The 57,161-nt window shown below is 68.3% G+C and carries 53 protein-coding genes and 6 tRNA genes (1 of these 59 running past the window's edge); 34 read left to right on the plus strand and 25 right to left on the minus strand.

Translation table 11 applies throughout. From position 1 onward, the window contains the following. Positions 1-290: 290 nt before the first annotated feature. On the minus strand, positions 291-1,931 hold the full coding sequence (locus DEU38_RS10345) for a class I adenylate-forming enzyme family protein (protein ID WP_258557778.1): 1,641 nt from the start codon (positions 1,929-1,931) through the stop codon (positions 291-293). Between the two features lie 121 nt (positions 1,932-2,052). On the opposite strand from DEU38_RS10345, the gene DEU38_RS10350 reads away from it, so the two are divergent. Further along, on the plus strand, positions 2,053-2,916 hold the full coding sequence (locus DEU38_RS10350; protein WP_114720993.1) for a TetR family transcriptional regulator: 864 nt from the start codon (positions 2,053-2,055) through the stop codon (positions 2,914-2,916). Positions 2,917-2,922: 6 nt separating this feature from the next. Here DEU38_RS10350 and DEU38_RS10355 read toward each other — a convergent pair whose 3' ends face one another. Genes DEU38_RS10355 through DEU38_RS10365 form a run of 3 tightly spaced genes read right to left on the minus strand, consistent with a single transcriptional unit; the run spans position 2,923 to position 6,388 of the window. After that, entirely contained in the window at positions 2,923-3,750 is an 828-nt protein-coding gene (locus tag DEU38_RS10355) for an SDR family oxidoreductase (RefSeq protein WP_114720720.1), read from the minus strand. Continuing rightward, on the minus strand, positions 3,750-5,426 hold the full coding sequence (locus tag DEU38_RS10360) for a class I adenylate-forming enzyme family protein (protein ID WP_114720723.1): 1,677 nt from the start codon (positions 5,424-5,426) through the stop codon (positions 3,750-3,752). The genes DEU38_RS10355 and DEU38_RS10360 overlap by 1 nt, the downstream gene beginning before the upstream one ends. After that, positions 5,423-6,388, minus strand: coding sequence for a cyclase family protein (locus DEU38_RS10365; protein WP_114720726.1), 966 nt, complete (start codon positions 6,386-6,388; stop codon positions 5,423-5,425). The genes DEU38_RS10360 and DEU38_RS10365 overlap by 4 nt, the downstream gene beginning before the upstream one ends. Before the next feature lie 344 nt (positions 6,389-6,732). Here DEU38_RS10365 and purL point away from each other — a divergent pair, with 344 nt between their 5' ends. Genes purL through DEU38_RS10380 form a run of 3 tightly spaced genes read left to right on the plus strand, consistent with a single transcriptional unit; the run spans position 6,733 to position 11,462 of the window. After that, entirely contained in the window at positions 6,733-9,012 is a 2,280-nt protein-coding gene (purL, locus tag DEU38_RS10370) for a phosphoribosylformylglycinamidine synthase subunit PurL (protein WP_114720729.1), read from the plus strand. A gap of 3 nt (positions 9,013-9,015) precedes the next feature. Further along, positions 9,016-10,800, plus strand: a complete 1,785-nt coding sequence (locus tag DEU38_RS10375; protein WP_114720732.1) for an alpha/beta-hydrolase family protein — start codon at positions 9,016-9,018, stop codon at positions 10,798-10,800. Beyond that, entirely contained in the window at positions 10,797-11,462 is a 666-nt protein-coding gene (locus DEU38_RS10380; RefSeq protein ID WP_114720735.1) for a CPBP family intramembrane glutamic endopeptidase, read from the plus strand. Before DEU38_RS10375 ends, DEU38_RS10380 begins: the two co-directional genes overlap by 4 nt. A 7-nt stretch (positions 11,463-11,469) precedes the next feature. Here the strand turns inward: DEU38_RS10380 and DEU38_RS10385 are convergent, their stop codons facing one another. Beyond that, positions 11,470-11,916, minus strand: coding sequence for a PPOX class F420-dependent oxidoreductase (locus DEU38_RS10385; protein ID WP_114720738.1), 447 nt, complete (start codon positions 11,914-11,916; stop codon positions 11,470-11,472). Between the two features lie 69 nt (positions 11,917-11,985). Here DEU38_RS10385 and DEU38_RS10390 point away from each other — a divergent pair, with 69 nt between their 5' ends. The 3 genes from DEU38_RS10390 to purM all read left to right on the plus strand — a co-directional run bounded on the left by DEU38_RS10390 (position 11,986) and on the right by purM (position 15,298). Continuing rightward, positions 11,986-12,372 (plus strand): sterol carrier family protein, encoded by a 387-nt coding sequence (locus tag DEU38_RS10390; protein WP_114720741.1) that lies wholly within the window; start codon positions 11,986-11,988, stop codon positions 12,370-12,372. A gap of 118 nt (positions 12,373-12,490) precedes the next feature. Further along, on the plus strand, positions 12,491-14,071 hold the full coding sequence (purF, locus tag DEU38_RS10395) for an amidophosphoribosyltransferase (RefSeq protein WP_114720743.1): 1,581 nt from the start codon (positions 12,491-12,493) through the stop codon (positions 14,069-14,071). 147 nt (positions 14,072-14,218) lie between these two features. Beyond that, positions 14,219-15,298, plus strand: coding sequence for a phosphoribosylformylglycinamidine cyclo-ligase (purM, locus tag DEU38_RS10400; RefSeq protein WP_114720750.1), 1,080 nt, complete (start codon positions 14,219-14,221; stop codon positions 15,296-15,298). 252 nt (positions 15,299-15,550) lie between these two features. On the opposite strand, the gene DEU38_RS10405 is transcribed toward purM, so the two are convergent. From DEU38_RS10405 to DEU38_RS10420, 4 genes are all read right to left on the minus strand, one after another. Continuing rightward, entirely contained in the window at positions 15,551-15,766 is a 216-nt protein-coding gene (locus DEU38_RS10405; RefSeq protein WP_114720753.1) for a DUF3073 domain-containing protein, read from the minus strand. A gap of 184 nt (positions 15,767-15,950) precedes the next feature. Further along, a complete protein-coding gene (locus DEU38_RS10410; protein ID WP_114720755.1) occupies positions 15,951-16,904 on the minus strand; it encodes an asparaginase in 954 nt (317 codons plus the stop codon). Continuing rightward, a complete protein-coding gene (locus tag DEU38_RS10415) occupies positions 16,901-17,563 on the minus strand; it encodes an MOSC domain-containing protein (protein WP_114720757.1) in 663 nt (220 codons plus the stop codon). Before DEU38_RS10415 ends, DEU38_RS10410 begins: the two co-directional genes overlap by 4 nt. After that, the gene (locus tag DEU38_RS10420; protein ID WP_114720759.1) at positions 17,560-18,690 is read right to left on the minus strand and encodes a folate-binding protein YgfZ; all 1,131 of its coding nucleotides are present in this window, start codon (positions 18,688-18,690) and stop codon (positions 17,560-17,562) included. Before DEU38_RS10420 ends, DEU38_RS10415 begins: the two co-directional genes overlap by 4 nt. 85 nt (positions 18,691-18,775) lie before the next feature. On the opposite strand from DEU38_RS10420, the gene DEU38_RS10425 reads away from it, so the two are divergent. The 6 genes from DEU38_RS10425 (at position 18,776) to DEU38_RS10450 (ending at position 26,836) form a co-directional block, all read left to right on the plus strand. Further along, positions 18,776-19,645 carry an aminodeoxychorismate lyase gene (locus tag DEU38_RS10425; protein ID WP_114720761.1) on the plus strand — a complete coding sequence of 290 codons (870 nt, stop codon included), beginning with the start codon at positions 18,776-18,778 and terminating at the stop codon, positions 19,643-19,645. 156 nt (positions 19,646-19,801) lie between these two features. After that, positions 19,802-21,319 (plus strand): cytochrome ubiquinol oxidase subunit I, encoded by a 1,518-nt coding sequence (locus DEU38_RS10430; protein WP_114720764.1) that lies wholly within the window; start codon positions 19,802-19,804, stop codon positions 21,317-21,319. A gap of 9 nt (positions 21,320-21,328) precedes the next feature. Next, positions 21,329-22,366: a cytochrome d ubiquinol oxidase subunit II gene (cydB, locus tag DEU38_RS10435; protein WP_114720767.1), complete on the plus strand. Its 1,038-nt coding sequence runs from the start codon at positions 21,329-21,331 to the stop codon at positions 22,364-22,366. Then, positions 22,363-24,108 carry a thiol reductant ABC exporter subunit CydD gene (gene cydD / locus DEU38_RS10440; RefSeq protein ID WP_114720770.1) on the plus strand — a complete coding sequence of 582 codons (1,746 nt, stop codon included), beginning with the start codon at positions 22,363-22,365 and terminating at the stop codon, positions 24,106-24,108. The genes cydB and cydD overlap by 4 nt, the downstream gene beginning before the upstream one ends. Further along, a complete protein-coding gene (cydC, locus tag DEU38_RS10445; protein ID WP_114720773.1) occupies positions 24,098-25,825 on the plus strand; it encodes a thiol reductant ABC exporter subunit CydC in 1,728 nt (575 codons plus the stop codon). Before cydD ends, cydC begins: the two co-directional genes overlap by 11 nt. Before the next feature lie 321 nt (positions 25,826-26,146). After that, positions 26,147-26,836: a hypothetical protein gene (locus tag DEU38_RS10450; RefSeq protein WP_258557780.1), complete on the plus strand. Its 690-nt coding sequence runs from the start codon at positions 26,147-26,149 to the stop codon at positions 26,834-26,836. A gap of 514 nt (positions 26,837-27,350) precedes the next feature. Here DEU38_RS10450 and DEU38_RS10455 read toward each other — a convergent pair. Further along, positions 27,351-28,049: an FABP family protein gene (locus tag DEU38_RS10455; RefSeq protein WP_114720778.1), complete on the minus strand. Its 699-nt coding sequence runs from the start codon at positions 28,047-28,049 to the stop codon at positions 27,351-27,353. Between the two features lie 272 nt (positions 28,050-28,321). On the opposite strand from DEU38_RS10455, the gene DEU38_RS10465 reads away from it, so the two are divergent. Further along, on the plus strand, positions 28,322-29,620 hold the full coding sequence (locus DEU38_RS10465) for a cutinase family protein (RefSeq protein WP_114720996.1): 1,299 nt from the start codon (positions 28,322-28,324) through the stop codon (positions 29,618-29,620). 128 nt (positions 29,621-29,748) lie between these two features. Here the strand turns inward: DEU38_RS10465 and DEU38_RS10470 are convergent, their stop codons facing one another. The 6 genes from DEU38_RS10470 to DEU38_RS10490 form a co-directional block, all read right to left on the minus strand. After that, positions 29,749-30,054, minus strand: coding sequence for a DUF1416 domain-containing protein (locus tag DEU38_RS10470; RefSeq protein ID WP_114720781.1), 306 nt, complete (start codon positions 30,052-30,054; stop codon positions 29,749-29,751). Positions 30,055-30,059: 5 nt separating this feature from the next. Continuing rightward, positions 30,060-30,893: a sulfurtransferase gene (locus tag DEU38_RS10475; RefSeq protein ID WP_114720784.1), complete on the minus strand. Its 834-nt coding sequence runs from the start codon at positions 30,891-30,893 to the stop codon at positions 30,060-30,062. 91 nt (positions 30,894-30,984) lie between these two features. Beyond that, on the minus strand, positions 30,985-31,455 hold the full coding sequence (locus DEU38_RS10480) for a DUF4395 domain-containing protein (protein ID WP_114720787.1): 471 nt from the start codon (positions 31,453-31,455) through the stop codon (positions 30,985-30,987). A gap of 138 nt (positions 31,456-31,593) precedes the next feature. Further along, on the minus strand, positions 31,594-31,773 hold the full coding sequence (locus DEU38_RS29790) for a putative leader peptide (RefSeq protein ID WP_368077031.1): 180 nt from the start codon (positions 31,771-31,773) through the stop codon (positions 31,594-31,596). Further along, the gene (locus DEU38_RS10485) at positions 31,703-32,188 is read right to left on the minus strand and encodes a co-chaperone YbbN (RefSeq protein ID WP_114720789.1); all 486 of its coding nucleotides are present in this window, start codon (positions 32,186-32,188) and stop codon (positions 31,703-31,705) included. The genes DEU38_RS29790 and DEU38_RS10485 overlap by 71 nt, the downstream gene beginning before the upstream one ends. Continuing rightward, positions 32,185-32,967, minus strand: a complete 783-nt coding sequence (locus DEU38_RS10490; RefSeq protein ID WP_174908352.1) for an LmeA family phospholipid-binding protein — start codon at positions 32,965-32,967, stop codon at positions 32,185-32,187. Before DEU38_RS10490 ends, DEU38_RS10485 begins: the two co-directional genes overlap by 4 nt. A 142-nt stretch (positions 32,968-33,109) precedes the next feature. Between DEU38_RS10490 and DEU38_RS10495 the strand changes: the two genes are divergently transcribed. From DEU38_RS10495 to pstB, 6 genes are all read left to right on the plus strand, one after another. Next, the gene (locus tag DEU38_RS10495; RefSeq protein WP_114720795.1) at positions 33,110-33,877 is read left to right on the plus strand and encodes a response regulator transcription factor; all 768 of its coding nucleotides are present in this window, start codon (positions 33,110-33,112) and stop codon (positions 33,875-33,877) included. Continuing rightward, positions 33,878-34,798, plus strand: a complete 921-nt coding sequence (mshD, locus tag DEU38_RS10500; RefSeq protein WP_114720798.1) for a mycothiol synthase — start codon at positions 33,878-33,880, stop codon at positions 34,796-34,798. A 216-nt stretch (positions 34,799-35,014) separates the two neighbouring features. Continuing rightward, a complete protein-coding gene (pstS, locus tag DEU38_RS10505; RefSeq protein ID WP_114720801.1) occupies positions 35,015-36,142 on the plus strand; it encodes a phosphate ABC transporter substrate-binding protein PstS in 1,128 nt (375 codons plus the stop codon). Between the two features lie 58 nt (positions 36,143-36,200). Next, complete coding sequence (gene pstC, locus DEU38_RS10510) at positions 36,201-37,250, plus strand: phosphate ABC transporter permease subunit PstC (protein ID WP_114720803.1); 1,050 nt, start codon at positions 36,201-36,203, stop codon at positions 37,248-37,250. A gap of 3 nt (positions 37,251-37,253) precedes the next feature. After that, positions 37,254-38,159 (plus strand): phosphate ABC transporter permease PstA, encoded by a 906-nt coding sequence (gene pstA, locus DEU38_RS10515; protein WP_114720806.1) that lies wholly within the window; start codon positions 37,254-37,256, stop codon positions 38,157-38,159. Positions 38,160-38,253: 94 nt separating this feature from the next. Next, positions 38,254-39,030: a phosphate ABC transporter ATP-binding protein PstB gene (gene pstB / locus DEU38_RS10520; RefSeq protein ID WP_114720809.1), complete on the plus strand. Its 777-nt coding sequence runs from the start codon at positions 38,254-38,256 to the stop codon at positions 39,028-39,030. On the opposite strand, the gene DEU38_RS10525 is transcribed toward pstB, so the two are convergent. Continuing rightward, positions 39,027-40,049, minus strand: coding sequence for an endonuclease/exonuclease/phosphatase family protein (locus DEU38_RS10525; protein ID WP_114720812.1), 1,023 nt, complete (start codon positions 40,047-40,049; stop codon positions 39,027-39,029). The genes pstB and DEU38_RS10525 overlap by 4 nt on opposite strands. 285 nt (positions 40,050-40,334) lie before the next feature. On the opposite strand from DEU38_RS10525, the gene DEU38_RS10530 reads away from it, so the two are divergent. Next, on the plus strand, positions 40,335-41,555 hold the full coding sequence (locus tag DEU38_RS10530) for an ABC transporter substrate-binding protein (protein ID WP_181818733.1): 1,221 nt from the start codon (positions 40,335-40,337) through the stop codon (positions 41,553-41,555). A 57-nt stretch (positions 41,556-41,612) separates the two neighbouring features. Here the strand turns inward: DEU38_RS10530 and phoU are convergent, their stop codons facing one another. The 6 genes from phoU to DEU38_RS10560 all read right to left on the minus strand — a co-directional run bounded on the left by phoU (position 41,613) and on the right by DEU38_RS10560 (position 48,830). Then, complete coding sequence (gene phoU / locus DEU38_RS10535; RefSeq protein WP_114720818.1) at positions 41,613-42,302, minus strand: phosphate signaling complex protein PhoU; 690 nt, start codon at positions 42,300-42,302, stop codon at positions 41,613-41,615. A gap of 83 nt (positions 42,303-42,385) precedes the next feature. Further along, positions 42,386-44,374 (minus strand): LCP family protein, encoded by a 1,989-nt coding sequence (locus DEU38_RS10540; RefSeq protein WP_114720821.1) that lies wholly within the window; start codon positions 44,372-44,374, stop codon positions 42,386-42,388. A 137-nt stretch (positions 44,375-44,511) separates the two neighbouring features. Next, on the minus strand, positions 44,512-45,453 hold the full coding sequence (locus DEU38_RS10545) for a DUF5996 family protein (protein ID WP_114720824.1): 942 nt from the start codon (positions 45,451-45,453) through the stop codon (positions 44,512-44,514). Positions 45,454-45,529: 76 nt separating this feature from the next. Beyond that, positions 45,530-46,672, minus strand: a complete 1,143-nt coding sequence (gene dusB, locus DEU38_RS10550; protein WP_114720827.1) for a tRNA dihydrouridine synthase DusB — start codon at positions 46,670-46,672, stop codon at positions 45,530-45,532. A gap of 98 nt (positions 46,673-46,770) precedes the next feature. Next, the gene (locus tag DEU38_RS10555; RefSeq protein ID WP_114720830.1) at positions 46,771-47,724 is read right to left on the minus strand and encodes an acyl-ACP desaturase; all 954 of its coding nucleotides are present in this window, start codon (positions 47,722-47,724) and stop codon (positions 46,771-46,773) included. A gap of 188 nt (positions 47,725-47,912) precedes the next feature. Then, positions 47,913-48,830 carry a LysR family transcriptional regulator gene (locus DEU38_RS10560; RefSeq protein WP_114720833.1) on the minus strand — a complete coding sequence of 306 codons (918 nt, stop codon included), beginning with the start codon at positions 48,828-48,830 and terminating at the stop codon, positions 47,913-47,915. Between the two features lie 96 nt (positions 48,831-48,926). Between DEU38_RS10560 and DEU38_RS10565 the strand changes: the two genes are divergently transcribed. Then, positions 48,927-50,234 (plus strand): MFS transporter, encoded by a 1,308-nt coding sequence (locus DEU38_RS10565; protein WP_114720836.1) that lies wholly within the window; start codon positions 48,927-48,929, stop codon positions 50,232-50,234. Here DEU38_RS10565 and DEU38_RS10570 read toward each other — a convergent pair. Continuing rightward, positions 50,133-50,735 (minus strand): hypothetical protein, encoded by a 603-nt coding sequence (locus DEU38_RS10570; RefSeq protein ID WP_174908367.1) that lies wholly within the window; start codon positions 50,733-50,735, stop codon positions 50,133-50,135. The genes DEU38_RS10565 and DEU38_RS10570 overlap by 102 nt on opposite strands. Positions 50,736-50,816: 81 nt before the next feature. Here DEU38_RS10570 and DEU38_RS10575 point away from each other — a divergent pair, with 81 nt between their 5' ends. The 10 genes from DEU38_RS10575 to DEU38_RS10620 all read left to right on the plus strand — a co-directional run bounded on the left by DEU38_RS10575 (position 50,817) and on the right by DEU38_RS10620 (position 54,910). After that, positions 50,817-51,137 carry an MmcQ/YjbR family DNA-binding protein gene (locus DEU38_RS10575; protein WP_258557781.1) on the plus strand — a complete coding sequence of 107 codons (321 nt, stop codon included), beginning with the start codon at positions 50,817-50,819 and terminating at the stop codon, positions 51,135-51,137. Positions 51,138-51,243: 106 nt separating this feature from the next. Beyond that, positions 51,244-51,786, plus strand: a complete 543-nt coding sequence (locus DEU38_RS10580) for a hypothetical protein (protein WP_114720999.1) — start codon at positions 51,244-51,246, stop codon at positions 51,784-51,786. A gap of 96 nt (positions 51,787-51,882) precedes the next feature. Further along, positions 51,883-52,620, plus strand: a complete 738-nt coding sequence (locus DEU38_RS10585) for an MBL fold metallo-hydrolase (protein ID WP_114720840.1) — start codon at positions 51,883-51,885, stop codon at positions 52,618-52,620. Positions 52,621-53,012: 392 nt separating this feature from the next. After that, positions 53,013-53,085: transfer RNA gene (locus DEU38_RS10590), tRNA-Lys, on the plus strand. Between the two features lie 385 nt (positions 53,086-53,470). After that, complete coding sequence (locus DEU38_RS10595) at positions 53,471-54,127, plus strand: TetR/AcrR family transcriptional regulator (RefSeq protein ID WP_114720842.1); 657 nt, start codon at positions 53,471-53,473, stop codon at positions 54,125-54,127. Positions 54,128-54,241: 114 nt separating this feature from the next. Continuing rightward, positions 54,242-54,314, plus strand: a tRNA-Glu gene (locus DEU38_RS10600). A 49-nt stretch (positions 54,315-54,363) separates the two neighbouring features. Further along, positions 54,364-54,437 (plus strand) — tRNA-Asp (locus DEU38_RS10605). Between the two features lie 55 nt (positions 54,438-54,492). After that, a tRNA-Phe gene (locus DEU38_RS10610) sits at positions 54,493-54,569 on the plus strand. 136 nt (positions 54,570-54,705) lie between these two features. Continuing rightward, positions 54,706-54,779 (plus strand) — tRNA-Asp (locus tag DEU38_RS10615). A 54-nt stretch (positions 54,780-54,833) separates the two neighbouring features. Further along, positions 54,834-54,910 (plus strand) — tRNA-Phe (locus tag DEU38_RS10620). A 32-nt stretch (positions 54,911-54,942) separates the two neighbouring features. Here DEU38_RS10620 and DEU38_RS10625 read toward each other — a convergent pair. Continuing rightward, positions 54,943-55,701, minus strand: coding sequence for an IclR family transcriptional regulator (locus DEU38_RS10625; RefSeq protein ID WP_114720845.1), 759 nt, complete (start codon positions 55,699-55,701; stop codon positions 54,943-54,945). Between the two features lie 314 nt (positions 55,702-56,015). Here DEU38_RS10625 and DEU38_RS10630 point away from each other — a divergent pair, with 314 nt between their 5' ends. After that, positions 56,016-56,618: a TetR family transcriptional regulator gene (locus tag DEU38_RS10630; protein ID WP_114720848.1), complete on the plus strand. Its 603-nt coding sequence runs from the start codon at positions 56,016-56,018 to the stop codon at positions 56,616-56,618. Positions 56,619-56,927: 309 nt separating this feature from the next. Beyond that, positions 56,928-57,161: the 5' portion of a 3-hydroxy-9,10-secoandrosta-1,3,5(10)-triene-9,17-dione monooxygenase oxygenase subunit gene (gene hsaA / locus DEU38_RS10635; protein ID WP_114721002.1), read on the plus strand. 945 nt of this gene lie beyond the right edge of the window; 234 of the gene's 1,179 nt are visible here — the first part of the coding sequence; the start codon lies at positions 56,928-56,930; the stop codon falls past the right edge of the window.

Genomic DNA, 57,161 nt, shown 5'->3' on the forward strand with positions numbered 1-57,161 from the left:
CCGTCGAGGCCGGCTCGGGCAGCCTCGAGGATCTGGGCTTCGGTTCGGTGAACACCGGATCGGGCCAGGTCTTCGGATCCATCACCGATCCGCAGGGTTCGATCACCAACGTGGTCGGCGGAATCCTGGGCAATGTGCTCGGCAACCTGAGCTGACCCAACGCGCCCGTGACGGGCGCGCTCGGCGCCTGACGACAAGGACCTCCGGTTCGAGCGTGTCGTGTCCCGGACACGACGGTCGACCGGAGGTCCTCGCGTTCGTGTGCGCTGCCTCGGACGCGCCTCGACGGCTCACAGTCGACTGCGAATCAGCTTTCCTGTGACGGTTCTCGGCAGAGCGGCCACGAACTGGACTTCACGCGGATACTTGAATGCGGCCATCGAACGACGACCGTACTCGATGAGATCCAGCTCGCGGAGTTCCGAGCCGTCGCGGACGACGACGAAAGCCTTCACCGACTCGCCTCGGTAGTCGTCCGGAATGCCAACCACCGCAGCTTCTTTCACGTCGGGATGGTTCAGCAGAACCTCTTCGACCTCGCGCGGCCAGATCTTGTAGCCCGATGCGTTGATGACGTCGTTCTTGCGGTCCAGGACGTAGAACCATCCGTCCCGGTCCATGAACCCGACATCGCCGGTCGGAAACGTGGTTGTGCCGGCGACGGTTTCGCCGTCGTCGGGGTTCGGCCAGTATCCGTGGGCCACCTGTGGCCCCGTGGTCACCAGTTCACCCACGTCGCCTACCGGAACGTCCTGGCCGGAGTCGTCGACCACGCGTACATCCGTGTTGTACACCGGAATTCCGACCGAGAGCACCCCGGTTTCGGCGTCCACCGGTGCTCGCCGGCCGAACGGTACGGCGTGCGATGGGGAACTCGTCTCGGTCTGGCCGTACATGTTGTGGATGTACTTGCCGAATACGGTTTCGAGTCGGCTCAGAACGGTGGGGGAGACCGGTGCACCGCCCGAATAGAGCGCGGACAACGAGTCGAGGTCGGTGGCGCCCGCCCCGGCGTCGGCCAGCGCGATGTAGGCGGTGATCGCCGCCATCGCGAACGTCGGTCGATGCTCACGAACGGAGTCGAGCATCACCTCCGGGTGGAAGCGGTGAGTCAGCACGAGCGGTGATCCCAGGAGGAATCCCACCATCACGTGTCCGACCAAACCCGAGACGTGGAACAGCGGCGAGAGCCCGAGCACACGGTCGCCCGGACCCAGTTGCGCCCAGTCCCGGTACACCTGCGCGCTGAAGACGAGGTTGCGATGCGACAGCATGGCCCCCTTCGGAAAACCGGTGGTTCCGGAGGTGTACATGATCATCGCCAACTCTCCCGGCGCCGGGCTGTCGGTGATCGTCGGACGGTGCGCGCGGTCGTGGGCGGCAACCAGTTCGTACAGGTCCGTGGCGCCCGTCGCGATCCGGCGGCTCGCGGCGAACAGGCGGGCGTCGTTGCGACTCTGGCCGTCGAGTGCCGACACGGTGACGATGTTCCCGATGGGGCATTCACGAAGCGCTGCCTGAGCAACAGTCTCGAACACGTCCTCGAGGATCAGAATTGCCTTGGGACGGCAGTCGTTCACGAAATGGGCGAACTCCCGTTCCTTGCACATCGGGCTGAGCGACACGGATGTGCCGCCCGCTCGCCACGCCGCGACGACACCGATCAGGAACGCCGGGTTGTTCTGCGTGCACACCGCCAGGCGGTCTCCGCGGCCGAATCCCCGTTCTTGGAGGTGACAGGCCAGAGCATCCGCCGCCGCGGACAGTTCACCGTAGGTGAGCGTGCCGTCGAAGTAGTGGATGGCGACGTCCGCCGGCGCCCGTTGCACCGCGGCATCGAACATCGCCAACGCGTTGTCGAAGTCGGGAGTGATCGAATCGGGATGCTCGGCGGGGAAACTGGCGAGCCACGGCCTGTTCGGGGATGTCACCTTCTCACCTCTCTCGATCCCGCACTGCTTGCCGCCCCGGAGGACGCTCGGCGAGACGCACTAAACCCTACGACACGGAGACATCATCGGACGCGGTGATCCGATCGCTACGATGTTCAGCATGGCTGAACGAGCTGCTGTCGCTGTGGGCCCGAATGTGCGCCGCGAGCGAAACCTCGTGGGCGTGACCCTTCGCGAGTTGGCGGCACGGATCGGCGTCAGCGTCGGAACGATGAGCGCGATCGAGAACGACAAGGTCTCGCCCACGCTGATGCGCCTTCAGGAGATCGCCGACGAACTCCAGATTCCGATCAAACGGTTGCTCAGCGGGCCGGTCGCCGATCCGTCGCCGCCGGTCCCGGATCCGGCCGCAACCGACGCGAGCGCGTGGCGTGAGTTCGCGCCGTTGTCGGTTGATCCGGTGTTGCGTTCGGCAATAGATGTCTTCACGGAGACCGGCTACCACGCCGCGACCATGCGGATAATCGCCGACGGCGCCGGCATCAGTGTGGCCGGCGTCTATCACCACTACCGCAGTAAGCAGAGCCTGTTGGTCGCCATCTTCGAGCTGATCATCGAGGAGGTGCGGGTCCGCTTGATCCGAGCCAGGGACGAGGGCGGAGCGGATCCGGTCGAGCGCTACTCGAACATGGTGGAGGCACTCGCGCTCTATTACGTGGTGCGCAGCGACATTGCGGTGGTGGGCACCAACGAGACACGAAGCTTGGAAGAACCGGCAGCTGGCCGCATCGCTGCGGAGCGCCGCGGGATGCAGGACCTGATGGACGCCGAACTCGATCGGGCGGCCGCCGCGGGTGCGGTCGTACATCCCCGGCCGCACACGACCGCGCGGGCCGTCACGACGATGTGTGCTGCGCTGCCCCAGTGGTTCGACCCGACCGGGCCCCTCTCCCCGGAGCAGATCGCGCAGGAGTACGCCGGTCATGCCCGCGCGATGCTCGGCATGCGACCGGCGTACTCCTAGCGTCGATCAGTCGACTTCGGCGTCGGCGACGCGCCGATGTCGCTGCATGCCGGAGATCCAGCGCTCGATGTCGGCAGCTTTCCGGGCTCGGAAGTCGGCCACCTCGGCGTGGGGAAGAACGAGGAACTGGTTGTGAGCGACACCGTCGACCGCTTGGCGGGCAACCTCTTCCGGTGTCATCACTTCCCCCGCCCGGGTGATCGTGGCGGCGGCCGATCGCATCTGCCGGTCCGATGATTCGGAGGCGTCACCGATCATCGCGGTCGCGATGCCCATCGGGCACACGCAGGTCACCGATACGCCCAGGTCGCCGTACGTGACGGCGAGCCACTCGGCGAAACCCACGACGGCGTGCTTGGTCACCGAATACGTCGGCGAACCCAACTGCGTCAGCAACCCCGCCGCCGAGGCGATGGACACGAACCGACCGCCGCCTCGCTGCAGCCACGACGGGACGAGGAGGCGGGCGGCACGGACGTGCGCCTGGACGTTGACCTCCCACGAGGTACTCCACTCCTGCTCCGTGGCATCCAGGCTGAAGCCTTGGAAGACACCGGCATTCGCGACGTACAGGTCCACCGGGCCGAATGTCGAGTCGGCGAGCGCCAGGGTTCGTTCGATGTCGTGCGAGTCGGCAGCGTCGCCGGCGATCCACTCGACCCGATCGCCGTGCACCCGACGCAGCGTTTCGCCCGCCACCTGCAGGCCGTCTTCGTCCCTGTCGGCCAGGACCACGCGACATCCGCGACCCAGCAACTCGCGCCCCAATGCGAACCCGAGGCCGTGGGCAGCGCCGGTGACAACGGCGACCGACCCATTCAGTTCGGGCCCCATCACAGCGCTCCCGCCGCGGGAATTCCGTTGTCGCGGAAAGCTCGCCGCAGGATCTTCCCGGTAGCGGTCTTCGGTAGCTCGGAGACCACCACGATCGAGCGCGGATACTTGTATGCGGCCATGCGCTCGCGACAGAACTGGATCAACTCCTCCTCGGTCGCCGACGCGCCCGAGGCCAACGACACGAATGCCTTGACGGTCTCGCCGCGGTACTCGTCGGGAACGCCCACGACCGCTGCCTCCCGCACGGCGGGGTGCCCGTACAACACGTCCTCGACCTCGCGCGGCCACACCTTGTAGCCGGAGGCGTTGATCATGTCCTTCTTGCGGTCGACCAGATAGAACCATCCGTCCGCGTCCATGAATCCGACATCCCCGGTACGCAACTCGCCACCCGGCATGGATGCCGCGGTCGCCTCCGGATTGTTCCAGTAACCGGGGGCCACCTGGGGGCCGCTCGCGGCGAACTCCCCGATCTGTCCGGCGGGAACCTCGTTGCCGTTCTCGTCGAGAACCCGTACGACGGTGTTGAACACGGGCACGCCGACCGAGAGGGCGCCGGATTCGTGATCGACGGGTGCACGCATCCCCGCGGGCACCGCGTGCGTGGGCGAACTGGTCTCGGTCAGCCCGTAGATGTTGTGGATGTAGGTCCCGTACATCGATTCCAGGCGGTCTGCGACCGCCGGTGCCACAGGCGCACCGCCCGAGTAGATCGCCCGCAGCGACGAGAAGTCGTCGGGACACGCGCCGTCCGCGCCAGCGAGTGCGATCAGGGCGGTGATCGCTCCGATGGTGAACGCCGGACGGTGCTCTCGGATCGAATCGAGCATGACCTCCGGCTGGAAGCGGTGCGAGAGGACGAGCGGTGACGCGGTCAGGAACGCCACCATGATGTGCCCGACGAGTCCGGAGATGTGGAAGAGCGGGGCGATCCCGAGCACGGGATCACCGTCACGCAGATGCGCCCAGTCGCGGTATGTCTGGGCGTTGAACGCAAAGTTCGCGTGAGTGTTGACGGCGCCCTTCGGCTTGCCGGTCGTACCCGAGGTGTAGGTGAGGATCGCGAGTTCGTCGCCCTCGATGCTCACCGGGTCGGGCTTCCGTCCGTCGTGGTCGCCGATGATGGCGTACAGGTCATCGGTGGCGAGGCTTCTCCGGGTCGCTCCACCGAACAGGCGACCGTCGTTGCGGCGCTGTCCGTCGAGCGCCGACGTCGTCACGACCAGATCTACCGCCGTTTCCTCCTGCGCGAGTACGGGTTCCGCCACCGACTCGTACAGGTCGTCGAGGACGAGCAATGCACGCGCGCCCGAATCCTGCAGCAGGTACGTGACCTCGCGCTGCTTGTTCATCGGATTGACGGCGACGGCGGCACCGCCGCACTTCCACGCCGCAAGCAGTCCGATGACGAACGCGGGGTTGTTCTGAACGAAGAGCGCCAGGCGATCGCCACGGCCGAAGCCCCCGCGCTGCAGGTGGTTCGCGAGTGCATCGGAGGCGGCATCGAGTTCGCCGAAGGTCGCCGATCCGTCGAAGTACCTGACGGCGGGCATGGCCGAGGCGCGCCGCACCGCCGATCCGAACACCTCCAGACCGTTGTGGAACTCGGGGGTGATCTCGGGGCCGAGTCCCTCCGGGTAGAGGCGCAGCCAGGGGCGGTCCCGGTAGGTCACTTGATCACCACCGGGTTGACCGGGGCGCCGGTGGCCTGATGAATCTTGAGCGGGGCCGCGACATAGAAGAACTCGTAGGTTCCGTCCGCGGCGCAGTCGGCGGCGAGACTCTCGAGATCGCAGATCTCGGTGAAGGCCACGCCGAGGTTGCGCATCAGGGCGTTGTGCAGGACCAGCGCCATCCCGTTGTGGGGATCGGTGGTCACCTCGTTCGCGATGGTGTCGGTGACCAGGTTGGGAATCTCCTTGTCCCGGAACCATTCGACGAGTTCGGGGGAGTAGACCAGGCCCGGCTCGCAGAAGTCCGCGTAGAACGCCTCGCGGTCGCGGAAGAACATCTCGAGATGGTTGGTGCGGATGATGATGATGTCGCGGTTGCGGATCTCGATGCCCTGTCGTTCCGCGCAGGCCTCGAGGTCCTTGTGGTCGAACGTCTCGCGCTGCCCGAGGTACTCCTTGTCGAAGTGGCGCGCCATGTCGAGCAGGATCGCCCGGCCGACGATTCCGCGCTGGGCGATCGGTTCCACGCCGGCCTTGGACATGCCGCCGACCGTGCTGCGGGCGTCGTAGCCGTTCCAGATCTTGCCGTCGTACCAGACGTGGCCGAGGGCGTCGTACTGCGTCGAGCCCTGCAGGAAGGCCTCGATCTTGTCGTCGGCGTAGTGGAGTCCGCCCGGGAAGCATGGGCCCGAACCGCCTTCGTCCCAATCCGATTCGTCGTAGATCATCTCGCGCTCGGCCGGCTCGCGGCCGGGCCACACCGGATCGCCCTTGGGGTCGCCGATCAGTCGCTGGAGGGTGAAGACCGAGCCTCGTCGGATCAACGCCGCACCGGCGAGGACCTGCTCCGCGGTCAGGTAGTTGAGGCTTCCGACTTCGTCGTCGGCCCCCCACTTGCCCCAGTTGCTGGGCGATGCTGCCAGCAGATCCGTGAGATCTGACAGTTCGATGTCGGTCGACATGCGCTTCCCTTCCTCCCAATGAACTGAACCGAGCGAGCGTTCAGGCTGTTCAGTCAGAGGGTGGCAGGCATGAGGCGGCGTAGTCAACCCCCAAAATTCGTGTCGGGGCCGATGGGCTCCGGCGCGGTGTTCAGGCAGGGTGAACACGTCTCGCCGCACTTGCCGCATGGGCGGTACGGCGTCCCGGGGCGTCCGCGTGCTCGGCAGGGTTCACTCATGACGCGGGCGTGGGCGGTGTCGGACCGGTCGTGCGCAGCGCGTCGGTGCGCCCGGCTAGACTTTGCCCTGGCAGCGCGCCGCCCGGCCTGCCGATTCGATCCCAGAGGGAAGGGACCATAAGCCCCGTGTCTCCGCAGGTAGATACCGTCACGCACGCTTCCGCGACTCCCGACGTCGCCCAGCCGTTCAAGGAGCTGGGCCTCAAGGACGACGAGTACGCCCGCATCAAGGAGATTCTCGGCCGCCGTCCCACCGACGCCGAGCTCGCGATGTACTCGGTGATGTGGAGCGAGCACTGCTCCTACAAGTCCTCCAAGGTGCACCTCAAGTACTTCGGTGAGACCACCACCGACGAGATGCGCTCGTCCATGCTCGCCGGCATCGGCGAGAACGCCGGTGTCGTCGACATCGGTGACGGCTGGGCGGTCACCTTCAAGGTCGAGTCGCACAACCACCCGTCGTACATCGAGCCCTACCAGGGCGCGGCCACCGGCGTCGGCGGCATCGTCCGCGACATCATGGCGATGGGCGCGCGTCCGATCGCGGTCATGGACCAGCTGCGTTTCGGTGCGGCTGATGCCCCCGACACCCGTCGCGTCGTCGACGGTGTCGTGCGCGGCGTCGGCGGCTACGGCAACTCCCTCGGCCTGCCCAACGTCGGCGGCGAGACCGTCTTCGACGCCTCCTACCAGGGCAACCCGCTGGTCAACGCGCTGTGTGCCGGCGCGATGCGCGTCGAGGACCTGCACCTGGCGTTCGCGTCCGGCGCCGGAAACAAGATCATCCTGTTCGGTGCGCGCACCGGCCTCGACGGCATCGGCGGCGTGTCCGTCCTCGCCTCGGAGACCTTCGACGAGAGCTCGGGCGGACGCCCGAAGAAGCTCCCCGCCGTGCAGGTCGGCGACCCGTTCACCGAGAAGGTGCTCATCGAGTGCTGCCTCGACCTGTACAAGGCCAAGCTGGTCGTCGGCATCCAGGACCTCGGCGGCGCCGGGCTGTCCTGCGCCACATCGGAGCTGGCCGCGGCCGGTGACGGCGGCATGCACATCGACCTCGACCTGGTCCCGATGCGTGCCACCGGCATGACCGCCGCCGAGGTGCTCTCCAGCGAGTCGCAGGAGCGCATGTGTGCGGTCGTCACCCCCGAGAACGTCGACGCGTTCATGGAGGTCTGCAAGAAGTGGGACGTCCTGGCCACCGTCATCGGCGAGGTCACCGACGGTGAGCACCTCGTCATCGACTGGCACGGCGAGACCGTCGTCGACGCGCCGGCGCGCACCATCGCCCACGAGGGCCCGGTCTACGAGCGCCCCGTTGCCCGTCCCGACACGCAGGACGCGTTGATCGCGAACACCACCGCGGGCCTGAAGCGTCCCGAGACGGCGGACGAGCTCAAGGCCACGCTGCTGAAGATGATCGCCTCGCCTGCGCTGTGCAGCCGCAAGTGGATCACCGAGCAGTACGACCGCTACGTGCGCGGCAACACCGTGCTCGCCGAGAACGCCGACGGCGGCGTGGTCCGCATCGACGAGGAGACCGGACGCGGCATCGCGCTGGCCACCGACGCGTCGGGCCGCTACACCATGCTCGACCCGTACGCCGGTGCTCAGCTGGCGCTGGCCGAGGCGTTCCGCAACGTCGCCGTCACCGGTGCCACCCCGAAGGCCGTCTCCAACTGCCTCAACTTCGGTTCCCCCGAGGATCCGGGCGTCATGTGGCAGTTCCAGCAGGCCGTGCGTGGCCTCGCGGACGGCTGCGCCAAGCTCGGCATCCCGGTCACCGGCGGCAACGTCAGCTTCTACAACCAGACCGGATCCACCGCGATCCTGCCGACCCCGGTCGTCGCGGTCCTCGGTGTGATCGACGACGTGCACCGTCGCATCCCCACTGGCCTGGGCCTCGAGCCGGGCGAGACGCTGATCCTGTTGGGCGAGACCCGGGACGAGTTCGACGGGTCCATCTGGGCCCAGGTCGAGCACGATCACCTCGGTGGCGTGCCGCCGAAGGTCGACCTCGAGCGTGAGCAGCTGCTGGCCGACATCCTGCTGGCCGGCTCGCGTGACGGCCTCATCTCCGCCGCCCACGACCTGTCCGAGGGTGGCCTTGCGCAGGCCGTCGTCGAGGCAGCGCTGGCCGGCGAGACCGGCTGCCGGATCCTGCTCCCGGAGGACGCGGATCCGTTCGTGACGCTGTTCTCGGAGTCGGCCGGCCGCGTGCTGGTCGCGGTGCCCCGCACCGAGGAGACCCGCTTCACCGGAATGTGCTCCGCACGGGGTCTACCGTGGGTCCGTATCGGCGTCGTCGACGAGGGTTCCGACTCCGTCGAGGTCCAGGGTCAGTTCTCGGTCTCCATGGCCGAACTGCGTGAGACGTCCGAATCGACCCTCCCGGCACTGTTTGGGTGATGTGTGACGGACTCGGGGGTCGAGCGGGAGGCGGTCGCTGAGCTGCGGGAGGATCCGCGGCCGGTGACGCCTGTCCTCACCCCCGGGTTCGATCAGCGTCACCCGTTCGTCCTGTGGGCGTGGGGCCTGCTGAAGCTCGACTTCACGGGCATCGCGTTCGCGTCACTGTTCTTCTGCTGGTCCCTGACGCCGTCGCTGCTTCCGCGCGACTGGCTGTTCCAGGGGCTCATCGGCGGTATCAGCGCTGCAATCGGCTACGCCGTCGGCGCCGCCGTCGGGTGGGTGGTCTACGAGTTCGGCCTCGCACGCCGCCCCTGGTGGCCGCTGCCGGACCGGATCATGCTCGCCGTGAAGGTGTTCGTGCCGGTCGCGTCTGCGCTGGCCGCGGTGATCATGCTCATCTACGCGGCCGGATGGCAGCGTGAGCTGTCGGCGCTGATGAACGCCGAGGGCACCACCACCACGGGATACATCCGCACCGGCGGGCTCAGCCTGCTCGTGGCGGCCGCGCTCATCTCGCTGTGGCGCGTGCTGCGCGACCTGGTCCGCTGGGTCGCGCGCCAACTCAACAAGCGGCTCAAGATCCCGCCACCCGCCGCGTCTGCGGGCGGACTGGCCGTGGTGCTCGTGCTCGTCTTCATGCTTGTGGACGGAATCCTGCTCCGCGCCGGGTACGCCGCCGTGAACTCGATATTCAGTCTGCAGAACAACGAGACCCGGCACGGTGCCGTGCAACCCCTGCTGCCCGAGCGGTCCGGAAGCCCGGCATCGCTGGCACCGTGGGACACCCTCGGGTTCGAGGGCCGCAACTTCGTCTCCGGCGGCATCCACGCCGGCGAACTGACCGCCGCGAACGGCAAGCCCGCCAAGGAACCCATCCGGGTGTATGCGGGTCTCGAGACCGCCGACGACACGGCCGCGCGGATGAACGTCGTGCTCGACGAACTGGAGCGGACCGGCGCGTTCGAACGCAAGGCCCTCGTCATCATTCCCACCACGGGGACAGGATGGGTCAATCCCACCGCGGCACAGGCCATCGAACTCGTCGAGAACGGCGACAGCGCGCTGGTGGCGGCGCAGTACTCGTACCTGCCGAGTTGGATCTCGTTCATCGCCGACCGCGGGAAGGCGGCGGTGGCCGGGAACGCGTTGATCCACGCGGTGCACGACCGTTGGCTCACGAAACCGGAGGCCACCCGCCCCAAGCTGTACGTGTACGGCGAGAGCCTCGGCACCCAGGCCGGCGAGGGCGCCTTCGACGGTCTCGCCGACATCCGCGAGACCGTGGACGGTGTGCTGTGGGTGGGTCCGCCCAACGCCAATCCGCTGTGGAGTGCGCTCACCGACCGGCGTGACCCGGGCACCCCCGAAGTGCAACCGGTGTACGCGGACGGTCTGGTGGTCCGGTTCGCGGACGAAGCGTCGGCGATCCCCGGCGATCAGGGGCCGTGGCTCGAGCCGCGGGTGCTCTACATCCAGCACCCGTCGGATCCCGTGGTGTGGTGGTCCACCGATCTCGCGTTCACCCGCCCGGACTGGCTGTCCGAGCCGCCGGGATTCGACCGGTTGCCGTCGATGAAGTGGTTCCCGTTCGTGACGTTCTGGCAGGTGAGCGCCGATCTCGCGAATGCCGCGGGCGTCCCGGACGGGCACGGCCACAACTACGGCACCGTGATCCTCGACGGCTGGGTTGCCGTCACTGCGCCGGAGGGCTGGACGCCTGCCGACACCGAACGGGTGCGCGCCACCCTCGAGGACCTGCGCGGGCACGACGGGCCCGAGAAGTGAGCCGGGCGGCCGGGCCGGCCACCGCGGCCGCGCTCGTCGCCTGGAACAACGCGGTGCTGCCCGCGCTGCGGCTGTCGTCGCGGGGCCGGGCGACGGCCGGAACCCTGGTGGCGCTCGGCGCCACGGCGGCCGGGCTGGCGCGCGGGCTGCACTGCGACGAACTGGGGCTCGGCAACGTCCGCTCGGGGCTGGCGTGGGGGAGTGCCGCCGCCGCGGTCCCCGTCGTCGGTTATGTGGGCGCGCTCGCGATGCCGTCGCTGCACAGCCGTTTCACGGTGCCCGACGAGGTGCGGCACGACTTCGCCGAGTGGGTGTCGGCGCACATTCCGTTCGGCACCGTCGTCACGGAGGAGTTGCTGTTCCGGGGCGTGCTGACCGCGTTGACCGACCGCGCGTTCCCGCCGGCCGCCGCGACGGCGGTCCGGGCGACGGCCTTCGGGCTGTGGCACGTGCACCCGGCACACGTGGCGGGCGACTCGGTGGTCGGCACCGTCGCTTTCACGGCCGCCGCATCGATCCTCTTCGACCGGCTGCGCGCGGTCAGCGGCAGCGTCCTCGCGCCGGCACTGCTGCATCTGGCGGTCAACGTCGGTGGCGCGCTGCTGCTGCGGCGCATCCGGGTCGTCACCGGCCCGGTCGAGGTGCCGCTGCCGCCGGTGTGACCGGCGGTCAGGGCAGCTGCGCCATGCCGTAGACGTGGTCGGCGCGGACCCGCAGGACCCGACGCCGCTCGGCGACCATCGCCCGACGAAACTCGTCCCAGTCGTCGTGCTCGCCTCCGGTGGCGGCACGGTAGACCGCGATCAGTTCGTCGACGGTCGCGTCGCCCGGATCGGCGGCGACGGGCGTCAGCTCCGCGTCGCCCTCGATCACCGCGTAGCTCCAGAAGTCGGGGGCGCTCACGTGAAGCGACACCCGCGGATCGCGGGACGCGTTGCGGGTCTTCGCGCGATCCGCGGTGACCGAGATCCGCACGGTGCGCGACTCCGGGTCCCACGCGTAGATGATGTTGGACAGTTGTGGCCTGCCGTCGCGCTTGAGGGTCGCGAGGATCGCCCGGTTCTGGGACGCGACGAGATCGAGCAGCGGTCTCTGGGTGTCGGCTTCGATGCTCATGGACTGTGTAACTACGCTGCCCGGAGGCTTGTTCCGCCGCCGCGGGCGGGCTCAGTAGATTTGATGCTCATGCCAGCCCGCCGCGCCGTCGACCCCGCCGAACTCCGCAGTGCGCTGCTCGCCGTCGGGCCGTGGCTGCGCGGCGAGGACGAGACGAAGCCGGCCCGCGCGGACCTGGCCGCCGCGGTGCGGCTGAGTGCCCGCACCCTCGAACAGATCGCGCCCGGGTCGAGTGTCGAGGTCCGGGTGCCGCCGTTCGTCGCGGTGCAGTGCATCGAGGGCCCGCGACACACCCGGGGGACCCCGCCCAACGTCGTCGAGACCGACCCGCGGACGTGGCTGTTGTTGGCGACCGGACGACTCGGATTCGACGACGCGGCGGCCGGCGGGTCACTGAGCGCGTCGGGCAGTCGTGCCGGCGAGATCGCCCACTGGCTCCCGCTGATCCGCTTGTGAGTTCATGTGACGTGGGTCGCATCGACGTGATCCGACGCACCGACCGTCGAGTGTGCCTGGATCGGTAGTTAGAATGGGGCACGCCCCCCTCACCGAATCCCCTTAGGGAGCGCTTGCCGTGACTCGTGCCGAACTGTCGGTCAACAGTCGGAATCTTCTCGCTACGACCGCACCAGACGAGGACGAGAACGAACCTCGTGAAGAGTGTGGCGTCTTCGGTGTCTGGGCGCCGGGCGAGGACGTCGCCAAGCTGACGTACTACGGGCTGTACGCCCTCCAGCACCGTGGCCAGGAGGCTGCCGGCATCGCCGTCGCCGACGGCGCGCAGGTGCTGGTGTTCAAGGATCTGGGCCTGGTCAGCCAGGTGTTCGACGAGCAGACCCTCGGTGCCATGCCGGGGCATGTCGCCGTCGGCCACTGCCGCTACTCCACCACCGGGTCCACGACCTGGGAGAACGCGCAGCCGATCTTCCGCACCACCGCCGCCGGCACCGGCGTCGCGCTGGGCCACAACGGCAACCTCGTCAACACCGCCGAACTGGCGCAGCGCGCCCGCGAGGCCGGCCTGATCAACGACAAGCGTCCCGGCGCGGCCACGTCCGACTCGGACATCGTCGGTGCGCTGCTGGCGCACGCCGCCGCCGACAGCACGCTCGAGCAGGCCGCGATGAAGCTGCTGCCGACGCTGCGCGGTGCCTTCTGCCTGACGTTCATGGATGAGCACACGCTGTACGCGGCGCGCGACCCGCACGGCATCCGCCCGCTGTGCCTCGGTCGTCTCGACCGCGGCTGGGTGGTCGCCAGCGAGACCGCCGCCCTCGACATCGTCGGCGCGTCCTTCGTGCGCGAGATCGAGCCCGGCGAGCTGCTCGCGATCGACGCCGACGGTGTCCGGTCGTCCCGCTTCGCGAACCCGGAACCCAAGGGCTGCGTGTTCGAGTACGTGTACCTGGCCCGCCCGGACAGCGTCATCTCCGGTCGTTCGGTGCACTCGACCCGCGTCGAGATCGGTCGCCGTCTCGCCAAGGAGCACCCCGCCGAGGGCGATCTGGTGATCCCGGTGCCGGAGTCCGGCACCCCGGCCGCGGTCGGCTACGCACAGGGTTCGGGTATCCCGTACGGCCAGGGGCTGATGAAGAACGCCTACGTGGGCCGCACCTTCATCCAGCCGTCGCAGACCATCCGTCAGCTGGGTATCCGCCTCAAGCTCAACCCGCTCAAGGAAGTCATCCGCGGCAAGCGCCTCGTCGTGGTCGACGATTCGATCGTCCGCGGCAACACCCAGCGCGCACTGATCCGGATGCTCCGCGAGGCCGGCGCCCTCGAGATCCACGTGCGCATCGCCTCGCCGCCGGTCAAGTGGCCGTGCTTCTACGGCATCGACTTCGCCTCGCCCGCCGAGCTCATCGCGAACGGTGCCGAGGGTAGCGGCGTGAACGCCACGTTCGACGAGATGCTCGACGGCGTGCGCCGGTCGATCGGTGCCGACTCGCTCGGCTACATCTCGATCGACGGCATGGTCGCGGCCACCGAGCAGCCCCGCTCGCGTCTGTGCGCGGCGTGCTTCGACGGCAACTACCCGATCGCGCTGCCGGACGGGGGCATCGGCAAGAACGTCCTCGAGGGGATGTTGGAGTCGGCCGCGGGCGCCGCGGTCAGTCATGACAACGACAACGCGGACGCGCTGTCTCGTCCCTAGTTCGCAGGACCGTCCGGGGATGCCCGAGCAACTCCGGTAGCGTAAGGGCGCAATCGAGGTGATTGCGCATGCGCACATGCATTCGCGACCGCTGCGGATGCTGCAGTTGAGACGTTCACCGAGTATCAAGGCTGGAGCCAGAACCCAATGACCGAGGACAGTACCCGCACGCAGGGCGCTTCGTACGCCGCCGCCGGAGTGGACATCGAAGCGGGCGACCGGGCAGTCGAACTGTTCGCCCCGTTGGCGAAGAAGGCCAGCCGCCCCGAGGTCATGGGTGGTCTCGGTGGTTTCGCCGGCCTGTTCTCCCTCAAGGGTGGATACAAGGAGCCGCTGCTCGCCGCGTCCACCGACGGCGTCGGCACCAAGCTCGCCGTCGCGCAGGCCATGGACAAGCACGACACCGTCGGCCTCGACCTGGTCGCGATGGTCGTGGACGACCTCGTGGTGTGCGGCGCCGAGCCGCTGTTCCTGCAGGACTACATCGCGGTCGGCCGCGTCGTCCCCGAGCGGGTCGCCGAGATCGTCGGCGGCATCGCCGAGGGCTGCATCCAGGCCGGCTGCGCGCTGCTCGGCGGCGAGACGGCCGAGCACCCCGGGGTGATGGCCGACGGTGACTACGACCTGTCCGCCACCGGTATCGGCGTCGTCGAGGCCGACCAGGTGCTCGGACCGGACCGTGTCCGCCCGGGCGACGTCGTGATCGGCATGGGCGCGTCCGGTCTGCACTCCAACGGTTACTCGCTGGCCCGCAAGGTGCTGCTCGAGATCGACCGCATGTCGCTGACCGGGCACGTCGACGAGTTCGGCCGTACCCTCGGCGAGGAGCTGCTCGAGCCCACCAAGATCTACGCCAAGGACTGCCTGGCGCTGGCCGCCGAGACCGACGTGCGCACGTTCTGCCACGTCACCGGTGGCGGCCTCGCCAACAACCTCGCGCGCGTGATGCCCAAGGGCCTCGTCGCCGAGCTGGACCGTGGCACCTGGAGCCCCGCTCCCGTGTTCACCATGATCGCGCAGCGCGGTCGTGTCGAGCGCGCCGAGATGGAGCAGACGTTCAACATGGGCGTCGGCATGGTCGCGATCGTCGCGCCCGAGGACGTGGACCGCGCCCTGGCGGTGCTCACGGCCCGCCACATCGACTGCTGGACCCTCGGCAGCGTCAAGAAGGCATCGGACGCCGACGCCGCACGCGCCCTGCTGCTGGGCGATCACCCTCGCTTCTGAGCGGCCGTCCCGAGCCGGGACCGCACCTAGACGTCGTCCCCGGAACCTCCACGAGGTTCCGGGGACGACGTCGTTCTAGGCGGTGTCGGCCGGTTAGGGCCGGAGATGCCAGACGTGCACCCGGGATGCCGGAGATGCGACGGCATTGCACGCGCGGGCAGGCCGCGAAGTCCTCACGGAGATACCACGAATGAGGGGGAGCCGGTCGGGCTCCCCCTCATTCGCGTTTGTCCGACTGGGTCAGGACGACAGTCAACGACGCCAATCGTCGTAGTCGTCGTCCTCCCAGGGAGGGCGGTTGTCCTCGTCGGAGCGCTTGTCGGCGATGACTCCGCCGTTACGGGACGAGCCGGATCCACCGCCGCTCGAGAGCTCTCGTTGCAGGCTGTCGAAATCCGTGGACGGAGAGCTGTATTTGAGCTCCCGTGCAACCTTGGTCTGCTTTGCCTTAGCCCGGCCGCGGCCCATGGCTGACCCCCTCGCGCTTTCGCGGGGCGGCCTGGGGAATTTGGCGGCCCCGCGTGAGTGTTGATGTTTTCCTGACCCACACTCTAGCGTGCAAATGTCGCTTCCGCCTCCACGAATGGTTCCCGGTGGTGTCTGATTTGTCTCAGAGGGCCCGTGAGCTGGAGTGATGGCGAATTTCTGCAGGCTAGAACACACCTGGGACGGCGCGTATCGTCCCCACTCGGGCGCCGCCGCCGAGGACGGGCTGGGACGCCAGTGCGGCGTGGTCCTCCGACCACGTCACGCCGAGCCGGTGGAGCAGCGCTGCGGTCAACGGCAGCCGGGCCCGCTCGTGCCCATCGTCGATCTTGAACGCAAAGGCGGTGCCGTCGGGCAGCGCGCCCGCATGGACTCCGTCGGCGCCGGCCTTGCACAGCAGCCCCGGCACCGCCGGCATCAGGCGGGCGTCGTCGCGACCGGTGCCCGACACGAGGTGCGGGTGCGCGCGGATCGCGTCGGCGACGGATCGCTCGGCCGATCCGGGTTCGGCCGTAGCCAGGCGGGAGAACGCCCGCGCGAGGTTGGTCAGCGACACCGGAATGATCGGCAGCCCGCAGCCGTCGATGCCGAGTTCGGTCTCGGGTTCGCCGCTGAGTTCGGCGATGGTCCCGATCACGGTGCGCTGGAGCGGGTGGGCGGGGTCGAGGTACGTGTCCATCGGCCAGTCGTTGGCCGCGCATGCCGCGAGCATGGCCGCGTGCTTGCCCGAACAGTTCATGTAGACCGTTCGGGGCGGCCGGCCCGCCGCGAGCACCTCTGCGCGCGCCAGTTCGTTCGCCGGCAGGTCCGGAGGGCACTGCAGCTGCCGCTCCTCGAGGCCGTGGCGGTCGAGTAGCTGCTCGACGAGTTCGACGTGCGCGAGCTCGCCCTCGTGCGACGCCGACGCGATCGCCAGCTGCTCGCTGGACTCGGGCACGAACCCGCTGCGGAGCAGTGCGACTGCCTGCATCGGCTTGTTCGACGACCGCGGGTAGATCGGCGTGTGGACCTCGCCGAGGGTCAGCGTGCTGGTTCCGTCCGGCGCGAGCACCACCAGGGAACCGCGGTGCACGCACTCGCGGAATCCGGATCGGACGACCTCGACCAGTTCGACGCTCACGACGGCACCTGCTCTTCCAGACGGTTCAGGAACTTGCGGACCCGGGCTTCGACCGTGTCCGCGAGATCGGGTTGTTCGGCGAGCAGACGCGCCAGCCGGGCGGCGTCGTCGCCGACGAACACGTCGCGGACGGTCACCCCGTGTGCGGGCACCGACAGGATCTCGACGGCGTCGCCGGCATGTATGCGGCCGGGGGTCAGCACCCGCATGTACGCGCCGACGTCGGCGCGTTCGGTGAACCGCTTGACCCACCGTGGCTCGCCGGACCAGTGCGCGAACGTCCCGCACGGCACGCGCGGTTCGGTGATCTCGAGTTCGACGTCGCCGATGCGCCAGCGGGTGCCGATCACCGCGTCGGTCGTGGGCACGCCGACCACGCGCAGGTTCTCGCCGAACCAGCCCGGCGCGAGGGGCCGGCCCAGTTCCGACGCCCAACGCTCGGCCTCTTCCGTGGAGTAGGCGTAGACCGCCTTGTCGCGCCCTCCGTGGAACTTCGTGTCGCAGACGTGGTCTCCGGTCACCCCGCCGGTTTCGACGCGCACAGGGCCCGTCACGGGCCGTTTGTCGATGGCCGTGCGCGGCGCCCGCTTGCTGGGTGCGTCGCGGTCGGCGAACACGACGCACACCGCATCGAGGCGGCCGGTCGACGCGCCCGTCACCGGCCGCGCAACCGGTCGACGGCCGCCCGGCCCGCCTGCACCTCGTCGTGCCGCGGCACCGAGTCCGCGTCGATCGAGGCGGCGCACGGCCCGGCGACGAGCGCGGTCTCGACGGGCACGGTGCGCTTCACCAGCGCCAGCGCGATCGGTCCCCACTCGAAGTGGTCGACGACGGTGCCCACGCGGCCGACGGTGCGCCCGTCCGCGGTCACGGACTCGCCCGCCTCGGGGCGACCCTCGGCGGAGCCGTCGAGGTGCAGCAGCACGAGGTGGCGCGGCGGCTTGCCGAGGTTGTGGACCCGGGCCACCGTCTCCTGGCCGCGGTAGCAGCCCTTGTCGAGGTGGACGGCGCCGTGCTCGGCCGGCGCACCGATCCAGCCGGCCTCGTGGGGGATGGTGCGGTCGTCGGTGTCGACGCCGATCCGCGGGCGCAGCGCGGCGACCCGCAGGGCCTCGAACGCCCACGAGCCGGCCGGACGCGCGCCGGCCGCGGTGAGGACGGTCCACCAGCGGCTGAGTTCGCTGCGCGGGATCACCAGGTCGAACGAGTCCACGGTGGGCCACGGCATCCGGCGCACGAATCCGCCGCCGGTCAGCGGGACCGCGTCGTACACGCCGGGCAGTGCCGGCACGCCGAGCGCCTCCAGGAAGGCGGGGGAGGATGCGACGTCGGGGCCGAGCAGGCTCAGCACGGCCATGTCGTTGCCGTCGCGCGGATCGGCCTTGGACCAGAACACCATCTTCTGCAGGAAGGTCAGCAACTCCGGGCCGTGGTCGGCCTCGGTGTCGATCCACGTCACGCCGTCGATGTCGGTCTGCACGAAGTGGTGCTCGATGCGGCCGTTGATGTCCAGGCTCAGGTTCTCGGCGCTGGACCGGTCCGGGAGCGCGGCGACGTGCTGGCTGGAGATGGTGTGCAGCCACGTGAGCCGCTCGTCGCCGGAGATCGCGATGACGAACCGGTGGGAGCGGTCGACGACGGCTGCGGAGCGGACCGCGGCGCGTTGCTCGGCGAACGGATCGCCGTAGTGCCATGCGACGCCGGCATCCGGTGAGCCCTCGGGCGGGGGGACCGCGCCGGGCGTGGACAGAAGTGGACTGGGTGCAACGTGCGGAGTGTCGGCCACGGCCCCATTCTAGGAGCGGTGAGCGACGGTGCCGCGTGACGCAGGGAACTGCTGGTCGCGCCGAGTTCTGACTATGGTGGGCGGCATGGCTGAGCAGGGTGGACAGGTGCTGGTGACACTGGACGGGCAGGTGCGCGACGCCGACGCCCCGCTCCTGCACGTGGACGACCTCGCCGTGGTGCGCGGCGACGGCGTGTTCGAGACGCTGTTGGTCCGCGACGGGCGGGCGTGCAAGGTCGGGCTGCACCTGGATCGTCTGGAGGCGTCGGCGACCGCCCTCGAGTTGCCCCTGCCGGGCCGTGGGTTGTGGCGCCGCGCCGTCGAGGCGGCGGCCCGGGAGTGGGGACGCGACCGGGAAGGCTGGATGCGTCTTCTGCTCAGTCGTGGCCGGGAGACCGGGGGACCGGCGACCGCGTTCGTGTCGGTGGGTCCGGTCGCGGAGCGTGTTCTGCGTGCTCGCCGCGACGGGGTCTCCGTCATGACGCTGCCGCGCGGGTACTCGGTCGACCTGGCGGCGTCGGCGCCGTGGCAGCTGGCGGGGGCGAAGACTCTGTCGTACGCGACGAACATGGCAGCCCTGAGGCATGCCCAGGCGCAGGGTGTCGACGACGTCATCTTCACGAGCAGTGAAGGACGAATTCTGGAGGGTCCCCGGTCGACGGTCGTGATCGCCCGGGGTAAGACGTTGATCACTCCGCCGCCCGAGCACAGCATCCTGCCGGGCACCACGCAGCGGGCCCTGTTCGAGGTCGCCGGGGCCAAGGGATACACGTGCAAGTACGAACCTCTGAACCCTGTGGATCTTGTTGTCGCGGAGGGAATCTGGCTGGTCTCGAGTGTCACCCTGGCGGCGCGGGTGCACACCCTCGACGGGCTCTCGTTGCCGGTGTCGCCGGCGGCCGAGGACGTGGCCTCGATGGTCCAGTTGGCGGTCGAGACGGTGGGGTCGGACTAGATCGGGTTAGGCGCCGACCGAAAGGTCTACTACATTCCGTAGTAGCAATCCGCTGCGGGGAGCTTCTGCCCGCAGTAGCTTTGTGAACAGGGATCGAGCGGACGCCCACGTCTCGACCCCGAAGCCTGTCCTACGGGCCGACTTTTCGGAGTAGCCATGGATGTCTTGGATGTCTCGCGGTGGCAGTTCGGAATCACCACCGTCTACCACTTCATCTTCGTTCCCCTTACGATCGGACTGGCCCCGCTGGTCGCGATCATGCAGACGATGTGGGTGATCACGAAGAAGGATCACTGGTATCGCCTCACCAAGTTCTTCGGCAAGTTCTTCCTGATCAACTTCGCGATCGGTGTCGCGACAGGCATCGTGCAGGAGTTCCAGTTCGGTATGAACTGGAGTGAGTACTCCCGCTTCGTCGGCGACGTCTTCGGTGCCCCACTGGCGCTCGAGGGTCTCGTCGCGTTCTTCCTCGAGTCGACGTTCCTCGGCCTGTGGATCTTCGGCTGGACCCGACTGCCCAAGGGTGTCCATCTCGCGACGATCTGGTTGGCCGCGATCGGTGTGAACGCCTCGGCGTACTTCATCATCGTCGCCAACTCGTTCATGCAGCACCCCGTCGGCGCGCGTTTCAATCCGGAGACCGGACGCGCCGAGCTCGAGAGCATCTGGGCCCTGCTGACCAACAACACGGCCATCGCGGCGTACCTTCACGCGGTTGCAGGTGGCTTCCTCACAGCCGCAACGTTCGTGGTCGGGATCGCCGGTTGGTGGATGGTGCGCAACATGCGCAAGTCCAAGACCGCGGCGCCGGAGGACGCCGAGACGTTGGTCCAGGACGCGCGGAACATGTTCCGGCCCGCGGCCCGCATGGGCATGCTGGTGATGATCATCGCCGGCATCGGGATCGTCTACACCGGCGATGTCCAGGGCAAGCTGATGTTCCAGCAGCAGCCCATGAAGATGGCGTCCGCGGAGTCGTTGTGTCACACCGAGACCGATCCGGACTTCTCGATCCTCACCGTCGGTACCCACAACAACTGCGAGGGTGTCACGCACGTGCTCGAGGTGCCCTTCGTGTTGCCGTGGCTCGCCGAGGGCAAGTTCAGCGGCGTGACACTGCAGGGCGTCGAGGATCTGCAGGTGCAGTACGAGCAGCAGTTCGGTCCCGGCAACTACCGTCCCAACCTGTTCGTCACGTACTGGTCGTTCCGCGCGATGATCGGTCTGGCTGCCGGGTCGCTGGCGCTGGCGCTGGCCGGACTGTGGGTCACCCGTAAGGGTCGAGTCCCGGACCAGAACTGGTTCAAGTGGTTGTGCCTCATCGCAATTCCGATGCCGTTCCTCGCGAACAGTGCGGGCTGGATCTTCACCGAGATGGGACGTCAGCCCTGGGTGGTGCATCCCAACCCGACCGGCGTCGACCTGATCCGGCTCACCGTCGATCAGGGTGTCTCCGATCACCCGACCGGGCTGGTCGTCACCTCGCTCGTGGTGTTCACGCTGCTGTACGGCGCGCTGGGTGTCGTGTGGTTCTACCTGATCCGTCGGTACGCGATCGAGGGACCGTCGCCGCACGACCTGCATCCGCCGGGTCGAGGGCCCGCGCCGAAGGCCGGCGGCCCGGGAGAACCGGGCGAGCCGGAGGCCGAAGAGCAACTGTCGTTCGCGTACTAGGAGACCGTCATGGGACTGCAGGAATTCTGGTTCATTCTCATCGCGGTGCTCTTCGTCGGGTACTTCGTACTCGAGGGGTTCGACTTCGGTGTCGGAATGCTGATGCCCGTCCTGGGCAAGACGGAGAACCGTCGCCGCGTGCTGCTCAACACGATCGGGCCCGTCTGGGACGGCAACGAGGTGTGGTTGATCGTCGGTGGTGGTGCGCTGTTCGCGGCGTTCCCTGACTGGTACGCGACATTGTTCTCCGGGTTCTATCTACCGCTGCTGATCATCCTGGTGGCGCTGATCCTGCGAATCGTCGCGATCGAGTGGCGCGGCAAGATCGACGACGACAAATGGCGGCGTCGTGCCGACTGGGGCATCATGATCGGCTCCTGGGTGCCGGCGGTGCTGTGGGGTGTGGCATTCGCGAACATCGTCCGCGGTGTCGCGATCAACGCGGACAAGAAGGTGACGTCAACCTTCTTCGACCTGCTCAACCCGTACGCGCTGCTCGGTGGCATCACCACGGCGCTGGTGTTCGCACTGCACGGCGCGGTGTTCATCGCCCTCAAGACCGCCGACGACGTGCGGATCGATGCCGCGGACCTGGCGAAGAAGCTCGCCATTCCGACGGTCCCGATCGCCGGTGGGTTCGTGCTGTGGACCCAGCTGGCCCACGGCAAGGGCTGGACGTGGATCCTGGTGGCGCTCGCGGCAATTGCCGTGATCGCGGTGGTGTTCCTGACCAGGGCTGAGAGCGAGGGCTGGGCGTTCGCGTTCACGACGCTCGCGGTGATCGCCACCGTGGTGCTGCTGTTCGCGTCGCTGTATCCGAACGTGATGCCGTCGACGACGAGCGAGGCGTACAACCTCACGATCGAGAACGCGTCGTCGAGTCCATACACCCTGAAGGTGATGAGTTGGGCGGCAGTGATTCTCACGCCGATCGTGCTGTGCTACCAGGGCTGGACGTACTGGGTGTTCCGTAAGCGGATCTCCACCAAGCACATCCCGCCGTCGATCGGGCTGCCCCGCAAGGCTGGACCTACGAAGGTCGGATGAGTACTGGTATCGATCGCCCCGCCCGATCGAGTCGACGGGCGGGGCGGCGCGGGGGTCCGGTGGACCCCCGCCTGTGGAAGTACTCCGCGTCGGCGCGCGGCTACCTGATCCTCACGGTCGTCCTGTCCGCGATCAACGTCGCGATGGTGATCGTCTCGGCCGTGCTTATCGGCACGATCCTGGCCGGGGTGATCACCTCCGATCGGCGCAGCCTCGCGGACTGGCGTACCGACCTGATGTGGCTCGCCGCGGCGGTGGCCGTGCGGGTCCTGGCGGCCTGGCTGCACGCGCGGTACGCCCACCGCTCCGCCAACCGGGTGGTCGCCGAACTCGAGGTCGAGGTCCTGCAGGCGGCCGTGCGGATGCCGCCGCGCACCCTCGACCCGCGCCGCGACGAGATCGCGACCGTGCTCACCCGGGGGGTTCGCGCGTTGGCGCCGTATCTGACGGGCTATCTGCCCGCGCTCATCCTGGCGGCGACGCTCACCCCGGCGACGCTGGTGGTGATCGTCATGCAGGACCTGACGGCGGCGATGATCGTCGTGATCACGCTGCCGCTCATCCCCGTGTTCATGATCCTGATCGGCCTGCTCACGAAGGGGAAATCCGAGCAGACGCTCGCCGCGTTGACGCGCCTGTCGGGGCAGCTCCTGGACCTGTTGGCAGGCCTGCCGACGCTGCGGGCGCTCGGCCGCGAACACGGCCCCGCGACGCGGGTGCGCGAACTCGGGGACGCGCACCGCAAGACCACGATGTCGTCGCTGCGGGTCGCGTTCCTGTCGTCGATGGTGCTCGAACTGCTCGCGACGCTGTCGGTGGCGCTCATCGCCGTCAGCATCGGCCTGCGTCTGGTCTTCGGCAACATGGAACTCGAGCCGGGCATCGTCGCGCTGATCCTCGCGCCCGAGGTCTACCTGCCGCTGCGCATGGTCGGTGCCCAGTTCCACGCCGCCGAGGACGGTGTCGCTGCCGCAACCAAGGCGTTCGGAGTGCTGGACGAGGCCGCGGAACAGCGGCCGACCGGCACTCGCGCGGTGGTGGCCGAGGGTGCCGTCGTCGAACTGGCGGGCGTCAGCGTGCGGTCCCGGTCGGGGACGGCGCCGGACCGGTTGGATGCGAGGTGCCTGCCCGGCGCCGTGACCGTGCTGACCGGTGCCAACGGGTCCGGAAAATCCACTGCCCTGCAGGTGGTTCTGGGACTGACCGAGCCCGACGCCGGATCGGTGCGGATCGACGGGACCGACGTCCGTGACCTGGACCCGGCCGGATGGTGGGCACAGATCGCGTGGCTGCCCCAGCACCCCGTGATCGTCCCGGGCACCCTCGCCGAGAATCTCGCCCTCGTCGGCGACGTCGACACGGACGCCGAGCGATTGCAGCAGGCATGTCGGGCAACCGGATTCGACGATGTCCTCGCGGAACTGCCGCGCGGATGGGACACCGTCGTCGGTGCAGGGGGACTGGGGCTGTCGCTCGGTCAACGCCAGCGACTGGCCCTCACCCGGCTGTTGGTGTCGTCGCGGCCGGTGCTGTTGCTCGACGAGCCGACGGCGCACCTGGACGAAGAAACCGAACGGACAGTGTTGAACTCGCTACGTGAGCTTGCCCGCCACGGCCGCACCGTCGTGGTCGTGGGACATCGCCCGACCGTGCTGGCGGCGGGGGACCAGGTGACCGAGGTGGCGGCCCGACACGACGTCGTGGCCGACGAGGACGCGGGAGCGCAGCACCATGAATCGTGACCTGGTGCGGGCGATACGGCTGCTGGATCTGCAGCCACGGCGCGTGCTGGCCGCGATCGCCGCGGGTGTCGCGACGCTGGGCAGTGCGCTGGCGCTCGCGGCGCTGTCGGCGTGGCTGATCACGAAGGCGTGGCAGATGCCGCCCGTGCTCGATCTGACGGTCGCGGTGGTCGCGGTGCGTGCGCTCGGCATCTCTCGCGGCGTCTTCCGCTACCTCGAACGTCTCGCGACGCACGACGCCGCGCTGCGCGGCACCACGTCGGCCCGGACGAAGATCTACCGCCGCCTCGCGGACGGTGATCCGGCGGCCGCCGCAGGACTCCGGCGCGGTGACCTGCTGGCCCGGACCGGTGCCGACGTCGACGCACTCGGCGACGTCGTGGTGCGGGCGCTGATCCCGATCGCCGTCGCGGCGATCATGGCACTGTCCGCCGTCGTCGTGCTCGGGCTGATCTCGCCGGCCGCCGCGCTGGTTCTCGCCGTCGCTCTCGCCCTGTCGGGGGTGCTGGCGCCGTGGCTGTCGGCGCGCGCGGCTCGGATTGCGGAGTCCCGCAGCGCGGCCGCGACGGCACTGTTCAGCGAGACCGCGGTGACCGCACTCGACCATGCCGCCGAGTTGCGGGTGGCCGGACGCCTCGACGACGTCCTCGCGAGTGCGGAGGCCACCAACCACGACGCGGTTCGGGCCACCGACCGGGCCGCCCGGCCCTCGGCGTTCGCCGCCGCCGCGACACCGCTCGCGATCGGGGCCAGTGTGCTGGGGTCGCTGCTGATCGGAATCACGCTGTACGGGCCGGACGGTGGTACGCCGGGCGCGATGACGCCGATGTCGTTGGCGATCCTCGTGCTCGTGCCGCTCGCCGCATTCGAGGCGACCGGTGCCCTGCCGGCGGCCGCGCTCGCGCTGACCCGGGCTCGGATCGCGTCGGGTCGGATCCTGGCGTTGCTGGATCGGGCCGGTGAGCCGCTGCCCGAGGGCGCCGAGGTGCCGGCGGGTCCCGGACGGGTTCGTGCCGAGGGCTTGCGGTGCGGGTGGCCGGGAGGCGAGAGGGTGACCGCGCCCGTGGATCTGGATCTGTCCCCGGGGGCGCGTGTCGCCGTGGTCGGCGGGAGCGGTGCGGGCAAGACCACGCTGCTCATGACCCTGGCCGGGTTGCTGCCGCCGGTCGACGGCACCGTGTCGCTCGACGGCACACCGATCGCACGATTCCAGCCCGACGCGCTGCGCCACGAGATCGGGTTCTTCGCCGAGGACGCCCATCTGTTCGACACGTCGGTCCTCGAGAACCTGCGTGTCGCCCGTGGCGACCTCGACGAGGACACCGCGCTCGAGGCGCTGCGCACCGTGGGGCTGGGGGAGTGGGTGGCGCAGTTGCCGCGTGGCGTGCACACGTCGCTGGGCGGTGGGGCTCGGGCGGTCTCCGGTGGCCAGCGCCGACGCCTGCTGCTCGCCCGCGCGCTCGTCTCCCCTGCGCGGGTGCTGCTGCTCGACGAGCCCACCGAGCACCTCGACGCGGCGGACGGCGCGAGGATCCAGCGGGCCCTGCTCGACCGGGAATGTGGGCTGGTCGATCGGGAACGGACCGTGGTCCTCGTTACGCACCAGTTGCCGCCGGACGCCCGCGCCGATGGCATCGTGACCGTCGGTAACGGAATCGGCCGGGATGTGGATTGTGTCAGGGAGTCCGCGGGTCTGGACTCGGCTCGGCCCGCCTGACCACGGACGACGCGTCGGCAAGCGCGGCACCGAGATGTGGAACGCGTTCTAATTGTTCGGCCAATCGCGGCTACCGGCCGCGCCGTTACAGGCCGGTGAACCCAAAAGTTGTTGCGCCACCTCGTAACTGCCCTGCTGGACGAACGTCCGAAAAACCGGTTAGTATGTGATCGTCTTCACTGCTGTATGGGCGATTTGCCGTGACTTCACGGTCTAAATTGAAACGCGTTCTACATAGAACTGCCTCCCCTCAGGAACGATCGAAGGAGCATCTACATGTCACGCCGCTCACTACGCCACGCCGTAGCCACAACCGCCTCTGTGGCCCTTCTCGCCGCCGGCGTTACCGTCGGACTCGGAGCGTCGGCGGCCCAGGCCGCGCCCGCATGCGCGCTCAGCCAGTCGGTCACCGACAGTTGGGCCGGCTCGCTCGGGACTCCGTACACCGTGAGCAAGGAGGTTGTCGGCGACGGCACGGTCGCACCGGGGCGCACCGTCACCTACCTAACCAAGGTGTCCGGTTCGGGGGCGCTCGTCGACCAGATCCGTGACTTCCACCCGGCAGGTTTCCAGCTGGTGAAGGCTCGTCTGAACGTCAAATGGGCTATCGGGAATCAGCAGTGGACGGACGTCACCGGTACCGCCGTCGTGGGCAACAACGCCGTCATCGCCAAGGGTGGCGGGTGGACCACCGCGGGTGGCGGCGTGATCGCCTTGGAAACCACCTACAAGGTCCCGGACAACGCCACGGTCGGCTCCAAGCTCGACAGCGGCGCCGGCACCAACATCGTGCTCGCGAATGGCGACTGGAACATCAACCCGATGGGCGTGTGCGTCACCGTTCGTCCGCCGAACCCCATCGAGGCCGGCTCGGGCAGCCTCGAGGATCTGGGCTTCGGTTCGGTGAACACCGGATCGGGCCAGGTCTTCGGATCCATCACCGATCCGCAGGGTTCGATCAGCAACGTGGTCGGCGGAATCCTCGGCAATGTGCTCGGCAACCTGAGCTGACTCGGCTCCGGCAAGAATGCGGGCAGGGCTACCAGCGCATGCTGGTAGCCCTGCCCGCATCGGCATTGTCGAAGAGAGCTTTGATCGTCATCAGCTAGTCCATCCCGAACGGGAATCGTCGGCACGCTGCGCGCGTGAATCCGTGCCGTGAACTCCCATGAGCACTTCGAAAACGAGCCCCGCCCTGGACATCTCCGGGGCGGGGCTCGCTTCGTTGCGCTGAGGGCACCTTCGACCGAAAAACTGTTGCCGAGCGCCGTGACCGGGCGTAGCTTCGGGCGTACACGAGGAAGGAGGTGGTCTGGAGTTGAATGACAAACGGACACGTGAGGTGGCTGTCACCTAGCCACGATGCTCTCGGAATTCACTGACCGCCTCGCGGCTGGCGAATCCCAGGCAGCTACCCGACCCCCGAGCTCTCCGGTCACGTCCAGATCGGAAACCCACGACAAACGAAGCCCCCGGGCATCGTCAGTGGACGGGCCCGGGGGTCGTTGCTGTGTATGAGGCTGTCTCAGCCGATGTAGCGCGACAGACGCGCGGAGAACCGCGGCGCGAGGGGGCCGTCGGCGACGACGCGCTCCTCGACGTAGGCCAGATCGCCGCCTTCGACGATGCCGTACAGACGCTTGGCGCCGCCGATCAGCTCGCCGGACTCGCTGCGGATCACGACGTCGGTCGCGAGTTCCCACGACGACTGCGTGAGAGCCTGGCCGTAGAACAGCTCGACCACACCGGAGGCGTGCGTGAGCAGGAGCTCGACGACCTCTTCGTTGGTGCTGCCGGGGATGCCGTCACCGGCGACGCGCCAGTAGCCGCTCTCGCGCTGACCGGGTCCCACGTATTGACCGTCGGCGTCCAGGCGCCAGGAACGGGATTCCCACGCCAGGTAGTTGCCACCGTCGTGCGAGACGACGATCTGCTGACCGAACGGGTAGTCGCCGGTCTCCGGATCGTGTCCTTCACCCTCGCCGCGCCACACGCCGACCAACGGCAGCAGTGCGAGCAATCCGGGATGCAGGTCCGGCCCGAGGCGCAGATTCGCGGTGTCCTCGGGCAGGGGCAGATCGGGCAGCGTCGGGATGTTGCGTCCCGCCGTTTCCTTCGCGCGCTCTACGGCACCCGCGACCGCGCGGTCGCCGCTGCCACGAGCAACGTGCGACTCGGTGTCGTCAGGCTGCGTTTCCGAGCCCGCGTCCGGATCCTGACTCACGGCTTATCGGTGACCAACCGGTACACGACGTACAGCGAGAACCAGGTGATCAGGATGGCGGCAAGAACCAGGAGAACCTCGAAGAAGATGACCACGCGCCCATCTTAGACCGCACCCCCGAGGCGTTCGAAATCGGCAGCAACGCGGCGGTTCCGGGCACTGATCTTGTCGATTCCCGATCCGTACCGGATTTGCGGTATACGGTGCTCGCGGAATCGCGAACGAATCACGAACTGTCACGCCTGCGGGGGTGCGCACGGTCGGAGGTGTCGATGGCTCGTCGAGGAATCGTGTCCGCGCTCGGCGGGGTGATCGCGGCGGTGACGCTGCTGGTCTGCGCGGGTCCGGCGGTGGCAGAAGGTTCCGCGGGGGCCGGGGGCTCGGGGGGATCCGGCTCGGGGTCGCTGCGCCCGCCCGTGAAGGACCCGAACAACTTCGGCGACGGCTGCCCCGACGTCCTGGTGGTCGCGGTGTCGGGCGCCGGTGACTCGACGGTGGATCGGGACCCGTTCGACGACGGGGAGCGGGTGCCGTGGTCGAACTGGCTCCCCAACATCACCGTCCCGCTCGGCGAGGCGAATCGGGATCAGCCGGGCACGGTGGGCTGGATGTACGTCCCGTACCCGTCGACATTCGGGCTGGGTCTGCTCGAGGACGTGCCCACCTATCAGGACTCGGTGGCGGCGGGTGTCGCGTCGATGAACCGGATTCTGGACGAGAAGAAGACGCAGTGCGGCGACGCGACCCAGTTCGTGCTGCTCGGCTACAGCGTCGGCGCCGAGGTCACCGAGCGCGTCGCCCGCGAACTCGGCCACCGGGACGGCTCGGCGACCGTCACCGCCGACGATATCGCCGGGGTTGCGCTCGTCGGGGACCCGTACCGTCCCGCCGGCACCCCGTCGCTGGGGGCGCCCGGACCGCGCGGCGGCGGATTCATGTCGTCGGAACCGGCCGACTACGGCGCCCTCGACGGCAAGATCCTGTACGCCTGCCGGCCGTACGACATCGCGTGCGACGCCCTACCGGAGATCGCGGTCCTCGAACTCGCGCTCGGGGTGCTCGGGCAGATGCGGTTCACGGTGCTCAATCCGGTGCAGACGTTCGCCGACTTCGGTCGAGTGATGTCCGAGATGTCGGCGCGGACCATCGCGCACATCGTCACGCGGGACGACTGGTTCACCTCCGACGAGTCCCTGCTCGACGTGCTGCGCAAGGTGGCCGACCAGACCTACCGCGACGACGCGGCGGCCGCGGAGGCGACGCCGGAGCGCGTCGCCGCGATGGTGGACTGGGCGCGCGGCCCGGGCGCCGACGTGGTGCGCGCGAAGCTGCGTGCCGAGGGCGCCGGTTTCGTCGAGGACAACCGCGGCGTCGTGAACCTGATCGTGGAGCCGTACATCTTCCTGGGCTTCATCCAGCACATCCTGTACTGGAACTCCAACCCGAACGACCCCTGGTACTGGGACAGCGAGAAGGTGGTCGACTGGATCAGCGGTCTCGCACGCGAGGACGCGCCGGTGACCCCGACGTCCGGCGGATCGACCGGCTCGTCGCTGTCGTCCGGTTCCTGACTACTGGTAGCTCCGGTCCCACCCGCCGGACCGGCACACGGCGTCGAAGGCCTCGCGCAGTGGCCGCCGTCGGACGACGAAAGGGGCGTCACTCCAACAGGAGTGGCGCCCCTTTCGAGGGTCTGGATCTACTTGGCGACCGTCACGTCGACGGCGTAGACGCCGGCGCTGTCCGGGCTGATCGTCACGTCGCCGTTGCCGGAGCTGGAGAGTGCACGCACCTTCCAGGTTCCGGGGGCCGCGAAGAAGCGGAAGTCGCCGGTCGCGGACGCGACGACCTCGGCGGTGAACTCGTCGGTGCCGTCGAGCAGGCGCACGAACGCGCCGCCCACCGGCTGGCCGTCAGCGGCCAGGACGCGGCCGGTGATGACGGTTTCCTTCTCGACGTCGACGCCCGCGGGCAGGGTCTGGGTCTGAACAGGTGCTCCGCACATATCTCTTATGCTCCCAACTCGATCGGTGCGCCGACCAGTGAGCCGTACTCGACCCAGCTGCCGTCGTAGTTCTTCACGTTCTGCTTGCCGAGGATCTCCTGCAGCACGAACCAGGTGTGGCTCGACCGCTCGCCGATGCGGCAGTAGGCGATGGTGTCCTTGGTCTCGTCGAATCCCTTGTCCGCGTACAGCTTCGCGAGGTCCTCGTCGGACTTGAAGGTCCCGTCCTCGTTGGCGGTGGTGCTCCACGGGATGTTGATGGCGCCCGGGACGTGGCCGCGCTGCTGCGCCTGCTCCTGCGGCAGGTGCGCCGGGGCCAGGATCTTGCCCGAGTACTCGTCGGGGGAGCGGACGTCGACCAGGTTCGCGGAACCGATCGCGGCGATCACGTCGTCGCGGAACGCGCGGATCGAGGTGTCGGGCGCGGCGGCCTTGTACTCGGTGGCCGGGCGGGTGACGGTCTCGCTCGACAGCGGACGGCCGTCGAGTTCCCACTTCTTGCGGCCGCCGTCGATCAGCTTGATGTCCTGGTGGCCGTACAGCTTGAAGTACCAGTAGGCGTAGGCCGCGAACCAGTTGTTGTTGCCGCCGTAGAGGACCACGGTGTCGTCGTTGGCGACGCCCTTCGCGGACAGCAGAGCGGAGAACTGCTCCTGGTTCAGGAAGTCGCGGCGGACGCCGTCCTGCAGATCCTTGCGCCAGTCGAGCTTGATCGCGCCCTCGATGTGGCCACCGTCGTACGCGGCGGTGTCCTCGTCGACCTCGATGAAGACGGTCTTCGGGGCGGTGAGGTTCTGCTCTGCCCAGTCTGCGGAGACCAGGACGTCGGAGCGAGCCATGGGTTGTCCTTTCGGTGTGGGAACGGCGTGTGTGGAGCGCGGGAGTGCTGTGCGGTTGAGGGCCCGCACGGGTGGAGCGAAGTACTGCGGCTCAGGCCGCGCTGGGGGTCGCGCCGCCGCGCAGGCGGGTGGCGAGCGGGTAGATCTGGCAGCCCAGGCAGATCCCGAACGCGGCGTTGAGCAGGGCCGCGAACAGCGCGAAGCCGGTGGCGATTCCGCCGACGAGGCCGGCGCCGAGCAGGAACGCGACGGTGCCGACGGCCGCGAAGACCAGGCCGACGAGCTGCGCGAACCGCAACGGTGCGACGGGTTCGCGTTCGACGGTGGGGCTCAGACGCGGCGCGACCAGCGTCGCGAAGAGCCGCCCGTACGGGCTGCGACGCGGGCCGGCGACGGCACCGATCGCGAACACGACCGCCTGTGCTGCCAGCAGCAGGCCGGAGGCGAGGGTCGAGACGGTCGACAGCACCAGCACCGCGACGAGGACAGCGGTGGTGATCCATGCGGCAAAGCGTGGACCGCGGACGTCGACCTGCTGGTTCTGGAGTGTGGGAGTGGACATCTGGGAGTGCTCCTGCGGGCTACCGAGTGCTGACATGCCGACGTGGGAACGCGGCAGGGACCGGATTTCGGGGTTTCACCGATCACCGACGGGTCCGTCAGCGAGAACGCTGGGAAGAAAGATCGACCGTCTGCGTGATCAACAGCAGGGACAGCAACAACCACCGAGGCGGCACAGATCGACTGCGCGGCGACGGGTGAGCATCAGCTCATGGTTGGCGTACACGTGGTGCAGCGTACCCGGTTTCTCAGGAAATTGAATCCCCGGATGTGAGGAGGGTCTCGATCGACGACTGGAGGTCCGTGGCCGACGGCACACCGGAGATTCGGAAGCGCTCGACCAGTGCTCCGTCGAGAATGAACGTCGTCGGCAGGGACAGGACACCGAGTGTCTTTGCGAGGGAAGGGTGCTCGTCGATATCGAGCTCCACCTCGGTGGCGGTGGGGGAGTCGGGTGAGCCGTCGGTGTCGGCGTCGAGGCGCTCGAGCACCTGCCCGATCACGCGGCGCACCGCGGCGCACGGCCCGCACCAGTCGGCCGAGAAGTGCAGAACGATCGGTCGCCCGGTGGCCGTCACGCCGGCCGCGGCGAGCTGTGCGGTCCACGCGTCGTCCACCGCGTCGGCCGTGGGGGCGGGCGTGGATGCGCGGACCTTACCGGCGCGGCCGCGCAGGATCAGCCCGCCGGCGAGCGTCGCGACGACCGCGATGACCAGGATCGTGATTGCGGTCACTGCTTCGTCTTCAATTCGTCGAGGTTGACGACGACGTTGTCGCCGGACCCTTCGATGACGATCTGCGAGCCCTCCGCGTAGACCTCGGTGGGCATGACACCGAATGGGAGCGACTGCGGATCGATCGTCTTGGTGAACAGGTCGAGCACCCCCTGCCGGAGCGGTGCGGGCACCGTGAAGTCGGCCTCGCCCTCCGGCCCGAAATAGAAGTCCGTCGCCACGATCACCAACTGCTCGCCGCGCAGCACCAGGTCGGCCTGCACGCTCACCGACGTCTGCAGCGGACCCACCGGCACCGTGCCGGTCAGCACGATCCCGCCGGTGGTGGGGGAGCCGGAGCCGCCGGAACCCCCGGTGCCGTCCGACTTGCTCGCCGGGGGTGCGGAAACCTGCAGGTCAGGGATGCCGAGGAATCGCCCCAGGTCGGTGGCGTCGATCATCATCCGGCCGTCGAGATGATCGACCGGGACGGTGCGGACCGAGCCGTCGAGCAGGGCCGACGCCGGCACCGACACGCCGTTCAGGGTCGCCTCGATGGTCACCTCGCCGATCATGTCGTTCGGCACCTGCCGGGCGCGGACCTCGACGTTGTCGTACTTGCCGTTCCGCGCCTGGGTGAGGAACGGGAAACCGTGGATGGTGACCTCGGGATCGGCGGTGAGGGAGCCGCCCTCGCGGAGCGCGCGCGAGACGCGGTATTCGGAGTAGGCGGCAGCGCCGAAGTCGACGACGACGACGAGTCCGACGAGGCACACCAGTCCGATGATGAGTTTCCGCACCACATCATTCTTACCGGCCTCGCCGAGGACCGGTGCGGCGGTCCTGCGCAAACTCGCGCTAATCTGTCCCCGAAACAAGAACGTCGGTCCACTCGGTGTCGGCTCTTCCGCCGGCATTCGTGCCGCGAGAGAGGGAGGTGGAGTGGAGCTACTGCTTCTGACCTCCGACCAGAACCCCGAGGCGGTGCTGCCCTCGTTGGCGCTGCTGTCACATTCCGTTCGCCCCGCTCCGACGGAGGTGTCGTCCCTGCTGGAGGCGGGATCCGCGGACGTGGCGCTCGTCGACGCCCGCACCGACCTCGCGGCCGCGCGCGGCCTGTGCCGACTGCTCGGCAGCACCGGGTCGGCGGTCCCGGTCGTGGCGGTCCTCACCGAGGGCGGCCTGGTGGCCGTCAACTCGGACTGGGGTCTCGACGACATTCTGTTGCCGACCACCGGCCCGGCGGAACTCGACGCGCGACTGCGGTTGCTGGTCGGCCGCAACGGGGGTGTGGCGAGTCCGGAATCCGCCGGCAAGATCACGCTCGGCGAGCTCGTGATCGACGAGGGGACGTACACCGCACGACTGCGGGGTCGTCCCCTCGATCTGACTTACAAGGAGTTCGAACTCCTCAAGTACCTCGCGCAGCACGCCGGTCGGGTGTTCACCCGAGCGCAGCTGCTGCAGGAGGTGTGGGGCTACGACTTCTTCGGCGGCACCCGCACGGTCGACGTCCACGTGCGACGGCTGCGCGCGAAGCTCGGCTCGGAGTACGAGTCGCTGATCGGCACGGTCCGCAACGTCGGCTACAAGGCCGTGCGTCCCGCGCGGCCGTCGAACCGGCCCGGGCAGGCCGCCGCCGCGGACGACCTCGGCGACGCCGACTCCGACGACCCCGACCTCACTCCCACCAACGGATCGGCGTATTAGATGGCCACGCAGCAGCTCGACTGGATCGATTCACCGCCGGCGGAGGCCGTGCGGGCGATGATCGAACGGGCCACCGCGGCGGACGGTACGGCGCCGGTGTCCGAGCACGCCGTGCGCGCGCTCACCGCGGCCGGCTCGGTCCGCCACCTGGTGTCCACCTCGGACGGTCGGGTCGTCGGGTATGCGCAACTCGAGCCCGGTCACGGTGAGCATCCCGCGATGGCGGAGGTCGTGGTCGACCCCGCCGAGCGCGGGGCCGGGATCGGTAGACGGATGGTGGCCGAGGCTCTGGAGGCCGGTGGTCCCGGCACCCGGGTGTGGGCGCACGGCAACCACCCCGCCGCGGTCGCGGTCGCGCGCCGGCTCGGACTCGTCGGCGCACGTGAGCTGCTGCAGCTGCGCCGGCCGCTCGCGACCCCCGAACTGCCCGACGTCGTCGTGCCGGACGGGGTCACGCTGCGCACGTATCGCGGACCGGAGGACGACGCGGAGCTGTTGCGGGTCAACGCCGCCGCCTTCGCGTGGCATCCCGAGCAGGGGAGCTGGACGCAGCGCGACGTCGACGAGCGCCGCGCCGAACCGTGGTTCGATCCGGCGGGGCTGTTCCTCGCCTACCCGGCAGAGGGGGCTGCGGGGGACCCGAACCGCCTCCTCGGTTTCCACTGGACCAAGGTGCACGCACCCGAGAACGACACCCCGGCGCTCGGCGAGGTGTACGTGGTCGGCATCGGCCCCGACGCGCAGGGGCGTGGCCTCGGCCGGGTGCTGACGCTGGCCGGGCTGCACTACCTGCGCGACCGCGGCCTGGAGACGGTGCTGCTGTACGTCGAGGGCGACAACACCGCGGCGCTGCACACGTACGAGCGGCTCGCGTTCGAGCGGTTCCACGTCGACGTCGCGTACGCCACCCCGTCCCGATAACGGCTGTTCGTGCAGGTCGGGTGGGTGTGACGATCCCCTCCGAAGATTTCTCTCGGGAGTTCACCTTCCGTTCACCGAACCGGGTCCAGTTGGCTACCGGCGCCCCTTACGTTTCTGGCCTGGGTGGCAGTCGGTCGCCCGGTGCGAGTCACGCGTGATTCGCGCTTCCCATGCCGCCCGGAGTCGGGCGAGACGCTAGACCAGCGGAGGACAAGGGTGAACCTCAAGCGAAACGGCGCACTGCTCGGAATGGTGGCAGTCGGTGCCGTGACGGCGATGTCTCTGACGGCGTGCGGCAGCGACAACAATGCCGCGTCGTCCACCGTCGACACGTCGGCGTCGACCGCCCTGTGCGACGGCAAGGACAAGCTCTCCGGTGCGGGTTCGTCCGCGCAGAAGAACGCGATGGACGAGTTCACCTCGGCCTACATCGCGGCTTGCCAGCAGAAGGGCAAGAACGTCAACGTCGCCTACAACCCCAGCGGTTCCGGTGACGGCCGCACGCAGTTCATCGCGAACCAGATCGACTTCGCCGGCTCCGACTCCGCCATCAAGGGCGAGCAGGCCGATCAGGCGAAGGCCCGCTGCCAGGGCAACGACGCGTGGAACCTGCCGCTCGTGTTCGGCCCGGTCGCGATCGCCTACAACCTCGACGGCGTCGACAACCTGGTGCTCAACGGCGAGACCATCGCCAAGATCTTCAACGGTGGCATCACCAACTGGAACGATCCGGCCATCGCGGCGCTGAACTCCGGCGTCAAGCTGCCCGACGAGAAGATCAGCCCGATCGTGCGTTCGGATTCGTCCGGCACCAGCGACAACTTCCAGCAGTACCTCGAGGCTGCTTCCAACGGTGCGTGGACCGCCGGCGCGGGCTCGGACTTCAAGGGTGGTGTCGGCGAAGGCGCCAAGGGCTCCGCCGGTGTCGCACAGGCCGTGGCCACCGCGCCCGGTTCGATCACCTACGTCGAGAAGTCCTTCGCGGATCAGCAGAAGCTGCCGTCCGCCCAGATCGACACCGGCTCCGGCCCGGTGAAGCTGTCGCAGGAGACAGCGTCGAAGGCCATCGCCAACGCGTCGTTCAAGGGCTCGGGCACCGGTGACCTCACGCTGGACCTGAAGTCGATCTACGGCACCACGGAAGCCGGCGCCTACCCGCTGGTTCTCGCGACCTACGAGGTCGTGTGCTCCAAGGGCTACGACGCCGCGACCACCGCGGCCGTGAAGTCCTTCCTGACCAGCGCCGCCAACGAGGGTCAGCAGACCCTCGCCGAGCAGGGCTACGTGCCGCTGCCGGAGTCGTTCCGCGCCAAGATCAACGAGTCGATCTCCGCGATCGCCTGATCGGACCCGTCGCCATTCGGACCGCCCATCTATATTCAGACAGAGAATGTGAGCGCAGATGACTGACGCGAGCACACGGTCAACACCACGCGCCTCCGGCCCCGCGGACGGCGGGGCCGGGGTGGGCGGTCCGAACGGCACCCCGGAGGTCCCGATCACTTCCCCCGAGACAACGAAGCGCAAGACGGTCACCCGTCCCGGCGACCGGATCTTCGGATCGCTGGCGTCGGGGTCGGCGGTCTTCATCACGTTGCTGGTTGCCGCTGTCGGCTTCTTCCTGATCTGGCGCGCGATTCCGGCGCTGCAGCGCAACGAGGTCAACTTCCTCACCAGCCGTGAGTGGAACACCGACAACATCAACTCGATGGCGTTCGGTGTCCTGGACCTGCTGCAGGTGACGGTGATGGTCTCGCTTGTCGCGCTCGTGCTGGCGATGCCGGTGGCGCTCGGCATCGCGATCTTCCTCACCGAGTACGCACCGAAGAAGGTGGCTCGGCCGCTGGCCTACGTCATCGACCTGCTCGCCGCGGTGCCGTCGATCGTGTACGGCCTGTGGGGCCTGCTGATCTTCGCCCCGGCGATCGCCCCGGTTGCGGTGTGGCTCAACGAGAACCTCGGCTGGATCCCGATCTTCGCGGACGGCTCCGGCTCGATCCGCGGCGGCGGCACGATCTTCACCGCCGGCATCGTGCTCGCGGTGATGATCCTGCCGGTGATCACCGCGGTGACCCGCGAGGTGTTCGGGCAGACGCCCAAGGCACACATCGAGGCCGCGCTGGCGCTCGGTGCCACCCGCTGGGAGGTGGTGCGCACCACCGTCATCCCGTTCGGCAAGTCGGGTTACATCAGTGGCTCGATGCTCGGCCTGGGCCGCGCGCTCGGCGAGACCATGGCGCTGTACATGATCCTGCGCACGACGTCGCAGGCGTTCAGCTGGTCGGTGTTCGACAGCGGATCGACGATCGCGTCCAAGATCGCCCTCGGTTACGCCGAGTTCAACAACAACATCCAGGCGGGCGCCTACATCGCCGCCGGCCTGGTCCTGTTCGTACTCACCTTCTTGGTCAACGCGGCGGCCCGCGCCGCGATCGCCGGAAAGAGGGACTGACCGATGACCAGCGTTCTCGACAAGCCCATCAAGGCTCCCGCATTCCAGGGCGTCGGATTCCGCCGCCGCTTCACCGATGTCGCCGCCACCGTGCTGGTGACCCTGTCCGTGCTCGTCGCGCTCGTGCCGCTGGTGTGGGTGCTGTGGACGGTGATCGTCAAGGGCATCGGTGCCGTCACGTCGCAGACGTGGTTCACGAACTCGCTCAGCGGTTTGTCCGCCTCGGCCGAGGGCGGCGGTATCTACCACGCGCTGATCGGCACCCTGATGCAGGGACTGGTGTGTGCGGCGCTGTCGGTTCCGCTCGGCCTTTTCGTCGCCGTCTACCTCGTGGAGTACGCGGGCAACTCGCGGCTCGGCAAGCTCACCACTTTCATGGTCGACATCCTCTCCGGTGTCCCGTCGATCGTCGCGGCCCTGTTCATCTACGCGCTGTGGATCGCGACGTTCGGCTTCCCGAAGTCGGCTTTCGCGGTGTCGCTGGCGCTGGTGCTGCTGATGGTGCCGGTCGTGGTGCGCAGCACCGAGGAGATGCTGCGAATCGTGCCGAACGATCTGCGCGAGGCGTCGTACGCGCTGGGTGTGCCCAAGTGGAAGACCATCGCGCGCATCGTCGTTCCCACCGCGCTGCCGGGCATCATCACCGGCGTCATGTTGGCCCTGGCCCGCGTGCTCGGCGAGACCGCGCCGCTGCTGATCCTGGTGGGCTACGCGCCGTTCATCAACTTCAACCTGTTCGGCGGGGAGATGGGCACGCTGCCCGGCGTGATGGTCGCGGAGATGAACAACCCGACCGATGCCGGCTCCAACCGGATCTGGGGTGCGGCACTGACCCTGATCCTGTTGATCGCGGTCCTCAACATCGTCGCGAAGACGATCGGTCACTTCGCTTCGGTGCGCAACAAGTGAGCACCGAAGCGGAGGCGATCGCCGCGATCGCCGCATCCCCCGAATCTCGTCAGCACATACTCGAGCTAGCGCTCACATCAGTAGGGAGCCGGTAATGGCCAAGCGTCTGGATCTCAAGGACGTCAACATCTACTACGGCAAGTTCCACGCCGTCGCCGATGTCGGGCTGTCGGTGCCCCCGCGCAGCGTCACCGCGTTCATCGGCCCGTCCGGTTGCGGCAAGTCGACGGTGCTGCGCTCCCTCAACCGCATGCACGAGGTGACCCCGGGCGCGCGCGTCGAGGGCTCGGTGCTGCTCGACGGCGAGGACATCTACGGCTCGTCCGTCGATCCGGTGGGCGTCCGCAAGACGATCGGCATGGTCTTCCAGCGGCCGAACCCCTTCCCGACCATGTCCATCCGGGACAACGTCGTCGCCGGCCTCAAGCTGCAGGGCGAGCGCAACAAGAAGAAGCTCGACGAGGTCGCGGAGGAGTCGCTGCGCGGCGCCAACCTGTGGAACGAGGTCAAGGACCGGCTCGACAAGCCGGGCGGTGGCCTGTCCGGTGGTCAGCAGCAGCGTCTGTGCATCGCGCGCGCCATCGCGGTCTCGCCGGACGTGCTGCTCATGGACGAACCGTGTTCGGCGCTGGACCCGATCTCGACGCTCGCGATCGAGGACCTCATCACCGAGCTCAAGAAGGACTTCACGATCGTCATCGTCACGCACAACATGCAGCAGGCGGCGCGCGTGAGCGATCAGACGGCGTTCTTCAACCTCGAGGCCACCGGCAAGCCGGGCCGGCTCATCGAGATCGACGACACCGAGAAGATCTTCTCCAACCCCACCCAGAAGGCCACCGAGGACTACATCTCCGGCCGCTTCGGCTAGGCCCCGGTCCGCGTTCCGTTCTGCGGCGCAGGGACGGCCGCGGGAACGGCCAACCGGACGTCGGCGACGAGTCCGTGGTGGTCCGACCCGACGATCTCGATGCGCTCGAGGGCGGTCACCGCGGCGCCCTCGGTGATGATGCGGTCTATGCCCGTGAACGCGGGGAGCCGACGGTTGGCCGGCATGGTGGGCAGCAGCCCGGCGCCCACCTGGTCGGCCGCGTCGGTGTAGCCGTCGGTGAGCAGCTCACGGTACTGGCGCTGGGTGTAGCTCGCGTTGAAGTCTCCGCTGACGATGACGTTGTCGCGCGGCGCGTCCGCGAGCATCTCGCCGTGCAGGCCGCGCAGTTCCGCCGCCCACAGCTGCGCCGGGAACAGGTAGGCGGGCGCGGGGTGAACCGCCAACAGGGACACGGGTTCTCGTAGCCCCACATCGAGATCCGCGGTGAGGTTCGCGGACAGGTAGCCCTCCAGATTGCGGGTGTTCGACAGCGGGAAGCGGCTGTAGATGCCGCCGCCCTCGCCACCCGGGCCGTACGACACCACGAACCGGTACGGCAGCAGGTCGTCGAGGCCGGCGGCCTGCAGTCCGTCGATCGACTCGTCGGTGAGTTCCTGGACGGTGAGGACGTCGACGCCGCGGTCGCGCACGGTACGGACCAGGGATGCGGGATCGGCGCGGCCGATCTTGGTGTTGGCCTGCATGACTCGCACCGACGGACCGGACGGGTCCGGCGTCGCGGCACCGTCCGCGCCGGGAATGTACAGCGGGGCGAGAACCCCGACGCCGACGGCGCAGACGGCCAGGCAGGCCGCCTGGACGGCCCACTGCCCGGCGAACGCGGCGACGGCGGCGCCGACCAGTGCGATGACGAGCAGTGTCGGCGTCTGTCCCGCCAGCAGGACCACGAACCGGTTCTCCACGCTCACGGCCGAGGCCAGCAGGCCGAGTGCTCCCGACAGTCCGCAGACCGCAGCGAAGACCCCCGCCGTCAGGCGCGCGGTCCGGTCGTCGATCACCTCTCGATCATGCCCGCCGCCGGCGAGGTCGGCCGCAGTGTCGGCGGCCCGGAGCGTTCGAGGTGATAACCGAGGATAAGCCTCATGTCTTACTCGGTCGTTTGCGATGGCAGCTATCTGCGCATTCACTGCAATTGTCCGAATCGCCCAAACATTGCTCGAAGTTTCACTACGCTCCTGCGGCAAGCCGGATAGGAGGTGCGGACAGCGCCGAGGGGGACGGTTTCGCGATCCGTGGCTCCACATCTCGTCCGGAAGTGCAGCGCCTATCGAGAAGGACATCACGTGAAACTGAAGACCCTTGCTCCGGCGATCGCAGCCCTCGCCACCGTCGGCCTCGTGGCCTCGGGTTGCAGCAACGACAGTTCCGCCGACGCCGCCGAGAATGCCGCGACGGGCGATCCGATCAAGGTCGGCCAGATCCTCGCGGTCGAGGCGGGTGGCGTGTCGGTGGCCAGCCAGGCGGCCGGCATGACGGCGTCGATCCAGGCCCTCAATTCCCGCGGCGGCGTGTCAGGTCGGCCACTCGAGCTGATCCAGTGCGACTCGATGGGCGATCCCAACAAGGAGGTCGACTGCGCCAACGACATGGTCGGCAAGGGCGTGACCGCCACGCTGGCCGACTTCACCCCGGCGTCGCCGGAGGCGGTGTCGCAGATCCTCGCGGCGGCAGGTATCCCGCGCATCGGAATGAACCCGATGAACATCGCGGACTTCACTGCGCCCAACGTGTTCACGCCGTTCGCGGGGTCGCTGCTCACGCTCTACGCCAATGTCGACGCGCTCGTCGCGCAGGGCAAGACCAAGCTGTCGCTGATGCGCCCCGACGTCCCGGTCGCGGCCATGCTCAGCCAGATGCTCACGCCCGCGGTGAAGGCGAAGGGGGCCGAGATCGTCAACGAGGTCGCGGTGGGTGCCGGTGCGACCGACTACACACAGTTCATCGCGGCGGCCGAGCGCAACGGAGCGCAGGGCGTCATCATGGCGCTGCCCGCCACCGAGGCCAACCAGATGGCCGACGCGTTCGAACAGCTCGGGTCGAAACTCGGATTCGCGCTGGCGGCAACCGGATTCACGCAGGCCGACCTGCAGGACCTGGGTACGTTCGCGACGTCGTCGATCTACACCAGCCCGGTGCCGGCGCCGTCGTCGAGCACCGACCAGTTCCCGGGGCTGGTCCCGTTCCTCGACGACATGTCCGCGTCCGGCGAGGAGAACCTGGAACGCGCCAACCTCAACGGCACCGAGATCTTCTCGTGGCTGTCGGTGCGCGCGTTCGGTGAGGTCGCCCAGACCCTCGACACGATCGACGCGTCCGCGGTGATGCAGGGATTCCAGAACGCCACGGACATCGACATGCTGGGCCTGGTCCCGGCGTGGACACCGAACGCGGTGGAGCCGTTCGGCATCTTCCAGCGCGTGTCGAATTCGATGATGTACCGGATGACGTTCGACGGTGACGTCGTCGTCACCGATCCGAACATGTTCGATCTGCGAACCCAGTAGCGCAGACGGCGCGGGGTCCGGCCGGTGCCGGGCCCCGCGCCGATCGTGCTGGGGGCTCTACAGCTCCGGGTACGACGTGAGGTCGTCGGAGTCGTTGCTCGGTTCGACCGGCATCTTGCCGGTGACGAGGAAGATGACCCGGCGCGCGACCTCGACGGTGTGGTCCGCGAAGCGCTCGTAGAAGCGGCCCAGGAGCGTCACGTCGACGGCGGCTGCGACACCGTGCGACCACTCCCGGTCCATGAGGACGCTGAACAGGTGGCGGTGCAGGTCGTCCATCGCGTCGTCCTCTTCGTGCATCTTCGCTGCACGTTCGGGATCGCGGGTCTCGAGGACTTCCTTGGCGCCGGCGCCGAGCGCGACGGCGATCCGGCCCATCTCGGCGAAGTAGCCGTTGACCTCTTCGGGGAGGACGTGGTTGGGGTGCCGGCGGCGCGTGATCTTGGCGACGTGCAGCGCGAGCGCACCCATGCGGTCGATGTCGGAGACGATCTGGATACCGCTGACGACGGACCGCAGGTCGCCGGCGACCGGGGCCTGCAGGGCAAGGAGGGCGAACGCCCGTTCCTCGGCCACGACACTCAGCTCGGTGATCTTCTCGTGCTCGCCGATGACCTGCTCGGCGAGACCCAGGTCGGCGTGCAGGAGGGCCTGGGTGGCCTTCTCCATGGCCGCCCCGGCCAAGCCCGCCATCTCGCCGAGGGTGTCGGCGAGCTCGGTCATCTGTTCGTTGTAAGCGACGCGCATGAGGTCACAGCCTACGGTGCAGCGGAAACCAAGTCACCCCGGTCAGGTGAACGGTGGGTGAATGCCAGGCGCAGTTCCGGCGGTCAGGTGCAGGGATTGTCCGTCGCGTTGGTGACTGCGAGGTCGGCGGGCAGCTCGATCTCCTCGTCGGCGCCGACCCGTGCGTGCCCGGCGTCGACGGGCGTGCCGGCCTCGACGGGGGCGACGAGGGTGCGGTCGAACTCGCTGCCGAGAACCACCTCGACGATGTTGCCGAGGCCGGATACCGATTCGAGCACCGCACCGGGGATGGACGACGCCACGGTCGCAGCCTCGGCCTCGCGGCCGGGGGAGAACCGGACGACGGTCTGGCTGCTGGTGCCGGTGTAGTTGCCGACGCTGTAGATCTGGAACCCATACGCGGCGAGCTGGTCGGCGGTCGTGGCGGCCAGCCCGGAGACGCCCGAGCCGTTGGATACCTGGAGCGTCACCTCTTCCGGACTCAGCGCGAGCTGGTCGACGGCGTGGTCCGGGGCGGGCGCGGCGTCCTTCTTGGTGTCCTCGGTGCGCTTCTCGCCCGGGAGGGGCTCGTCGTCGATGATCGCCTTGAAGATGTCCTTGATGTCGTCGAGTCGGGGGATCTCGTTGCCCCACTCGTTGGTTCCGGCGGTCGGGACGGTGATGAACGTGACGGCGCCGGCGTCGACGTTGCGCAGCGACTGGCCGAGCGTGAGTAGCGACTTGGTGTCGATGTTCTCGACGAACGTGGCCCGGGTGAACGCGTTGATGAAGCCGTTGAGCTTGGTGGGATCGAACAGCACCTTGCTCGACATCGCCTCACGCAGCAGCGCCGACAGGAACAGTTGCTGGCGTTTGATCCGGCCGTAGTCGCCGTTGCCCTCCGCCTCGACGTGACGGGCGCGCACGTAGTCGAGCGCCTTCTTGCCGTCGAGGGTCTGGGTGCCCGCCGTCGGCAGGATCGTGCCCAGCTCACCGTCGATCAGTGGTTGCGGGACGCATACCTTCACGCCGCCGACCTCGTTGACCATGTTCTCGAAGCCCGCGAAGTCCATGCCGACGAAGTGGCGGATCTTCACACCGGATACCTTCTGGATCACCTTCACCAGGCACTTCGGTCCGCCGAGTGCGTAGGTGGCGTTCAGCTTGTCGCCGTCGGCGGCGGGGTACGTCTCGTCGGTGTATTCGCCGGTCGTGCTGTCCCAGCCCTGACAGACCGGCCGCTCCACGTCGAGGTCACGGGGGAACGACACCGCGACGACGCGGCTGCGATCGGCCGGGACGTGGACGAGCATGACGGTGTCCGCGCGGGCGCCCTCGGCGTCCTCGACGGTGCCGGCGCCCACCGCTCCGGCGGCTCCGGCGCGCGTGTCGGTGCCGACGATCAGATACGTCTCGTCGCCGGTCTGCCCGCCGGGGTCGATGATGTCGGTGGAGTCGGTGTCGAGTGCGGCGATCTGCGAGAACCGGCCCTCGGTGGTCCTCAGGTATCCCCACACGACGCCGGTCGCGAGCAGCGCCATGACCGCGACGAGCGCGACGGCGGACCGTCCGAACAGCAGTAGCTTGCGTTGCCTGCGGGTCTTGCTCGCGGCGAGCCTGGTCGGCTGGGGGTTGCCGACGGCCTGGGGTGACGCGGTCGTCACAGCCTCTTCCACCCAGTTCGGGGCGGACGGCTCGGGGTCGTCGTAGGGATCCTCGGCGAACAGGTAGTCGTCGTCGGTGACGGACGGGATGATCTCGGTCGGGTCCTGGTCGTCCATCGGGTCGACGTCGGAACCGTAGCCGGCGACTCGGGCGTCGTCCTCGTCCGCTCGGGCGCGCCGCCCGCGGGAGGCCCGGCCCGCGGGCCGGCCCATCTTTTCCATCAGTTCGGCGACGGACAGCCGTTCACTCGTGTCGCCGTCGTCCGCGCGTCGGCCTGCGGATCCGGGCGTGTCGATCGCTCCCGGATCGGACTCGTGACGCCCGTGTCGGCGGGCCTGCGCTTCGCGATAGGTGCTGTCGGCGAGGGGGCGCTCCCAGGGCGCTCGGCCTTCCGGCGCGGCGTGACCAGGATTGTGCTCGTCACCCACCGATTCGCCCTGACCTCTCCGCCTCCAAAAAAGTACCGTCGCTCGACGACGTCGCAATGATACTGATGGATGCCCTCCGTGGCATCAGTGCGCGCGCGGGAGTTCGGTTGTCGCAGTTGGAGGCGGGCGCGCGAAGATCAGCGGCTCGAACGCCACCGCCGCGGATCGCACTCGAGCGCGGCGCGATCCCAGTCGGCGTTGTCGGCGGCCGCCTCGTATGCGGTCTGCAGGAATCGTTGCAGCGTCGCGTCGGGGGCGTCCGCGGTCCGGACGGCCTCGTAGGGCAGCAGGAACTGGCGGTGCTCGGTGCTGTAGAACGCCTGGTCGGGCGCCACCGGGTAGTCGGCGAAACCGTCGGGCTCGGGGTAGGCGTACGAGTAGAACGCGCCCTCCTCGCCGCCTCCGGGCCACCACCCGCAGCTCGACAGCTCGTGTGAGTAGCCCTCCACCATCACCCAGTCGCCGCAGTGGGGTGCGCCACCCGGATGCTTCGGCGCGGTGCGTCCCGAGAACCGGGTGCACGCCATGTCGAACGAGCCCCAGAAGAAGTGCACCGGACTGACCTTGCCCAGGAAACGGGACCGGAACTCGTGGATCCCGCGGTCGACCTGGATCAGCTGCCGCCAGAACAGGTTGGCCGCGTGCGCGTCGTACGACGCGTGCGCGGTGTCCTCGGCGAACGGGATCGCCGTGACCACCTCGTTAGGGGTCGCCGTGATGTGTGTCTCGATGCCCAACTCGTCGAGCGCGCCGGTGATCAGGGTGTAGAACTTCGCGACCGGCATCGGTTCGAGCGCGAATCCCCGCGCCGATCCGTTGCTGTCACGGATGGTCAGGCGGTGGTCGCAGAAGTCGAACTCGATGTCGAAGACGCGGTTGCGGTACGGGATCGCCGACGTCGTCAGTCCCCGCGCGCTCACGTACAGCGGCACCTGCCACCAGTGGTTGACCAGCGGGGTGTGGGCCAGACGGGCCTTGCCGACGATCTGCGTCCACATGTGCAGGGTGTCGCGGGTGGGTTCCCAGTCCGCGACCCGCAGTGCGGGCCAGACATCGGAATCGGTGGGTGAAGCGGCCACGACGTCTCCCTCCGGAAGAATCCTCGAGGATCTGCAGCTTCTCCGGAGTCTAGGCGTCGGTGGTGATCGGCCGGGGCTATCCGCCGGAATGCATGATGTCGGCACCCTCGGGGACGAGGGTGTCCTCGGGGTCGTCGAGCCAGCCGTCGGGCAGCGCGACGGTGCCGGGCGAACCCTGGCGGCCGCGCGGGCCCTCGGCGTCCTTGGGGAAGGGCACCGTCGGGTCGAGCTGGCCGAGGAAGCCCTCGAGTTCGGCGAGCGAGGACACCCGGGCCATCCCGTTGCGCAGTTCCGAGCCGGCCGGGAACCCGCGCATGTACCACGCGATGTGCTTGCGCATCTCGCGCATGCCGCGGTCCTCGCCGTGGTGGTCGGCCAGCAACCGACCGTGCCGCAGCATGATCGCGGCGACCTCGCCGAGCGTCGGTGGCGTCGGGATCTGCTTGTCGTTGAGGGCGGCGCTGAGCTCGGCGAACAGCCACGGTCGGCCCAGGCAGCCACGTCCGACGACGACACCGTCGCAGCCCGTCTCGGCCATCATCTTCGCGGCGTCCTCGGCGGCGAAGATATCGCCGTTGCCGAGCACCGGGATGTCGGTGACGTGTTCCTTGAGCCGGGCGATCTCGCTCCAGTCGGCGGTGCCCGAGTAGCGCTGCGACGCGGTGCGGCCGTGCAGCGCGACGGCGGCGGCACCCTCCGCGGCGGCGATGCGTCCCGCGTCGAGGTGCGTGTGGTGCTCGGCGTCGATGCCGATGCGCATCTTCACCGTCACCGGGATGTCGGTGCCCTCTGTCGCCTTCACCGCGGCGGCGACGATCTGCCCGAACAGGCGGCGCTTGTACGGCAGCGCCGAGCCGCCGCCCTTGCGGGTGACCTTGGGGACGGGGCAGCCGAAGTTCATGTCGATGTGGTCGGCCATGTTCTCGTCGACGATCATCTTCGCGGCGGCGTACGTGATCTCGGGGTCGACGGTGTACAGCTGCAGCGACCTGGGCGTCTCGGTGGGGCCGAACGTGGTCATGTGCATCGTCACCGGATGCCGCTCGACCAGTGCGCGCGCCGTCACCATCTCGCAGACGTACAGGCCCGACGTGCTTCCGGCGCGCTCGAGTTCGAGTTCACGGCACAGGGTGCGGAACGCGACGTTCGTGATGCCGGCCATGGGGGCCAGCACGACCGGGCTGCCCAGCTCGAGGGGGCCGATGCGAAGGGGTGACATGAAGACCTCGGGATAACTACTACGGGAGAAAAGACTGTGCCCGGTACCGAATCCGGTACCGGGCACAGGATAGCTGCAACGGGGCAGGTGGCGACCTGTCAGGAGGCCTTCTCGGCGCGCGCGGCCTCGCGGGCCAGCGACCGGTCGCGCATCTCCTCGAACTTGGTGGCCTGCTTCTCGAGATCCTCGAGGAACACCGCCAGTTCCTCGCGGGTGTCCTCGCCGCGCGCAGTGAAGTCGGTGCGATCGAAGACGTTCCACTTGCGGAGCACCGGCATCACGACCTCTTCGAGGTGCTGACGCAGGTCGTAGATGCCGTGCTTGGCCATCAGCACGCCGTTGCGGCGGAAGTTCGGCATACCGGCGCCGGGCATCTGGAAGTTCTTGATGATGTCGGTCACGGCCTTGAGTGTCTGATCGGGTGCGATGTCCATCGCCGCGCCACAGATGTTCCGGTAGAAGATCATGTGGAGGTTCTCGTCCGCCGCGATGCGCTGGAGCATCTTGTCGGCGACCGGGTCCTGGCAGGCCTTGCCCGTGTTGCGGTGCGAGACGCGGGTCGCGAGTTCCTGGAACGTCACGTACGAGACCGAGTGCAGCAGGCCCACGCTGTCGCCGGCCGGTGAGTTGTAGCCGTTGGTCATGTGGATCATGCGGGCGTTCTCGAGTTCCACCGGGTCGACGCCGCGGGTGACCACGAGGTAGTCGCGCATCACGATCCCGTGGCGGTTCTCCTCGGCGGTCCACCGGCCCACCCAGGTGCCCCAGGCGCCGTCGCGCGAGAAGTTCTCGGCGATCTCGCGGTGGTAGGAGGGGAGGTTGTCCTCGGTGAGCAGGTTGGTGATCATCGCGGCCTTGGCGACCTCGCCCAGGCGAGACTGCTCGGGATCCCAGTCCTCGCCGCCCATGGCGGCGAAATTACGGCCCTCGTCCCACGGGACGTAATCGTGCGGATGCCAATCCTTGGCCATCGAGAGATGCCGATTGACGTTCTCTTCGGCAACAGGCTGCAGCTCCTGCAGCAGCTCGAGCTGGGTGAGATCCCGCGACATCCGATTCTGCCTCCGTAACGAGTTGGGGGACACGCATTCCTCGGGGAACGTGCTGCAAACCTACGGTACCGTAGGTTTGAAGGGAAGGGGGCCGGGTGGCAGTGGATGCCGCTGCGTAATCCCCCTGGGGCGGCACGTCCCCTGTGGCCTCGCCGATACCGAGTTCACCGTGTCGTCTGTGTCGGACGTTACACGTCGGTGACCTTCGGGGAGCCCGTTTTCCACGCTTCTCCCCACTGTGAATCTGCTGTGAATCGGAGGAACCGCTCCGCGGCGAGCGGCAGTGGCCGTCCGCTCGCCCAGACGATGCCGATATCGCGTCCGGCGCCGCGCAGGGGGACGAGCGTCACGCCCTCGGGCCAGGCGTGCGGCTCCTGCCACGGCATCACCGCGACACCGAGCGACGCCGACACCAGGCCGCCGATGGTGGCCAGCTCGCTCGACTCGAAGACCACGGTCGGCACGACGCCCGCCTCGGCGCACAACTCGTCGAAGATGCGACGCATCCCGTAGTCCTCGTGCATCCCGATGAACGGTTCGTCGGCCGCGGCGCCGAGGTCCAGGGAGGTGCTGCTGCTCAGCGGGTGACCGGCCGGGACCGCGAGGGCGAGTCGCTGGTGTGCGACCGCGGCCCACTGGACCTGCGGCGTCCGCGGCCTCGGTGACACGAACGCCAGATCGTCGCGGCCCTCCACGACGCGGTCGACGAGGGCCTGGGCGGCGTCCTGGTAGAGGGAGAACGTGACCTTGGGGCGCTCGTCGCGATAGGCCCGCAGCACCTCCGGGACCAGCCGGGTTCCGAACGAATGCAGGAAGCCCAGCCGCACGGTTCCACCGTCGGGGCTGCCCAGTGTCGCGATCTCCCGCTGCGCTGTCGACAGCTCGGTGAGGGCCCGGCGTGCGTGCTCGAGGAGCACCCGCCCGCTGTCGTTGATCTCGAGCCGGCGTCCGTGGCGGTCGAACAGTGCGACGCCCAGGTCGCGTTCGAGCCGGGCCAGGCGACGCGACAACGTCGGCTGGGAGATGCGCAGCATGTCCGACGCGGCCGTGACCTGCTCGGTCTTGGCGAGTGCGACGAACCAGCGCAGGCTCTCGATCAGTTCCACCCCGCAAGCTTATGCACAGGATGCATCAACAGCTGTTGAGAAATGCATTACCTTTGTCTACGTCGCATCGCGAAGATGGTCGACGGAGGCAGATGCATGAAGAACACGGTCGCGGGAGAGACGGTCGCGGGGGCGACGAACCCGCGCGACGATCGCCCGACCCGAGGATCGCGGGAGTACCGCGCGATCACCCTCGCGCTGTTCGCGGCCGGACTCACCACGTTCGTCTCGATGTACTCGGCGCAGGCGCTGCTGCCGGCGCTGACGGACGACTTCGGGGTGGCCCCGGCGGTGGCCGCGCTCGCGGTGTCGGTCACGACCGGCATGGTGGCCGTCGCGATCATTCCGGCGAGCGTGCTGTCGGAGCGTTTCGGCCGGACCCGGGTGATGGTGACCTCCGCGGCGGTGTCGAGTGTGCTCGGGGTGCTGGTGCCCCTGAGTCCGAGCATCGAGGTGCTGTTGGTCGGGCGGGCCGTGCAGGGGATGGCACTGGCCGGGATTCCGGCGGTCGCGATGGCGTACCTCGCCGAGGAAGTGGGCTCCCGCGATCTCGGATCGGCGATGGGTCGGTACATCGCGGGCACCACGATCGGCGGTCTCGTGGGCCGGCTCGTCCCGTCGGCGGTGCTCGGCGTCGCGTCGTGGCGCTGGGCGATGGAGGCGGCGTCGGTGCTGGCGTTGGTGCTCGCCGTGGTCATGACCCGCAAGCTCCCGCCGTCGCGCAACTTCCGGCCGCAGCGCGTGCATCCGCGGATCGTGCTCGCGAATCTGGCTGGACACCTTCGTAATCCGGCGCTCGCGACGCTGTTCTCCTTGGGGTTCCTGCTGATGGGCGGCTTCGTATCCGCCTACAACTTCCTCGGCTTCCGGCTGCTCGCGGAGCCGTTCTCACTGCCCGAGGCGCTGGTGGGTCTGGTGTTCCTGATGTACCTCGCGGGCACCTACACGTCGGCTGCGGCGGGCGCCGCCGCGGACCGATTCGGGCGTGCGACGGTCCTGCTCGGTGCGGTGGCGGTGATGGCGGCCGGGCTGGTGATCACGCTGACGCCGTTGCTGCCGCTGGTCCTGCTGGGGATGCTGCTGTTCACCGGCGGCTTCTTCGCCGCGCATTCGGTGGCCAGCGGCTGGGTGGGGTTGCTCGCCACCGAGCATCGCGCGGAGGCGTCGTCGATGTACCTGTTCTCGTACTACCTGGGGTCGAGTGTCGCCGGGGCCGCGGCGGGTGTCGCCTATGCGTGGGGCGGCTGGCCGGCGACGGTCGGGTTCGTCGGTGTGCTGCTGGTGATCGCAGTAGCAGGAGCCTCAGGGATGTTCCGGCAGTCGCGCCCCGGACCGGGTCGACGCGTCCGGGCGTCGGCCGGCGGGCCGGGACGTCGCGAGCACCGCGACGGCAGCGACGAGTAGCAGCAGTCCGGCGCCCGGTCCGGTGACGGTGCTCGGTGCGACGTCGGTGGCCAGCCCGACGACGAGCGCCACCACCGCGATCGCGGTGACTGCCACGCCCAGCGGGACCAGCCACAGGTCGCCGAACATTCGGGCCAACGGGAAGAAGTGGATACCGACACCGGCGCAGATCCACACCGCGGTCCACGCCCCGAGCCCGAGCGATCCCAGCAGAATCGCACCGGCGAAGAGGACCCCGAACTCGGCGCCCACGACGACGTTGTACCGCCGTCGTACCTGTGGATCGGCCATCGGAGTGTGTTCCCCGGTGCTGCGGACCGCCGTCATGATGCCCACGATCACGACGAGTCCGGCGACCACCTGACCCACCAGGAGCACCGTGCGGAGCCAGTCGGGCGCCTCGGCCGATCCCCAGCCGAACCACATGAAGGCGAAGAACCCCTCGATGACGGCGGTGATGCCGCGAGTGCGCGTGTTCGTGGTCGCCGGTGTTCGAGTCACCGCCCCATCGAACCATCGAGAGACCGCATCGTCCCGTCGAAAGTCTTGCGGCCGTGCGTGTGGGAGGCACACAATCGCGCCATGGTCGCGAACATGAGCCGCCTGCAGCGGATCGTCGACGAACTGCCGGAGGCTCAGCGGGTCGAGATCGAGGAGTGGGGTGGGCACCCCAGTTTCCGCGTGCGGGGCAAGAACTTCGTCTTCAGCGACGCCGACGCGACGAGCCTGTCGTTCAAGTTGCCTGTGGACGAGGCCGCAGCGGTCGTGGCGACCGAGTCCGGTATCGAGCCGGCCGGCTACGGACTGGGTCGACACGGCTGGTCTCCACCGCGGTGCCGCCCGACGGCGGCGAGGAATGGTGGGCTCAACTGCGTGAGTGGCTACGCACGTCGTACACGCTGATCGCGCCGAAGACCCTGGCGCGCATCGTTCTCGCCGAGGACGGGGCGCCGACGACGGGAGGACCGAAGTGAGCGACACCTCCACCACCACACCGTCCAAGGCAGGGATGCCTCCGTGGGCGAGGAAGGCGATCTGGGCCGGGGTGATCCTGGCGGCACTGGTCGTCGCGTACTTCATCCTGGCCGCATTCCTGCCGCGCTGGTGGGCGCAGCGTGTCGGCTCGCTGTCGTCGGGCAGCTTTGCCCAGGGCATCACGTGGGGGCTGCTGTACGGGGCGCTGTGCACGGCGGTTCCGCTGCTGCTGTTCTATCTCGCGTGGCGCTCGCGTCATCGCAAGCACGCGCGGGTCTGGGTGTTCACGAGTCTGGTGCTCGGCCTCGTGTTCGCGATCCCGAACCTGCTGACGCTCACAGTGGTCCTGGGTGGCAGCAGTGCCGCGCACGCGGGTGAACGCACGCTGGACGTCGACGCGCCCGGATTCCGCGGAGCGTCGCTGTGGGGAGCGATCATCGGTGTTCTCGTGTTCGCGGCCGTCGTGTTCCTCAACGTCCGGTACCGCAAACGCGGCGAGGAGTTGACGGAGTTGCGCGCCGATCTTCATCAGCGGGAGCCGGAGTCGTCGGGGGAGGCGCCGGGGCCAGAGATGTGATCGCCCGTCGCGCGAGGTCGGTCGGCGCGCCCTCGTCTTGCACCGAACCCGTCGTCGGCGCAGTCTGGGCAGGGGGCGCGTTTGTGAGGTAGAGCCGTGGATACCGAGGCCACTGAGATCACCGAGATCGCAGCCGGCATCTTCCGTCTGTCGACGTTCGTCGACGACGCGAATCTGGTGATGAACCAGTTCCTGATCCTCGGCGAGGAGCCGTTGCTCTTCCACACCGGTCTGCCCGTACTGTTCCCCTCCGTCTCGGTCGCGGCCGCCCGATTGCTACCTGTCGAAACGCTGCGCTGGATCACGTTCGGACACGTCGAGGCCGACGAGAGCGGCTCGATGAACCGTTGGTTGGCAGCGGCTCCCGATGCCGAGGTGGCGCACGGTGCGATGGGGTGTTTCGTCCAGGTCGGATACCTCGCCGATCGCCCGCCCCGCCCACTGCAGGACGGCGAGGTCATCGACATCGGTGGCCGCCGGGTGCGGCGTATCGAGACCCCGCACATTCCGCACGGCTGGGACGCCGGCCTGATGTTCGAGGAGACGACGTCGACGTTGCTGTGTGGCGACTTCTTCACCGCATTCGGCAAACTGCCCGCACAGACCGAACACGACATCGTCGAACCGGCGTTGGCCGCGGAGGACCTCGGGCACGCGACGGCGCTGACCCCGGCGCTCGGGTCGACGCTGTCCGAACTCGCCGACCTCGAACCGGCCGCGCTGGGACTGATGCACGGTCCGGCCTTCCACGGCGACTGTCCAACGGCGCTGCGCGAACTGGCGGTCGCGTACGACGAGCGCTTGAACGCCGAATTGGCTCGCCGGCGGCGCTGAGCCGAGATCGTCCGGGACCGTGGGCCCTTCGTCCCTCGTTCGTGGGTCCTTGCTCCCGACATCCGCGTCAGGCCTTCCGTGACCCGGTGCGGTGTGGTGATCTGTTGATGCCTCTTCGCGCAGAGGTCGACCGTCGGTTTCGGGTGCTGTCGACGGTTCTGCTGGACGCCCCGTCAGTCTGGAGACGGGGCGTTCGCCATTTCTTCCCGATGAGGGCCCTTCGTCGAACCCTCGGGGGAGGGCGGTCGTCGGTGTACGGGTGCGGCACATTCTCCCTCGCCGGTACACCGACGGCCGGATACTCCGGCGCTGCACCGATCCTCGTCGTGATCGCGATTGTCGGGGGCGAAGTTCCCACGAGCCGGCGGATCCCACTAGACTGCTGCCCGCACGCCCCTATAGCTCAGTTGGTAGAGCTACGGACTTTTAATCCGCAGGTCGTAGGTTCGAGCCCTACTGGGGGCACTCAGACCCCCGCCAGGATCTTCCTGGCGGGGGTTTTCTGCTCTCGGTGTTCCGGGTGATGCACGGCATCGGTCGACGAGTTGATTCGACGCGCGGTGCGGCCGCTTCCGCGGCCGGAGCTTTCCGCTGCCCGGATACGAGATGCCCGGCTGTGCGGCGCCGGGGAATTCCGGCTGTGGAACGGCTCGGGTGCGCACCCCCTGCAGCACACCCGAGCCGGGAAAATTATACCATTCGGTGTGTTTTTGGGCCTGTGTCGTCGAAGCCCGAGGTCAGGGCATTGCTGTTTCGGACCCGGGCACAAGGGGACTAGTCTGGTTTTCGGGCGGGTGGCAGCTGGCCGATCAATCGGCCGGCGTTACGGCTTTCGGAGGCGAGTAGCGCAATGGCACGTCAACAGGAACGTGCGCGGCGGACTCGCGCTGCGATCGTGGAAGCGGCCGCAGTCGAGTTCAGTAAGCGCGGATACGCGGCAGCGTCGGTGAATGCAATCCTCGAGGGTTCGCACGCGACCAAGGGCGCGATGTACTTCCACTTCGAATCGAAGGAGGAGCTCGGGCGCGCGGTGCTGGGCGCCGCTCTCGAAAAGTTCAAGGAGACGACGGACCGGTGGATGAGCCGGACGGATCTCGACCCCTTCGAGGTACTGCACGGTCTCATCGACGACGTTGCGCGGATGTTCCTGTCCGACGCGATCGTGCAGGCGGAGTTCCGGTTGATCATCGAGCCGGAGTTCTACTCCGACGTGCAGAACGGCGGGGCGAGCGTGTGGGGCGGTTCCGCTCACGAGTTGGTGGAGAGGGCCAGCCGCGAGGGGTTGGTCCGGGAGGGCGCCGACGCGGAGAAGTTCACGCGGGTCCTCGCGGCCGGTCTGGCCGGCCAGCGGTACATGTCCGACCTCACGGCGCAGGAGGTCGACCTGCGGGCAAGGTTCGAGGAGACGCTCGAGGTGGTTCTCGCGGGGATGGCGTCGGAGGCGTGGCTGGAGAAGTGGCGCCGTGAGGGATGGCCGGTGGAGACGGTTGCCGCAGGGCCGGAGTGATTCCGCCTTTGCGGCCCCTGATCAGGCGATTTGTGGTTTGCGAAATCGGTGCCCTAAGCTATGCAAGCTCCCAACGGAACGCCGTTGAGGGTACTGGCCGGAGCAATCCGACGGGCCCCCTTCGTCTAGCGGCCTAGGACGCCGCCCTTTCAAGGCGGTAGCGCGGGTTCGAATCCCGTAGGGGGTACGCTTCGCTCGTTGAAGTACGCAGTACAGTTGAATAGCAGTAACAGCAAGGCCCTGTGGCGCAGTTGGTTAGCGCGCCGCCCTGTCACGGCGGAGGTCGCGGGTTCGAGTCCCGTCAGGGTCGCTTTGTCTCACCGGAAACGGTGGGGCGCGATAGGCATTCGGTTCGGGTGCCGTCCGGCCAGGTAGCTCAGTTGGTACGAGCGTCCGCCTGAAAAGCGGAAGGTCGCCGGTTCGATCCCGGCTCTGGCCACCACAGGAAGTCGACAGACTCCGCAACGAGGATGACAACTCGATCGCGGAGTCTTCGCATGCAAGCCCTTGCATGTGCCGGCTCCCGTGGCAGCAGTACAGTTCCACCAGCAGTACAGTTTCACCAGCAGTAACAGCAAGGCCCTGTGGCGCAGTTGGTTAGCGCGCCGCCCTGTCACGGCGGAGGTCGCGGGTTCGAGTCCCGTCAGGGTCGCTCATTCGAGTCGGATACGGTTCGATGCGACAGACATTCGTTCGGGTGTCTTCCGGCCAGGTAGCTCAGTTGGTACGAGCGTCCGCCTGAAAAGCGGAAGGTCGCCGGTTCGATCCCGGCTCTGGCCACCACTTCGAGTACCGAGCTTGTCCTCGGTCTTCCCTCATCCCTCGGCGATTCGTGCCGAGATCATCCGTGTCGCCCCCGCGAGCAGCGGCAGGGCCCGCTGCAGCTGATCCGTGTGGACCCGGCCGCGCAGCGAGATGCAACCCAGTTGGGCCGAATCGGTTTCGCCGGAGCACATGGCGGCGGCAACTGACAGCACGCCGGACGGATCGGTGTCCCAAGCCCGGCCGCTGCGGGTCCTGATGATCCCCAGTTGCCGATGCAGGTCCGACAGCGCCGCCGGCGCCAGCGCACCCCGATACAGCGCGTCGACGTGCTCCGGGGGCAACAGCGCGAGCATCGAGCGCCCCTCGACGGTGCGATCCGCTCGGCTGCGGTCACCGACGCGTGTGGCGATGGAGTCTGCGCAGCGTCCGCCGACCTTGTCCAGCCACACGATGTCACGGCCGTCGAGCACCGACAGGTGCGTGATCAGTCGCGTCCGCAGATGGAGTTGATGCAGGTGCGGGGCGGCGACGGCCCGAAGTTCGTCGCGTTCGGTGCTGCGCCCGAGGGCGATCGCCCGCCAGCCGAGGCGGTATCCGAAGCGGTTGTGGCGAAGCCAGTTCAGTTGGGTGAGCTGGTCCAGGATCCGATGTGTGGTGGACCGGGGGATGTGGGTCAGCTGGACCAGTTCTTCCGCGGTCAGCCGGGTGCCGGCGCCGTCGAACTGATCGAGGATCAGCGTGATCCGCTCGGCCATGGTCGGTGGCACGCTCGAAGCCGAGACATCCAGGTTGTCGTCGATGACAGTCACGTGTCCTCCAATCGCCGGCCGAGTCGGAGATCCGGTCCATTGAGTAATACCGAGTAATACCGAGTAATACCGAGTAGTACCGAGCAATACCTGAGTTATACCCACCCCGCCGCTGCGGCGCCAAGCTGGGGGCGGCCGCGAGTGTCCGGTCGCCGGTTACTCGTTGGTACGAACTGGTTGTCGAAACCCTCGATGGTGAACAGTGTTTCAGAGTAAACGAGAACATTGTTTCAAATCTAGAGGCTGGGGCGCAGGCGTCGCGCGGGTTGTGTGTCGGCTACCGTGGCCGGGTGCGACCTGAGTGCGAGGCTCCGATGGCGACCGCGGAGATGACGTCGAGCCAGCGGGCGCGGCGAGCGGCGCTGACGGACGCGGTGATCGAGTTGCTGCAGGAGGTGGAACCGGACCGCATCCAGATGCGGGAGGTGTCCGAGCGGTCGCGGGTGGCGCTGGGCACCCTGTACAGGTACTTCCCGACCAAGGCGCACCTGATGGCCGCGTCGATGGTCGCCTGGAACGATCGGCTGTCGCGCAAGCTGGCCGCCGAGCGTCGACGTGCCCGCGAGTCCGACACGAGGGATCCCCGCAGCGTCCGTGATCGCGTGGTGTCGTTGTATCGACGGCAGATGCGGGCATTTCAGCGCGGGCCCAACTTTGCGCGACTCGACCTGGAACTGACGACGTCGTCCGACCCCTACGTGCGCGAGTCCATGCGGCGTCGGGCCGCGGACAACCATGCCGCGATGCTCGAGTTGATGGACGGGGTCCCGGAGGACGTGGCGCGCACGGCGATCCTTGCCATCGACGGGGCCATGCTGTCGGCCATGGCGCTCTGGATCGCCGGGCGCATCAGTTACGCGCAGGCCATGCGCAATGTCGAGGACGTCGCCGGGTTGGTACTCGCCGACTACGGATGAGCGGCAGACCGGGCGAACGCCCTTTCCTCGGGCGAGTATCTAGAACAGATTCCACCGCTTTTCCGGGACGCGCCCGAGCCGCGACCCGGGGAGACGGTACCGCGCGCTGAAATGGCTATTTGACCAGTTTGGGTGATGTGTCGAGTGGCGGGTCGGTGATTCGCGACGGGCGCTCGCCGAGCGGTTGCCCGCTCCGATGATCGACAAAATCTGTACCCTGTTCTAATCTCTGGGCCAGTGGAGGTGATCGTCCGAGGTATCGGTCGGTTCGGACGTGGCCGGGATGACCTCGGCGGGGATTGGGGCTCGATGGGTGACCGGCAAGTCGCGGATGTACTGCGCGACATCGAGGCGCTCCTGCCGGAGTTGCGCGAACGGGCCCAGGATGTCGAGGACGCTCGGGAGGTCTCCGTCGACGTGATCCGCGCACTCACCGATGCCGGGCACTTCCGGTTGCTGCAGCCGAGTCGATTCGGCGGCCACGAGGCCGATCCGCGCGACTACTACGCGGCGGTGCGGGCGCTCGCGAGTGCGTGCGGTTCC

The sequence above is a fragment of the Rhodococcus sp. AG1013 genome (assembly GCF_003350365.1).
Taxonomy (GTDB): domain Bacteria; phylum Actinomycetota; class Actinomycetes; order Mycobacteriales; family Mycobacteriaceae; genus Prescottella.

Coding starts and splice junctions, on each gene's coding strand:
- DEU38_RS10385 (WP_114720738.1), bottom strand. CDS start 11,916: ATGAGCATCGAAGCCGACACCCAGAGACCGCTGCTCGATCTCGTCGCG.
- dusB (WP_114720827.1), bottom strand. CDS start 46,672: ATGTCACCCCTTCGCATCGGCCCCCTCGAGCTGGGCAGCCCGGTCGTG.
- DEU38_RS10350 (WP_114720993.1), top strand. CDS start 2,053: ATGGCTGAACGAGCTGCTGTCGCTGTGGGCCCGAATGTGCGCCGCGAG.
- DEU38_RS10565 (WP_114720836.1), top strand. CDS start 48,927: ATGAAGAACACGGTCGCGGGAGAGACGGTCGCGGGGGCGACGAACCCG.
- DEU38_RS10630 (WP_114720848.1), top strand. CDS start 56,016: ATGGCGACCGCGGAGATGACGTCGAGCCAGCGGGCGCGGCGAGCGGCG.
- pstB (WP_114720809.1), top strand. CDS start 38,254: ATGGCCAAGCGTCTGGATCTCAAGGACGTCAACATCTACTACGGCAAG.
- DEU38_RS10480 (WP_114720787.1), bottom strand. CDS start 31,455: ATGTCCACTCCCACACTCCAGAACCAGCAGGTCGACGTCCGCGGTCCA.
- cydB (WP_114720767.1), top strand. CDS start 21,329: ATGGGACTGCAGGAATTCTGGTTCATTCTCATCGCGGTGCTCTTCGTC.
- purM (WP_114720750.1), top strand. CDS start 14,219: ATGACCGAGGACAGTACCCGCACGCAGGGCGCTTCGTACGCCGCCGCC.
- phoU (WP_114720818.1), bottom strand. CDS start 42,302: ATGCGCGTCGCTTACAACGAACAGATGACCGAGCTCGCCGACACCCTC.
- DEU38_RS10470 (WP_114720781.1), bottom strand. CDS start 30,054: ATGTGCGGAGCACCTGTTCAGACCCAGACCCTGCCCGCGGGCGTCGAC.
- DEU38_RS10430 (WP_114720764.1), top strand. CDS start 19,802: ATGGATGTCTTGGATGTCTCGCGGTGGCAGTTCGGAATCACCACCGTC.
- DEU38_RS10575 (WP_258557781.1), top strand. CDS start 50,817: ATGGTCGCGAACATGAGCCGCCTGCAGCGGATCGTCGACGAACTGCCG.
- DEU38_RS10405 (WP_114720753.1), bottom strand. CDS start 15,766: ATGGGCCGCGGCCGGGCTAAGGCAAAGCAGACCAAGGTTGCACGGGAG.
- DEU38_RS10355 (WP_114720720.1), bottom strand. CDS start 3,750: ATGGGGCCCGAACTGAATGGGTCGGTCGCCGTTGTCACCGGCGCTGCC.
- pstC (WP_114720803.1), top strand. CDS start 36,201: ATGACTGACGCGAGCACACGGTCAACACCACGCGCCTCCGGCCCCGCG.
- cydC (WP_114720773.1), top strand. CDS start 24,098: ATGAATCGTGACCTGGTGCGGGCGATACGGCTGCTGGATCTGCAGCCA.
- DEU38_RS10365 (WP_114720726.1), bottom strand. CDS start 6,388: ATGTCGACCGACATCGAACTGTCAGATCTCACGGATCTGCTGGCAGCA.
- DEU38_RS10475 (WP_114720784.1), bottom strand. CDS start 30,893: ATGGCTCGCTCCGACGTCCTGGTCTCCGCAGACTGGGCAGAGCAGAAC.
- DEU38_RS10425 (WP_114720761.1), top strand. CDS start 18,776: ATGGCTGAGCAGGGTGGACAGGTGCTGGTGACACTGGACGGGCAGGTG.
- cydD (WP_114720770.1), top strand. CDS start 22,363: ATGAGTACTGGTATCGATCGCCCCGCCCGATCGAGTCGACGGGCGGGG.
- DEU38_RS10580 (WP_114720999.1), top strand. CDS start 51,244: ATGCCTCCGTGGGCGAGGAAGGCGATCTGGGCCGGGGTGATCCTGGCG.
- mshD (WP_114720798.1), top strand. CDS start 33,878: ATGGCCACGCAGCAGCTCGACTGGATCGATTCACCGCCGGCGGAGGCC.
- DEU38_RS10595 (WP_114720842.1), top strand. CDS start 53,471: ATGGCACGTCAACAGGAACGTGCGCGGCGGACTCGCGCTGCGATCGTG.
- DEU38_RS10465 (WP_114720996.1), top strand. CDS start 28,322: ATGGCTCGTCGAGGAATCGTGTCCGCGCTCGGCGGGGTGATCGCGGCG.
- pstA (WP_114720806.1), top strand. CDS start 37,254: ATGACCAGCGTTCTCGACAAGCCCATCAAGGCTCCCGCATTCCAGGGC.
- DEU38_RS10555 (WP_114720830.1), bottom strand. CDS start 47,724: ATGTCGCGGGATCTCACCCAGCTCGAGCTGCTGCAGGAGCTGCAGCCT.
- DEU38_RS10390 (WP_114720741.1), top strand. CDS start 11,986: ATGCCAGCCCGCCGCGCCGTCGACCCCGCCGAACTCCGCAGTGCGCTG.